Genomic DNA, 56,486 nt, shown 5'->3' on the forward strand with positions numbered 1-56,486 from the left:
CAGCGCCGCCGCCCTCGTCAGTGACCGGGTTATAGTCCCACACACATAAAAACGTCAACACACCAAATTCATAAAAATACAAAAATGTGATAAGTAGCTGATTTTTATGAGGTTATTCTGTGAATAAGCAATTTATCGCTTGAATCATGCCTAATATGACGGCCGGCATCGGCCATTTCGTGCCGCCGCTTCATCAAAATGATAAGAAACTGTGGCCTGCCCTCGTCCTGCCCCGACAAGATCACAATTCGATGGTCAGGCTGGGACGTGACGATGCGCCGGTGACCATCATCATCCCGCGATTAGACCCACTTTGAAAGAGTGGGTTTCATGCGGCATGTTTCGGTCAACCTTGTGCTTCTATAGAGAGGGGGGAACACCCTTATCCATAGCCGCCGGTGAAGCATTGCCTCGAACCGTCATCGGTTGTTTGACTCGAAGCCCCGAAAAGGGCACATCTTGCGGCCAAGCGGCCTCATATAGAATGGCGCAGAAACAGGACGGGCCCGGTTGAAAACGGGAAATTGGTAACGAGTGGCATGATGACACCCCGCAACATGATCCGTTCGCTCGGCAACGAGGCCCCCATCCTTGCGGATGGCCGGCGCGCACCCGACCGTCGCGAGATTTCGTTGCGCTGGTTGTCCGGCACCTTTCTGACCGGCATCACCTCGTCCATCCTGATGGGTGTCGCGCTGTTTGCAGCGCTCGACGGCCGCCAGCAGTTGGCCATTCCCGCCGAAGCCTATGCCTCTGTTCCCGACGCCCATGATGGCGATGGCGTGACGCGCGGCAAACGCCTGCTCGGCGCCAACATCGTTGCCATGCCGACCGACCGCAAGGTCATGGATGTGGCGACCGTCGTGCACGAGGGTTCCAAGGAAATCATCCGCCGCCAGCCCTTTTCGCATGTGAAGATGCAGCTGGCCGCCAACCACGTCGCCACCGAGGACTATCCGTCCTTCAATCCGCTGACGATCTTTTCCACCGGCGAGACCAGCAGCGAAGATGCGCCGGTCAACCGCACCGGTCTTATCTATGGCTCCACGGTCGAGACCGATGTCAGCCTGCAGACGGTTCCCTTCCCGGCCACGCGCGGCTCCTATACCTATGCCCCCGGCATGTCGGTTGATGAAGTCGAAGAGAATGTTCGCACCAACGGTTCGCTGCTGACCGATGGCAATAGCCAGGTTTCGGGTCTGGCCTATGTCGATCCGCGCCGTTTCGACAGCGAAGACGACCATCTCGACGGCACCAATCTTCTCTCGGCCCGCATTGTCGAGGAAAACATGACGGTGTCGGAACCCGAGCCGGTCACGCCCAAAACCCGCGATTATGCCGATGACGTCATTCCGGTGCGCCAGGACATGACCGTGGTCGCTGCCATGACCGCCGTCGGTTATCCGAAGGCGCAGGCGGCGGAACTTGCCGGCAGTCTCTCCCAGCATCTCGGCTCGGACAAGCTTTCGCAAGGCGAAGTGCTGCGTATCGGCCTGATCCAGGAAGGCGAGATGGTGCAGATCGTCCGCGCCAGCATCTATCGCCGCGGCAATCACCAAATGACCATCGCGCTCGACGATCGCGGCCGTTTCATCGAGGGCCAGGAGCCGATGAAGCTCGACGCCGTCGACACCGCCTTTGACGACAGCGCCCCGCCGATGATTGCAGGCCGCGAACTGCCACGCATCTATGACGGCATTTTTCGCGCCGCCCTCTCCTACGGCATGACCTCCGACATGACGTCACTGCTCGTCAAGCTGCTGGCCAGCAATGTCGACCTGCAGGCACAGCTGCGACCGACCGACTCGATCGAAGCGTTTTTCTCGGTTGCCGACCAGAGTGGCCAGGCGACAGCCAATTCCGAACTTCTTTATGTCAACGCGAAATTCGGCGACAACAGCACGCGTTTCTATCGTTTCCTCAACACCGACGACAACTCGGTCGATTATTACGATCAGGACGGCAAGAGCGTCAGGCAGTTCTTGCTGCGCAACCCGGTGCCGAACGGCCGCTTCACTTCTGGTTTCGGCATGCGCCGTCACCCGATCCTCGGATATTCGCGCATGCATACCGGCTCGGACTGGGCAGCGCCGCGCGGCACGCCGATCATCGCGGCCGGCAATGGCATTGTCGAAAAGGCCGGATGGGATAGTGGTGGTTACGGCAACCAGACGCTGATCCGCCACGGCAACGGCTATGTCTCCTCCTACAATCACCAGAGCGCGATCGCCAAGGGCGTACGCGAAGGGGCAAAAGTCACGCAGGGTCAGGTGATCGGTTATGTCGGCACGACCGGACAGTCGACCGGTTCGCACCTGCATTACGAACTGATCGTCAACGGCGCCAAGGTGGATCCGCTGAAAGTGCGTCTGCCGGGCGGAAAATCGCTGGACGGCAAGGCGCTCGCCAAGTTCGAACAGGAACGCAAGCGCATCGACACCCTGCTCGGCCCGAACGGCCAGCCGGCCGATCAGGTCGCCAGCCGTTAAACCGGCCTTCCTCCCGTAATCATTCGTGACAAGTAAGATCACGTCAGCGTCTCTTGGGCGGCGGCTACGCTGCCGGACGCTGCCAGCGGATCGATGGCATGTTTCAGCACATCCTTTCGCCTTTCAGGCGCGATCGACTTGGCGCCCCATTACGGAAACCGCAAGAGCGCGGATGGCAGACGGCATTGATATGCCGATCCAGGAAGGTCGATGGTTTGTAACCTGGTCGTTAAGACGATAGCCGGGAAGAATAATAATCAAGCAAAAACACAACCATAGGGGTAATTGTTTACAAAATACAATTTTAAGCAATAATGCCGTGGTACTCAACAGCAACCACGGGGGGATCCGATGGCTATCGACTTTGAAAATGCGATCGCATGGAAAAAGGCAGCCGGCGCCGAGCGTGTTATGCTCGATAATTTGCAGCCCAATATTCTGAAAGGCCATGTCAGGGAATTTCTGACTGTGCTGTTTCTCAGCTTCGACGATCCGGCCGGCGGACGTGCGTTCTTGCGCACCGTCGCGGGCGGTATGAAGTCCGCGTGGCGACACTTCAAGGAAATCGATACATTCAAGAAAACCATGGTGCCGGGAACATCCTATATCGGCGTCGGGTTGAGCAGGGCAGGTTATATCGCCCTCGACCTGCCGATCGTCCCGTCCGACCCTGCCTTCGTCCAGGGCATGCAGGCAAATCCCAAGCTTAACGATCCGAACCCGCAAGAATGGGAAGAGCATTTTCGCAAACCGAGTAAAATTCATGCGGTGATCCTCGTCGGCGACATGCTGAGCGGCACGAGAGACGCGGCGCTGGCGCAGGTCGTTGCCTGGGTAAACGCTGGCGAGGGGGTCTCTGTCCTCGCAAGGCAGGATGGGCTTGGGCAGCACAATGACAATGCCGAGGGCATCGAACATTTCGGATATGTCGATGGGCGAAGCCAGCCACTTTTTCTGGAGGAGGACGTCAGTGCCGAAGAACAGGATACTGATGGCATCACCGACTGGAATCCGAGCTGTCCGCTCAAACAGGTGATTGTCCCTGATCCAGGCGCACCCGATCCGGATGTGCATTGCGGAAGCTATTTCATCTTCCGTAAGCTTGAACAGAATGTCAGGCTCTTCAAAGAATCGGAGCGCGATTTTGCCAACAGTCTAGGCATTCCGGGCGATGAACGCGCGGGTGCCATGCTGGTCGGACGTTTCGAAGACGGCACGCCGGTGACAATGCAGTTTGAGGACGGTGTCGAAAGTCCGGTCCCCAACAATTTCAACTATGCCAGTGACACGAAGGGTGCGAAATGCCCTTTCGCCGGCCACATCCGCAAGACCAATCCGCGCGGCAGCGGCGGTTTCGGTCAACCGGAGAAGCAGGAGCGAACCCATATCATGGCCCGGCGCGGTCAGACCTATGGCATAAGGACGGACGACCTCAATGACGGCAGGATCGACAACAAGCCGGAAAAGGATGTCGGTCTGCTGTTCATGGCCTTCAACAGCGATATCGGACAGCAATTCGAGTTTACGCAGGTGGCGTGGGCGAACGGTATCGGCTTTCCAGAGGTTCCGGATGGTTCGCCTGCGCCGGGTGTCGATCCAATTATCGGCCAAACGCCTAACGACGCGCAGCGTCCCGCCATCAGTTGTCCCGTCAAATGGGGTGATGCGAAGTCGATCAAAACGGTTGCCGCGCCCCCGAGGACCGTCACGATGAAAGGCGGGGAGTATTTCTTCATGCCTTCTCTCGCCTTCCTGAAAAATATTTAGGAAGGCGCGGGCAGATAAGGAAATGGGGAAGGCCGCCGTAAGACGGCCCTCCGCGCTATATTACGCCGCCTCGCTCAAACTGCCCTTCACGCGAAACAGCAGCCGATCCGATCCCGACGTCACCTTGACGGTCGCCCCGTCCGGGATCTTGCCGCCGAGAATATCCTCGGCCAGCGGGTCCTGAACGAATTTCTGGATCACCCGCTTCAACGGACGTGCGCCGTAGACCGGGTCATAGCCCTTGTTGGCCAGCCAGATGCGGGCATCGTCGTCCAGTTCCAGTTCGATCTTGCGATCGGCCAGAAGCTGCAACAGCCGCTGCAACTGGATATCGACGATCGCGCCCATGTCATCGCGTCTGAGGCGATGGAACAGGATGATATCGTCGACGCGGTTCAGGAACTCGGGCCGGAAATGGCCGCGCACCTGCGCCATCACCAGTTCGCGCACGCTGTCACTGTCGTCGCCATCCTTCATCTGCGTCAAAAACTCCGAACCGAGGTTCGAGGTCATGATGATGATGGTGTTCTTGAAGTCGACTGTGCGCCCCTGCCCGTCCGTCAGACGCCCGTCGTCGAGCACCTGCAGAAGAACGTTGAACACGTCCGGATGGGCCTTCTCGATCTCGTCGAACAGCACGACCTGATAGGGCTTGCGCCTGATCGCCTCGGTCAGCGCGCCGCCTTCATCGTAGCCGACATAACCCGGAGGGGCACCGATCAGCCGTGAGACGGAGTGCTTTTCCATATATTCCGACATGTCGAGCCGCACCATCGCGGTATCGTCGTCGAACAGAAAACGCGCCAGCGATTTGGTCAGCTCGGTCTTGCCCACACCTGTTGGACCCAGGAAGATGAACGAGCCGATCGGCCGGTTCGGATCCTGCAAACCCGCACGCGAACGACGAACCGCACGCGACACGGCTTGCACCGCATCCCCTTGACCGACGACCGACTTTGCCAGCTCGTCTTCCATGCGCAGCAGCTTTTCGCGCTGGCCTTCCAGCATCTTGTCGACAGGAATACCGGTCCAACGGGAAACCACATGGGCAATCGCGTCGGGATCGACGACTTCCTGCACCATGGCATTGGCGGAGGTATCCTGCGCTTCGGCCTCGACCAGACGTTTTTCCAGATCCGGAATGACGCCATAGGTCAGTTCGCCGGCGCGCTGGAACTCGCCCTTGCGCTGGGCAATCGCCAACTCGTTGCGGGCGTCGTCGAGTTCCTTCTTCAGGTCGGCGGCAAGGCCAAGCTTCTGCTTTTCCGCCTGCCAGCGGGCCGTCAGCGCATCCGCCTGCTCTTCCAGCGAGGTTACCTCGCTTTCGAGCCGGACGAGACGATCCGCGGAAGCACTATCCGTTTCCTTCTTCAAGGCTTCGCGCTCGATCTTCAGCTGCATGATGCGGCGATCAAGCTCGTCCAGTTCTTCCGGCTTCGAATCCACCTGCATACGCAGCCGCGACGCGGCTTCGTCCATCAGATCGATGGCCTTGTCCGGCAAAAACCGGTCGGTAATGTAGCGGTTCGACAAGGTTGCGGCCGCAACGAGAGCGGAGTCCGAGATGCGCACCTTGTGGTGCTGCTCGTACTTTTCCTTCAGGCCGCGCAGGATCGAGATCGTGTCCTCGACGGTCGGCTCATCCACGACGACAGGCTGGAAACGACGGGCAAGCGCCGGATCCTTTTCCACATGCTTGCGATATTCGTCGAGTGTGGTCGCACCAACGCAATGCAGCTCGCCGCGGGCAAGAGCCGGCTTCAAAAGGTTGGACGCATCCATGGCGCCGTCGGATTTTCCGGCACCCACCAGCGTGTGCATCTCGTCGATGAACAGGATGATATTGCCGTTTTCCGACTGCACTTCGTTAAGCACGCTCTTCAGCCGCTCCTCGAATTCACCGCGATATTTTGCACCGGCAATGAGCGCGCCCATGTCGAGCGCCATCAACTGCTTGTCTTTCAGACTTTCCGGCACGTCACCATTGACGATGCGCAGCGCCAAACCTTCGGCGATCGCCGTCTTGCCGACGCCGGGTTCACCGATCAGGACCGGGTTGTTCTTGGTGCGGCGCGACAGGACCTGGATCGTACGGCGGATTTCGTCGTCACGGCCGATCACCGGATCGAGTTTTCCGTCACGCGCATCGGCGGTCAGGTCGCGGGCATATTTCTTCAGCGCCTCAAAACCCTGTTCGGCAGTGGCGCTGTCGGCGGTGCGGCCTTTTCGCAAATCGTTGATCACCTGGTTAAGACCCTGCGCCGTCAGCCCTGCCTTCTTCATGCTGGCCGAGGTCGAGGCCGAATTTTCGATGAGAAGCGCCAGAAGCAGGCGTTCGACGGTGACAAAACTGTCGCCGGCCTTCTTGGCAGCATCTTCCGCCGTGGAAAATACGCGGGCCAAGGGCTGCGAAAGATATATTTCGCCATTGCCACCGGAGACTTTCGGCAGTTTCGAGAGTGCGGCATCATTGGCAATGCGCGCTTCCTTGGCATTGCCGCCGGCACGGTCTATCAGCGCCGAGGCCATGCCCTGATCGTCGTCGAGCAGCACTTTCAGCACATGTTCGGGGGCGAATTGCTGGTGTCCGTCGGACAGTGCCTGCGTCTGGGCAGACTGCAGGAAACCGCGCACGCGTTCGGAATATTTTTCAATGTTCATGTCTTACCTCCTGAAATCGCCTCGCCCGTATCGGCACGAAACGACGGTTGGGATCGGGCTCCCGATTGCGGCAAGCCCTCGAGCCTTGGTCACGGCTTCGATGAAAATATGGGAGCGGCTTTTGCGGTTTTAAAGGAGGCCGGCAAAGGTTTTGGCATCGCCGATGCAAGCCCCTGAAAGCGGCGGCCGCCACTGCGCAATCGCGGCTTCGTGAGCATGGGATCAGAAAAGCGTGAATGCCATTTTGTCACGGCATTTGCGTCCCCAAATGACGATTGTGAAGTTTTCGGGGGTGCACTTCACGTCAACATTGGAAGGTAAAGACCATGTCGGAAGACAAGACCACCCAGCTCATCAACACGTTCAAGACCCTGATCCACGACCACGGCCTGCCGCAAGGTGTCGAGCATATCAGCGATCCCGAGTTCCAGGCGTTTGCGCAGGCGCATGTCGATGAATTCGACGAAGCGCGTGATGAATGCGAAAGCCACTCGACGCTGTTCTGATATTTACGCCCGGACGGAAGCTTGTCTGCCCGGGCATCGAGTTTTCTCGAAAGGCAGCAATCGCCGCCTCCCCTCTCCCCCGAAAATCTTACTCTGCCGCCGCTTCCAGCACGCGCGCGCCATAAGCCGCCGCCAGCTTGTCGACCTCGGCCTTGGAGCCAAAAATCACCGGCACACGCTGATGCAGGCCGGTCGGCTCGATGTCGAGGATTTTGCTGTCGCCGATAATCGCCTCACCGCCGGCTGCTTCCACCAGAAGACCGATCGGATTGGCTTCGTAAAGCAGCCGCAGACGGCCGCCGGACGCGGGCTTGTTGCGGTCGGCCGGGTAAAGAAACACACCGCCACGGTTGAAGATGCGGTGCGTATCGGCCACCATCGACCCCACCCAGCGCATGTTGTGACCGCTGTCGATCGCATCCTCGATGTAAGCGGCAACCACATCGTCCCACGAGGCGCGGCGTGCAGCATTGATGGCGAATTCCTTGGCTTCCGGCACGATCTTCGCATCCGCCGTGGTCAGCACATAGATGCCATCGCCATTGAGCGTAAAAATCTGCACGCCCTTGCCGGTGGTCAGAACCAGGGTCGTCTGCGGCCCATAGGCGGCATAACCGGCAATCAGTTGATGGCGGCCGGTCTTGAGAATGTCTTGCGCCGTCTTCGCCTCGATCACCGAAAAGATCGTACCGACGGTGACGTTCACATCGAGATTGGAAGATCCGTCGAGCGGATCGAAGATGACGGCATATTTGCCACCCGCATGGATCGCCACCTCCGCATCGAGCTCTTCCGAAACAGCGAAGGAAACGGACGGCACCTTGCGGCAGGCATCCAGCAGAATGTCGTTGGAAAGAATGTCCAGCGGCTTTTGTGTTTCGCCCTGCACATTGGTTTCTTCTGTCGCGCCGGTAAGACCATCGAGCGCCGATGTTTTCAGCGTGTCCGAAATCTTCCGTGTGGCTTGCGCAATTTCCGCCAGCACTGCGATCAGCTCGCCGCTAAGCCCGTTTGCCTTCTGGCCTTCAAGAAAGGTTTCGAACGTCGTCATGGCTGCTCCTCCTGACAAAATTGGGTTGTGCAGCAGCGTAATGATTTTGCGCACTGCGGTAAATATCGAGATGTAATCGCTAAATCACATAGCGCACTGCAATATAACGGAAATGGGCGGGCGCGGGATTTTGGGGATAGGAAAGGCGCGGAACCGGCGACTTGCAGGGATTTTGCAGATGAATTGTGCCCGGCAAACGCCGCTATGACGGCTTTCGGCCCAAAGCGGACGGTAGGAGGTCACGACCTTGCTTCAGTGACGTGCCAGAGTACGCCCGAAGGATCGTGGATAAAACCGACAATCATGCCCCAGGGTTGCAATGTTGGTGGCGTGGGCGGTCTCGTTCCGAAATGCTCCGCGACACGTTTGGGATCGTATTTCTTCCACCAGGCATCTGCTTGTGGGACAGTTAGCTGCAACACGAAGTTTTCTGCCAATTCCTTTATGTGGAAGTTCTGCAGGATAAAGCTGTCATTGCCGTTAGACATTACGGCTATGCCCCCGTCCGCATATTTGGTTTCAAATCCAAGTGCTTCATAGAACCGCCTCGACAGATCATGATCTTGGGAAGGCACAAATGGCCGCAGCATGAGGCACCTCGATGTTGGCGCTAAAACCCGGTCAACAAAGACCACTTCCAGAATTTGGGCAAGGAAACATTGCGTCTATGACATGTTGAAATCTGTCTGGTTATGACCGCAAATGCCGCTTCTACGCCATGACGGCCTTTGGCCCAGAGCGTTCATACCCACGCTGCAGTCTGCCAGACGCATTGATCTTCAGCACTGGGTTCTCAATGTCTTCATTGTTGAACAAGGCATCCGCGTTGGTGCTAGGCGCACAAATGCTTTCGTAAAGATCGTAGGCGGGCTGATATCGGCTAGCGTATAGTTGCCGCGCAGCGTCGATGCCGCCCAGCAATTCCGTGTCGCGCCCGACGCCCCGTTTTTCAGATGTGGCTTTGTTTGTGTCGATGAAAATCGCCAAATCCCAATTCGGAGCCAATTCAGGGCGCTGCAGGAAAGTGCCATCTACGATCAATATGGCGTCTGCCAATGCGATTTTGGCAAACTGCTCAATAGGTTCATCTTTCAGCAGGTCAAAAGATGCCGTGCGGTATTCGCGGTTTCCCTCTGGTCCTAGTGGCAACAGCAGTAGGGAGTTAATTGCGATAAGATCGCGCCCGTCGTAATAGTATCCCTCATGCGAATAGCGACCTCGCGCATATCTTTCAGCCTTCGGCCGATGGAAGCCGTCAATCGACGTCCTAATGACCTCTCGACCTGATGACCGAAGCTCCTTGGCAAGCTCGTCCGCGAGCGTTGTCTTCCCGGAAGCTGTCCGACCATCAATCGCGACTCGAAGTGGTCGGGCTAGATCAATACTTGATACGGCGTCTGCCAGTGCCTTCAAGGCGGCGGGGCGGTTCGAAATGGTCACGGCGTACTCCACACAGACTGTGATCGCGGAACTACAGACGTTAGTTGAAGGTTTTGTGTCTGGATAACCGCTGTTGGCGCAAAGCTGCCCATGTGACGGGATCGAGCAAGGTTCCAACGCGTGCTTTCATCGACTATCGTCGGGAAAGGCGTGGGGGAGTGGTTTATCGCGGGCGGGCGCGCTGCAGGCCCCGCTCCGTTTTTTTGGGCTCGCGCAGGTTCGGATCCTGTCGCCTTATCAATTCGCCTTCCTGCGTTACGGCTGTTTTACCTCAGCAAGACCACCATGGCGGCAAATCTGCCTCCCCTGCCCCCCAAACTCACCCAAAAACGAAAAAAGCCGCCCCAACCGGGACGGCTCTTATTTCAAACCCGGCGAAAAACCTTATTCGCCGGCAACATCCGCGAGTTCGGCCTTGCTGTCGCCGGCCGTATCGCCTTCGGCACCTTCGGCGGTCTTGCGCGGCTGGCGGCGCGGGCGCGGCGCGGCGCGGCGGCGCGGCGCAGCCGTCGCTTCGGCCTCTTCCGCGGCCACTTCGGCCGGAACACCTTCGATCACCGGCTGCGGGCCGGTGCCGTCGTCCACGGCAGCTGCCACGGGCGCCTGAACGCGCGGTTCACGCGGCTCGCGGCGCGGGCGCGGCTGGCGCTCACGGGTCTCGATGCGCGGCTGTTCGTCGGTCTCGGCAACAGCTGCCACCGTTTCCGGCGCTGCATCCTGCTTGACCGCCTGCACCTGCTCGGCGCCCTCGGCAACATTGCGATCGCCGCGATTGCCGCGGTTGTCACGATTGCCGTCGCGTTCGCCGCGCGGCTGCCGGTCGCCACGATCCTGGCGCTCGCCACGGTTATCGCGGTTGCGGTTCTGGTCGCGGTTTTGATCACGTCCCTGATCACCACGATTGCCCTGTTCGCGCGGCTGCTGGTCGATGACCGGCTGCGCGCCCATGCTGTCGTCGTAATCGTTGCCGTCCATGTCGTCGCCGTCACGATCGTCCTGACCATTATAGTCCTGACGTTCCTGACCCTGGAAACGTTCCTGCATCTGCGCCTGTGCAGCAGCAATGATGCGATAATAATGCTCGGCATGCTGCAGGTAGTTTTCTGCAATGACCCGGTCGCCGGAGCTCTGGGCGTCGCGCGCAAGTGTCGCATATTTTTCTGCGATATGCTGCGCCGTGCCACGGATCTTCACGTCGGGACCGGAGCTGTCATAAGTACGTGTCAGGGGGTTCTGGCCCTTGCGGTTGAAGTTGTTACCACCACCACCGCCGCCACTGTTGTTGTTGCTGCCGCGCCCTCGACCACGCTTATTCTGCTGTTGTCCTGGCCTCATCGATCTTTCACCTGAATTCTCTGTTTTGCTGATAAAAGGGCCACGCTGGCCGTGCCGGCCACGCGCCGGACCAAGGCTTCACTGGCGGCATGCAGGCGTTATCGCCGTGCTGCTGCATGTGAAGGTCGGTTTGTCTGATCACGCACCGGGAATGGCTCAACCCTCGAAGCTCTTCGAAAAAAGCCGAACTCCGGTTGATCTGAACCCGAACGATAACTCGTTCATCCCCAGCTGCCCAATGCGTGATCCGAACCTAGCCCGCTTCCCGCGGAATTCCAAGCCTTTTCTTTCGCTTGTGCAAAACGCGCTAAGTCTCGCACAAGCTTTGTTATTCGGCTGTCATGCTTTTGCTTGGATGTCACCATGCAACGCGTCGCGCAACACCAGAACACGGTCGTTTCCGCCGTAATCACGCAATGCTTCGATCAACGCAAAACCCTGTGCCTTGAAAATCTCGGTGACCGTTTCCTTCTGGTCATAACCGATTTCCAGACCGATCAGTCCGTCCGGCTCAAGGAAGCCGCGGGCACCGTCTGCTATGTCGCGATAGGCATCCAGCCCGTCCGGGCCGCCATCCAATGCTGCGGCGGGATCGAAATCTCGAACATCCGGCGCCAGCTCGGGAATTACATCCGTGCATATATAGGGAGGATTTGACACGATTATGTCGAAACGTCCCTCAATAGTGTCGAACCAGCGGCTTTCCTTTGGCTGAAACCGGTCCTGCACCCCATTGAGGTGGGCGTTGGCTGCAGCCGTATCAAGGGCGTCGCGCGAAATATCGCTGCCGACAGCCGTTAATTGCGGCAGGGCTTTCGCCAGCGCCAGCGCGATCGCGCCGGTGCCGGTGCCCATATCGAGCAGCCGCACCCCGCCCTTTTGCGCCGCGATCGCCTGCGCATGTGGCAGCATCGCCTCCACCAGCGTTTCGGTGTCGGGTCGCGGTTCCAGCGTCTCTTTCGAGAGCTTCAGGTTCAGCCCGTGAAATTCGCGAAACCCCAGAATGCGGTGCACCGGCTCGTTTCGCACCCGCCGGTCGATCGCATCGGCAATCTTTGCCGTCTCGGCCAGCGTCAGCAGCCGGTCGCCGCCGGTAAACACCTGCGTGTTCGAAAGTCCCAAAAGACCGCCGATCAGGTAACGCGCCTCGAAGGCGGCGTCTGTCAGACCCGCCTCGGCAAACCGCCCCTTGGCGGCCATCACCGCCTCAGCCAGGTTTTTCATCGGGCCATCCCTATCCCTGCCGCTCGCCCAGCTGCGCCAGCTGCCCGGCCTGATAATCGGAAATCAGCGCATCGACCATCTCGTCGATCTCGCCCTCGATCATCCGGTCCAGCTTGTAGAGCGTCAGGTTGATACGGTGGTCGGTCACCCGCCCCTGCGGAAAGTTGTAGGTGCGGATGCGCTCGGAACGGTCGCCCGATCCCACCTGGCTCTTGCGGTCGGCGGAACGCTCGTTGTCGGCCTTCTGGCGCTCCATGTCGTAAAGCCGCGTGCGCAGAACCTGCATCGCCTTGGCGCGGTTCTGGTGCTGCGATTTTTCGGCACTGACGACGATGATGCCGGTCGGCAAATGGGTGATACGCACCGCCGAGTCGGTGGTGTTGACGTGCTGACCGCCGGCGCCCGAAGCGCGCATCGTGTCGATGCGGATGTCGTCGGCCTTGATCTCTATATCGATCTCTTCGGCTTCCGGCATCACTGCAACCGTTGCCGCGGACGTGTGAATACGCCCCTGCGTTTCGGTATCGGGCACGCGCTGCACGCGGTGCACGCCACTCTCGAATTTCAACTTGGAAAACACGCCGCGGCCGGTGACGTTGGCAATGATTTCCTTGTAGCCGCCCGCTTCGCCCTCGCTGGCGGAAAGCACTTCCACTCTCCAGCCATGGGTGCTGGCATAACGGTCATACATGCGAAAAAGGTCACCGGCGAAAAGCGCCGCCTCATTGCCACCGGTACCGGCGCGGATTTCCAGAATGGCGCTGCGCTCGTCGGCGGCATCTTTCGGAAGAAGCAGGATCTGCATCTCCTTCTCCAGCCCCTCGATCCGCTCCACCGCCTCCGGCAGTTCCATTTCGGCAAGCTCACGCATCTCGCGATCGGTCGTCTTGTCGGACAAAAGCGCGCGCAGGTCCGCCTCCTCCGAAACCGCCTTGGAATAATCGCGGATCTTGCGCACCACCGGCTGCAGTTCGGAATATTCGGACGCAAGCTTCACATAGACGTCGGCCGCCGGGCCTTCCGACATGCGTGCCTCGATCTCGGCGAACCGGCGTTCCAGTTCGCGCATTTTTTCGACGGGCAGTTTTGCCAATTAGAAAACTCCAGATATGCCGGCTTACTCTTGGGCGCCATTTCCTCTGTCGTCATCCTCGGGCTTGACCCGAGGATCTAACCACGTAGGAGAGGGCAGCAGATCCTCGGGACACCCTCGGGGTTTAACCCGAGGGCGAGGATGACGTTGAGAGAGCGTTAGCCCGACCAATAACCGCCCTTCAAGGCTGAAGCCTAGGTCAGACGGGAATGTTGTGTTCTGCTGCAAAGCGCAGCAAAAGCTCGCGCGTCGTTTCGCTCGACAGCGCATGGTCGTCAAGTGCCACGTTCAACGCGTCGGCCAGCTTTGCGGCATCCAGCCCCAGAAGCATCGCCTTGACCGGGCCGATCGCGGTCGGCGACATCGATACCGAACGGAAGCCGAGCCCGATCAGCGCCATCGCCGAAAGCGGTCGTCCGGCCATCTCGCCGCACAGCGTCACCGGCGTATTGTTGCGCTCGCCGGCCCGCACGATATCGCGCAACACCCGCAGGAACGGTTTTCCGAGATTGTCGAACCGGTCGGAGACCCGCGAATTGCCGCGGTCCACCGCCATCGTATACTGGAACAGGTCGTTGGACCCGACGGAGATGAAATCCACCGCTGCCATCAGCTCATCGAGCTGCCACATCAGCGACGGCACTTCCAGCATTGCCCCGAACTGCAGCTTTTTCGGCAGCGCATGCCCATGTTTGGAAAGATATTGCACTTCCTTGAGAAGCAGCTCGCGCACGGCATGGATCTCGGAAACTTCCGTCACCATCGGCACCATCATCTTCAGTTCGGCGCCGGCGGACGCACGCAGCAGCGCACGCAACTGCGTGCGCAACAGCCCCGGACGGTCAAGCGAAAGCCGAATGGCGCGCCAGCCCAAAGCCGGATTTTCTTCCTCATGCGCGCGGAAATACGGCACCACCTTGTCGCCGCCGATATCGAGCGTGCGGAACGTCACCTGACGCCCGGCCGCCTGTTTCAAAACGGCGCGATAAAACGCTTCCTGTTCCTCCAGCTTCGGCATGGTGGAGGCAATCATGAACTGCAGTTCGGTGCGGAACAGGCCGATGCCCTCGGCACCCGATTCGGCAAGCTGCGGCAGATCCACCATCAGGCCGGCATTCATCTGCAGGCCGATGCGTTTGCCGTCGCGCGTCACCGGCTCGACATTGCGCAGCGCCCGGAACTGTTCCTGCCGCTTGGCGCGCAGTTTCACCTTTTCGGCGTAGGCGTTCTGCATGTCGACCATCGGTCGCACATGCACCTGGCCGTCGTCGCCATCGATGATCACGGCATCGCCGTTTTCGGCCAGCGCCACGACACCGGTCGCCTGGCCGACAACCGGAATGCCCATGGCACGCGCGACGATCACCACATGGCTGGTCACGGCACCGTCTTCGAGCACGAGGCCGCGCAGGCTCTGGCGCGGATAGTCGAGCAGTTCGGCGGCGCCCATGGCGCGCGCCAGAACGATCGCATCGTTCGGGAAACCGTTTTCGAAATCGCGGCCGGCAAAACCGGTCAACTGGCGCAGCAGCCGGTTGGCGAGATCGTCGAAATCGTGCATGCGCTCGCGAAGATAAGGGTCGGTCAGGCGCATCATCCGCGCCTTGGTGTCGCTCTGCACCTTTTCGACAGCCGCTTCGGCGGTCAGGCCATTGCGGATCGCCTCTTCCATGCGCCGCACCCAACCCTGGTCGTGGGCGAACATGCGAAACGCTTCCAGAACCTCACGGTGCTCGCCTTCCTGGCTCACATCACGACGCTGCAGCATGTCGTCGATGGAAATGCGCAACGAGCCGAGCGCCTCGACAAGACGGGTGATTTCCTTGTCGGCATCCTCGTTCAAAAGATTGGTCACGACGATGCGCGGCTCATGCAGAACCACGTGGCCGAGACCGATGCCCTCATTATAGCCGTCGCCATCGATCGACACGGCGCGTGTCAGATCGAGTTCGAGACCGGGGGCCGTAATCTTTTTCAGTTCTCCGGTCGCGATCATCTCGGCGATTACCATTGCAGTCGTCTCGAGCGCTTCCGTTTCGTCTTCACGGTAATTGCGCTGCGCCTTGTTCTGGACGACGAGAACGCCCAAAGTACGGCCGGCCCGCAAGATAGGAACGCCGAGGAAGGAATGGTAGATCTCTTCTCCGGTTTCCGGCAGATAGCGGAAAGCCGGATGCGACTGGGCATCGGAGAGGTTGAGAGGCTGCGCCGAAGCGGCAATCGTGCCGACCAGACCCTGGCCCATTTTCAGCTGGGCAAGGTGGACGGCATCCTTGTTGAGGCCTTCTGTGGCATACAGTTCCAGCACGCCATCGGAACGCAGGACGTAAACGGAGCACACCTCCGCAACCACATTGCTGGCAATCTGGCGAACGATACGGTCGAGCCGATCCTGTGGCTCGAGCGGCTCCGCCATCAACTCACGCAGGCGCTTCAACAGAACCCGCGGACCTGCCGATAGATCTCGCGTCGGCATGCTTGCTCCCGAAAACAGGTACCCCACCCCCGGAAGCAGCCGCGCCCTCAAATGTCAGGCGCGGCGAACCGGTTCATGATCAATTCTTATCGAGACCGTAAGCGGAATGCAAAGTCCGAACTGCAAGTTCGGAGTAGGCGCCGTCGATCAGGATGGAAATCTTGATTTCTGACGTCGTAATGGCCTTGATGTTGATGCTTTTTGCGGCAAGTGCCTTGAAGGCAGTGGCTGCAACGCCCGCATGGCTGCGCATGCCGATGCCGATGACCGAAACCTTGGATAGGCCTGATTCGGTCTGGACGACGTCGAAGCCGATCGCGGCCTTGTTTTCGTTCAGAACCTGCATGGCCTTGTCGACGTCGCCGGACGGCACGGTGAAGGTCATGTCGGTGCGCGAACCGTCTTCGGAAATGTTCTGCACGATCATGTCGACATTGATATGGGCTTCGGCCAGCGGGCCGAAGATCGCGGCCGAAACGCCCGGACGGTCGGCGAGCCGGCGCAGCGAGATCTGTGCCTCATCCTTGGCATAGGCGATGCCGGTAACGACTTCCTGTTCCACGATTTCTTCCTCTGCGCAAATCAACGTACCGGGCGGATTGAGAAGGTCACCCATGCCCGGTGCATCGGGATCTTCGAAACTGGAGCGAACGAAGGTGCGGACCTTGTGGACCATGGCAAGCTCGACCGAACGAACCTGCAAAACCTTGGAGCCGAGCGAGGCCATTTCGAGCATTTCCTCGAAAGACACCTTTTTCATGCGGCGCGCGGCCGGCACGATACGCGGGTCCGTCGTGTAGACGCCATCAACGTCCGTATAGATGTCGCAACGGTCGGCCTTGACGGCAGCGGCGATCGCAACGGCCGAGGTATCGGAACCGCCGCGGCCGAGCGTGGCGATGCGGTTATCGGGACCAAGTCCCTGGAAACCGGCCACCACGGCCACCTGGCCCTCGCCCATGCGCTTGATGATATCGGCGCCGTCGATTTCCTCGATGCGGGCGGCACCATGGGCGCTGTCGGTGCGGATCGGAATCTGCCAGCCCTGCCAGGAACGGGCATTGATGCCCATCGACTGCAAGGCAATCGCCAGAATGCCGGAAGTTACCTGCTCACCTGAAGCCACGATCGCATCATATTCACGCGCGTCATAGAAAGGTGAAGTGGCGCCCGCCACTTTCGGCATGCCCTGAACCCAGCCGACCAACTCGTTGGTCTTGCCGGACATGGCGGAAACGACGACCGCGACCTCATGGCCGGCATCGACTTCACGTTTCACATGGCGGGCAACATTGTGGATGCGTTCGAGGTTGGCGACGGACGTGCCGCCGAATTTCATGACAATGCGTGCCATTTCTTGACCAATACCACCCGTTCGCGCCCCATATGGCATCGGCTTCGATGCCGGCGGACGCGTCTCCTGTCGAACGGACCTTTTTCAGGGAAAAAAGCCCGAAGTTGCCGGGTCTCATAGCGAAAAGCCGTCTTCCACGCAATGGTCGCTTCAAGCCAAAGCGGTACGGTTTTGTCATGAATTGTCCAAGTGGCGAAAACACCGCCCACGAAAAAGGGCTGCCCGGCGGAGGCAGCCCTTTTCCCATAAAGCCCTTGGAGGGTCGGAGCGGACGTCAGGGATCGGTATACGATACCGATCAGTTGTTCTGCGGCATGCCTGGAATGAACACCGGAGCGCGGCCGCGATCCTGAGGCTGCTGGCGGTCATCACCACGCTGTGGCAGGAAACCCTCCGGTATCCCGTTTCCGGCGTCACCGCGCGGCGGGCCACGGCGGTCATCGCCACGGTCTCCACCGGGAGGAGGACCACGACGGTCGTCACCTTGTTGTGGCGGTCCCCGACGATCGTCACCCTGCGGCGGGCCGCGACGGTCATCATTGCCGCGATCCCAGCCGGGCGGCGGGCCACGGCGGTCGTCATTGCCACGATCCCAGTTGCCACCCCGGTCACGATCCCGGTCTCGTCCCCAATCGCCCGGAGGCGGCCCACGGCGATCATCACCACGGTCCCAGCCCGGAGGCGGACCCGGCGGCGGACCACGGCGGTCATCACGATCCCAGGCGGGCGGCGGCGGGCGGCGGTCATCCCGCGTCCAGCGCGGCGGCGGTGGTGGCGGACGACGATCCCAGCGGTCGCGATCCCGATAGAAATCGCGGTCGCGATAATAGCGACCCCAATAATTGTCGACCTCGAAGGTGACGGTCGGAATGCCGAGCGGGCGGTAATATTCCGGCTCCACATAAACGCGGTTCTGACGATAGGTCGTGCTGATATAGCTGCCCGACACCCAGCCACGGCCACCGGCGAACTGCACGTCGCACCAGTTGACGTTGCTCATGCAGCCATGAATGGTGATCGGCGCACCAACCGGCACGACGGTTACGGCGGGGTAACCGGTGCTCGGACCGGAGCGCATGTTGACATTAGCGGTGGCATAACCACGCGCGGCAGCTTCTGCCAGCGTCGGCGCAACCATCAGCGCACTTGTCGCGGCTGCAGCCAGAATAAATTTCTTCACGTGTTCCTCCTTGAAGAACATTGCCTGATACCTCGGTCGTCCGGACCAGGGGTCGGCACAGTCTGCTAAGATGCGGCAGACAATGCCGAAGACGCACCGATAGTTCCACCATGGCGGTGAACCGGGCATGAATGCGGCGTTTAGCTGATGTTTAGTCAAGTATTTTGCGGCATTGTAGCATCGCTTCGAAAAACAGCCCGCGCTAACAGCTTACCTCAAAAGCCGCGACCGGGAATATCCTGCGGCCACCAGCCTCTTGACTTCGCCTGCCTATCAGCCGACTTCAGACACCGAAGCGAAGACCTTGAAGAGAGAATGACACCATGAGCGAGCCCGCAAAAACCACCGTCGATCCGAGCCAGGTCGAATGGTTTTCAAAGATGGCCGCCGAGTGGTGGAGCCCGACCGGCAAATTCCGGCCGCTGCACAAGTTCAATCCCGTCCGCATTTCCTATATCCGCGACCAGATCTGCGCCCATTTCGGCCGCGATCCGCGCGCCCACAAGCCGCTTGAAGGCCTGCGTATTCTCGATATCGGCTGCGGCGGCGGCCTTCTGTCGGAACCGATCGCCCGCATGGGCGCCATCGTGGTCGGCGCCGATCCATCGGAAAAGAACATCGGCATCGCCTCCACCCACGCCGAACAGACCGGCGTCGAGGTCGATTACCGCGCCGTCACTGCCGAACATCTGGCCGAGACGGGCGAACATTTCGACGTCGTGCTGAACATGGAAGTCGTCGAGCACGTCGCCGACGTCGAGTTTTTCCTGCGCACCTGCGCCTCGATGGTCAAGCCCGGTGGCCTCATGTTCGTCGCCACCATCAACCGCACGCTGAAGGCTCGTGCGCTCGCCATTTTCGCCGCCGAAAACGTGCTGCGCTGGCTGCCGCGCGGCACCCACCAGTATGAAAAGCTGGTACGCCCGGAAGAGATCGAAAAGCCACTGACGGAAGACGGGTTGGAAATCATCCACCGCACCGGCGTGTTCTACAATCTGCTCGGCGACAGCTGGAACCTATCGTCCGACATGGACGTGAACTACATGCTGCTGGCAAGACGGCCGGGCTGAAAGATGCCCCCTGAAAAGGGATGATCCTGGCTGGTGGAAACTCTGCTATGATGTTCCGAGTTTGGGATGCCTGACCGGAAACCTGAGATGTCGGAAACTGCCAAGATTACTATCACCCTCGAGTCTGAAACTGCGGATTTCATCCGCAGCGAGGTGGAACGTGGTGCGGCGACCTCGCCTGAAGGTTATGTCGAAGATCTCGTGCGCAGGGATCATGAACGTGATCAAGCACGACGTGAGCTTGATGCGGCCTTGCAACGCGGCCTGGACGACGTCCAGGCTGGTCGGACGATGTCATTGGACGATGCCTTTGACAGCGTTTTTGACGAACTCGGTTGGGAACGTATCCGGCGATGAAGGTCAGCTTTGCTCGCGAAGCTCGACAAGACCTTGCGGAAATCGCGCATTATCTATCAAGGCATAACCCAGAAAGAGCGCGAACATTCATGCTCGAGTTGCGTGGAGCATGTCTCGACCTTGGCACGATGCCATACGCGTTCGAGATGACCGACCAGACTTCACTTCCAGATTTCCGCCGTCGCCCATTCGCGCCGTACCTCATATTCTACAAGGTGGAAGGCTCTCAAGTCCTCGTTATACGCATCATTCACGGTGCTAGAGAGTATATGCGTATGCTGACGCAAAAATAAAACTGCCCGCCTTCATCCACCCACCCCAAAGCCGCACTACACTTTCATCCCACGCACCGCTGCCAGCAGGCCCTGATGCCTTTGCGCATTCACCTCTGAAAGCCTGCGGATACAGGCGCGGTCGATGATCACTTTCTCCCCATCCGGTCCGTATGGTTCCTTGAAATGAAAAGCCACCGGTCCCGGCCCGTGGTCGTGCAACTGCTCGAAGCGCGATACGCCTTCCTGCCAGTCCGGCCGTTGATCGGTCCACCACAGAACCAGCGCTGGCCAGCGCCGGGGAATTTGCCAGTTGCGCGCATGTTTAAGCGCATCCGCATGCACGCCGGAATAGGAAAACGCCATCAGGCTTTCGATGTCGGCCCAAAGCGAAAGGCTGGAAGGCGCGGTCGCAAACCCGCTCCCTTCGATGAAGCGCGGAAACACCTGATTGCCCCAGCATTCCGGCCCCGGCTCGCCGTCATAACCGGAACGCCCGATAAAACCTTCAGCCGTTTCCGCCGCGGCGAAGTTCAGAGGTTCGCGAACACGAAATCCCTCGACCTCGGAACTGTCATAGGGAGCAACGAAAAGACCGAAATTGTAGATCGCCAGTCTTCTTGTCGCACCCGCCATGTCAGTTGGCATCATCCGGAATGATCGGGATCGGCGCGATCTCAATGCCCTCGTCCAGCAGATCGCGGACCTCGCCAAAGCTCGCCTGGCCGATAATGCCGCGGGCATCCGCCTCGCCGTAATGGATCTTGCGCGCCTCTTCGGGAAACCGCTCGCCGACATCCTCGGCATTGGCCCTGATCTCGGCGACAGCCGCCTTCAGCTTGGCAACTGCTTCCGCCTTGGCCACATCCATGGCAACCGCCTGCCGTTTTTCCTTGGCCCGCGCAGTCGAAACGGACGGCGCCATCAGGCTTTTGGAGATGGTAGCGGAGCCACAGACGGGACAGGTCAGAAAACCGCTTGCCAACTGCCGGTCGAAATCGCCGCTTTCCGAAAACCAGCCTTCGAACGCATGCGCATTGTCACAGATGAGCGAATATTTGATCAAGCCGCAACCTCGCCGGACTTTGCCGGCGCGACGGTATCGAGCGTGAAGTCGCGGGCATTTTTCAGATTGGGGATTTTGCCACGTGCAGCCGGCACCTCGGCCACGTCGATCTCAGCGATGACGACCGCCTCGCCGCTGCCGCCGGCGGATGCCAGCACCTTGCCCCAGGGATCGATGATCATCGAGTGACCAAAGGTCTCGCGGCCGTCCTCATGCACACCGGCCTGCGCCGCCGCAATCAAGAAAGCCCCGTTCTCAATGGCGCGGGCACGCAACAGAATTTCCCAATGCGCCTCGCCGGTCTGGCGGGTAAAGGCAGCCGGAACGGTCAGAACTTCGGCACCGGCCACCGCTTCGGTACGGAACAGCTGAGGGAAACGCACGTCGTAGCAGATCGCAAAACCGAGCTTGGCAAAAGGCAGTTCGGCCACCCGCGCCTCCTCGCCCGGCCGGTAGACCGCGCTTTCGCGCCAGCTCTCGCCATTGTCGAGATCGACGTCGAACATGTGGATCTTGTCATAGGTGCAGATACGCGAGCCATCCGGCGCGAACAGAAATCCACGATTGGCGATCTTGCCGTCCTCGAGCGCAATCGCCGTGGAGCCCACATGCACATGGATGCCGAGTTCCTTGGCGAGATCTGCAGCAGTCGCCACGATGATGTCGCCATCCTCGTCCTTCAGCACGGCACGCAGGCCGGCGCGATCCTTCTGCACCGCCCCGGTCATTTCCGGCGTCTGCACATAGACCGCGCCTTTCGCGGCAGCGTCGCGCACCAGCCGCGCCATGTCGGCAGCGTTTTTCACCGGATCGACACCGGAGCACATCTGGATGGCGGCAGCCTTGAAAGCCATGATCCTGTTCCCTGTTTTTGCTTTTCTAAATCGTGAATATCGTAATCAGGCGGCCAGCAGCGGATCGAGCTTGCCGGCGCGTTCCAGCGCATGCAGGTCGTCGCAACCGCCGATATGCTGGCCGTTGATGAAGATCTGCGGGAAGGTCGTGCCGCCATTCGACACGGCGATCATTTCGCCGCGCGCTTCCGGCCGCTGCGTCGCATTATGTTCGACATAATCCGCGCCCTTGAAATCCAGAAGCGATTTGGCCCGCGAACAATAACCACAGCCGTCACGGGTATAGATGATGATGTCTGCCATAAAAATCTCCATGGGGAGGCGGCTTGAAAATGCCCTCCATGAAAACCCTTAGGGATCGGATGCTCCCGGTGGCACCATGAGGGCCATCCGGCCGTCTCGTCTGTTGTCTCTTCATATAGGCCCGGAAATCGCCAGTGCAAAGGTCAAAACCGTGACCTCGGTGGCACCCGCCCGCTTCAAGACAGCGGCTGCGGACGATACGGTTGCTCCGGTCGTATGAACGTCATCGACCAGCACCAGTCGCTTGCCAAAAACATCCGGTTCATGGCCCGGCACGATGGCAAACGCCGCGCGTACATTGTCCTGTCGTCCCTTGGCCGTCAGCCCGACTTGCCGGCTGGTGCGTTTCACGCGCTTCAACGTCGAAGGCAGCAGCGGTTTGCTTGACAGCTTTGCCAGATGCCGTGCGAGTTCCGCGGACTGATTGAATTTTCGAAGCGCAAACCGCGTCCAGTGCAAAGGCACCGGCAGAATACCGTCGCAACCGGCCAGATGTTCGGCCCCTGCCCGCTGCATCCACGCCGCCATCATGATCGCCAGATCGGTGCGGTCGCGATATTTCAGCCCATGTACAAGCCGGCGCGCAACGCCGTCATGGATCGCCACGGCCCGCAGCCGGTCGAAACGCGGTGGATCGGCGATAGCCTTGGCCGAAACCATACGCCCACCCTCGCCGGCCACTCCCGCCTCATGGTTGAAAGCAAAAGGAATACCGAGCACCTCGCAAAACGGCCGCTCGATAAAATGCACCGATTGCCAACAGACGGGGCAAAGCGCGCCGTGCTTGCCGATCATCACGCCGCAGCCTGCACAGACCGGCGGATAAACGAAATCCGCGATCCGGCGAAACAAGCCGGATGCGGCAAATGCAATCGACCCGGCCACGGTAAGGCCAGCCACCCCGCCGTCACTGTCACCGATCTCGTCCTCCATACCATCCCCCGACCAAGCTGAACGTTACAGCCAGCAAACCCTTTGGCCTTGACAATAATCGCTCACCGGCGCCTTTGCGATCCGGAATTCTTGGGGGATTGCGTTACGGCTACCATATGAAGCCGATCCCGCATCCGGAGTGCATGATGGACATTCTTTTCGACCTCGACCTGATCGCCACCCGCCGTGAGCGTGCCGCACGTCATCCGCTGCCGGGAGCCGATTTTCTGGCAGATCTGGCTGGCCGCGAACTGGCCGAACGGTTGGAAGTGGTCGAACGCAGCTTTGACCACGCGGTCGAACTACATGGCGGCATGGGCGCGGCGGCCCGCCTGAGCCTTGCCACCGGCAAGATAAAAAAACTCACCCGCATCGAAACGGACGCTGTCTTCGCCGGAGCCGGTGAGCAGACATTCGTTGCCGCACCGCTGGAAGATGTACCGCTGGAACCCCAGTCAGCCAATCTGGTGCTCTCACCGCTGGCGCTGCACCTCACCAACGATACACCCGGCGTGCTGATCCGCGTTCGCCGTGCACTAAAACCGGATGGTCTGTTTCTCGCCGCCATCCCCGGCGCCGGTACGCTTACGGAACTGCGCGATGTGCTGCTGGCAACCGAAGCGGAGTTATCGGGTGGCGCCAGCCCCCGTGTCATCCCCTTCCCGGATGTGCGCGATATCGGCGCCCTTCTCCAACGCGCCGGTTTTGCCCTGCCCGTCGCCGATGCCGAAACCTACACGGTTCGCTACGATTCGCTGTTTGACCTCGTCCGCGACCTGCGTGCCATCGGCATGACCAATCCGCTCGCCGGCCGCAGCCGTACGCCACTGACGCGAAAATTCCTGATGAGGGCTGCCCAGATCTACGCCGAACGTTATTCGGACCCGGACGGTCGCATCCGCGCGACATTCGCAATGATCTATGTGTCTGGATGGGCGCCGCACGAAAATCAGCCGAAACCGTTGAAGCCGGGTTCGGCTACGGTCAGGCTGGCGGATGCATTGAAGCGGAGCTGATCTTTTACCGGGTCTCTGACATCGTATCGTTCAACGTCGTCGCGACCTTGTTGAACAGGTTGCTGAGTTGGGTGCCGTATGCGCCCATGCCGCCAATGACCGCCGTACCGATAAGAGCGGCGATCAGCCCGTATTCGATAGCCGTCGCGCCGCTTTCGTCGCAAAGAAAGGAGCGGATCAATCGCATTTTGAGGCCTCAGCAACCGGTTTCGGAACTGTAGCCCTGTAAGACACACACCGAACCCGGCGTCTCCTGCAGGACACTTCTCCGGATGGTATAATGCTTATTCTTTTCTTTTGTGTTATCAGTACCGCGATGAATTGAACCAGTTGAGATCATGTCGAAGTCTTGCTGGATATTCGCAATGCGGCTCTGCTCGCTACGCTTGGCGAGCATAGGTGTCACGATCAGCGACAGAGCGATCGCGGCCGTACCGAACAGAAGGGCGACATTGAGCGCGCCGGTCCGACCCGACCGATACGCTGGCCGCTGTTTGGCGCGTGCAGTCTTCCAGATTTCGTCGTCCATCGCTCAAAGCCTCACACACGCAGTTACTTGCCCGCCAGAGCCTAAACTTCGCATGATCGGTTAAAGGATCTGTTAACGCCGTTGCTTTAGTCGCACAGGGCGAAAATCACCTGTGGATAGTCAGAGAAGATCCTGCAGGAAGGGAATCAACGGCTCATCGGCCGGCGGCATCGGGTAATCCCGTAGCGCCTGTGGGCGCACCCACTTGATCGCCTGTCCCTCGCGCCCTGACGGAATACCCTCGTAACGACGGCAGATATAAAGCGGCATCAGCAGATGAAACGTCTCATAGGTATGGCTGGCAAAGGTCAGCGGTGCGAGACATGCCACCTTGGTAACGATACCCAGCTCTTCCTCGAGTTCACGCACCAAAGTCTCTTCCGGTGTCTCGCCGGCCTCGACCTTGCCACCGGGAAACTCCCAGAGACCGGCAAGCGATTTGCCTTCCGGGCGCTGCGCCAGAAGAATACGGCCATCGGTATCGATCAGGGCACAGGCCGCCACCAGCAGGATCTTGCGTTCGGTTGCGCTCACGCCGTCTCGTCCTTGCGCCAGTAATGATATTGATAGGCTTCGCGGAAGCCAAACCGCTTGTAGAGCGCCAGCGCCGCCGCATTGGTATCGACAACCTGCAGCCAGGCGGTACGCGCACCACTGATCCGGGCCCAGCGCAAAGCCGCCGAAAGAAGCTCGGTGCCCAAGCCCTGCCCGCGGCGAGCTTCGGCAACTGCCAGATCCTGAATACCGGCCAGATCGTTGTCCTGCACGCAGATCGCCACGGCTGCCGGGCCTTCACCGGGGTTTTCCATCAGGAAAAGACCCATCGTCGGTTTGATGGCGCTAAGGATTTCCGCCATGGCAGGCTTGATTGCCGGATCGGATCCATGCACGGCAAGGCTGGCATCGATGAAACGGCCGATATCATGGGTCGGCAGATGCGCCAGTGTTTCCGGAAGATCGATCGCACCGAGGTCGACCGTCATGACGGAGACGCTCTCGATGATCTTCCAGCCGTTTTCGTCCAGCTTGTCGAGCAGAGCTTTCGGCGAAAGCGGTGTCTCGCGGATGACCAGTTGTCTTCCGTAGTGGGCAAAACGCTTGCGCGCCTTTTCCAGCCGGATATCGGCATCGCGGTAATCGGAAGGATCGAGCGGCACGACGCAGTTGAGCCGCTTCGACGGATGGCCGCCGGTCAGCCGCACCTGCCAGCTGCCGTCATAAACCACGGAGGCCGCCGGCCACGCCCGGAAGCCGACAGCTTCCAGACGCCGCACCATCGGCAGATCACCATGGGGAGAATTTGCCAGCATCAAGACATCAGCTCCGGTAATCGCCGTTGATGGCGACATATTCCTTGGTGAGATCGCAGGTCCAAACGGTCGCCGTACCCGATCCCAGACCGAGATCGACGCGCACCGGAATGTCCTGGCCCTTCATCACGTTCGAGGCGGCATCTTCAGAATAACCGGCATCACGCTCGCCGTTGACGGCAACACGCACGTCGCCGAACCAGATCGCCAGCTTGTCGCGATCGGCGGCTTCGCCGGCCTTGCCAACGGCCATGACGATACGGCCCCAATTGGCATCCTCGCCGGCAGCCGCGGTCTTCACCAGCGGCGAATTGGCGATCGACAGCGCGATCGTCTTGGCGGCAGCGTCGCTTTCGGCACCGGTCACGGTGATCTCCAGCATTTTTGTAGCGCCTTCGCCATCACGCGCCACCTGAATGGCCAGATCCTTCAGAAGCGCGTTCAGCGCATCACGGAAAGAAGCAAGCGCCGGATCCTTGGCATCGACGATCTGCTTCTGGCCATCCTTGGCGGCCGCGCCTGTTGCGAACACCATCAGCGTATCGGACGTGGATGTGTCGCTGTCGACGGTCATCGAATTGAAGCTCGGCTCGACACCGGCAGAAAGCAGGCTCTGCAGCACCGGCGCGGTAATATCGGCATCGGTCACAACGAAGGAGAGCATGGTCGCCATATCGGGCGCGATCATACCGGCACCCTTGGCGATGCCGTTGATCGTCACCGTCACACCACCGATCTCGGCGGTGCGGGTCGCGACCTTCGGATAGGTGTCGGTAGTCATGATCGCCTTGGCCGCTTCCAGCCAGAAATCACCGGTCGCGGTCTTGTGCATGTCGCCCAGAACGCCGGAAAACTTGGTGGCATCGAGCGGCTCGCCGATCACGCCGGTCGAGGCGAGATAGACCTCGTTCTCACCGCAGCCCACCGCTTCGGATGCGGACTTGGCCGTCAGCTCGGTCGCAGCCTTGCCCTTGATGCCGGTAAAGGCATTGGCATTGCCGGAATTGACCACCACCGTACGGGCAACACCGTGCGACAGGTTGGTGCGGCAGAAATCCACTGGTGCCGACGGGCACTTGGACTTGGTGAATACGCCCGCCACCGCTGCCGGCTCATCGAACACCATCATCAGCACATCGGTACGGTTTTTGTACTTGATGCCGGCGGCAGCCGTTGCCATGCGCACACCGCGCAGCGACGGCATGTCTGGATAGGATTTCGGAGCGAGCGGAGAAATGGTGGCGGACATGGTCAAAACCCTGGATCTTGAAATACCGGACATGGAAAGGCCCGCGTGAGCGGGCCTCTTTAGAAAAGCAGATTACTGCTGCTGCTGTTCCTTGGTGGCGTCTTCGTAAGCCTTCTTCAGCGCTTCGTCGGTGATTTCCACCTTCTGCTCTGCCTTGGCCTTTTCGAGAAGTGCCGAATACTTTTCCTGCATCACCAGCTGGCGAACCTGCGGCTCGACCTGCTCGAATGCCGGCGGAGCGGCTTCGCGCTTGTCTTCGACCTTGATGACGTGGAAGCCGAACTGCGACTTAACCGGGGTCTTGGTGTAGGCGCCCTTTTCGAGCGTGAAAGCGGATTCTTCGAATTCCGGAACCATGCGGCCCTTGGTGAAGTAACCGAGGTCACCACCGTCGGACTTGCTGGAATCTTCCGACTTGGCCTTTGCCAGTTCGATGAAGTCCTTGCCTTCGTCGAGCTGCTTGATGATGTCCTTGGCCTCTTCCTCGGTCTTTACGAGGATGTGACGGGCATGCACTTCTTCTTCCTTGGGAAGCGAAGCGATTTCCTTCTCATAACGAGCCTTCACTTCTTCGTCCTTGACGGCATCGAAGACGGACTTGCGCAGATAGGCATTGTGCAGCTCGCGTTCCTGCAGGAAGGCAAGACGCTTCTTGAAGTCGTCAGTGTTCTGCAGGCCTTCAGCGGTCGCGTTCTTGGCAAGCAGCTTGACGTCGATGACCTGCGACAGGGCAGCAGCCTGCTTCTGCTCGTCAGGGAGCTGCTGGTACTGCGGGCCGAGGCTGGAGGCAGCCATTTCCAGATCGGACTTGTGGATCTCGACACCATCGACCTTGGCAACGACTGCGTCGTCCTGTGCGAAGACCGTGGAAGAGAAGGAGATCGCAGCGATCAGAGCGGTGGCTGCAAGAAGCTTATGGCGCAACATATAGAAACCTTTCGGGTTAGGCACCGGTATCTGCATGCGTGATCCCGGCTGGAATCCTTCAAAAACACCGGATTGTGGCCATTCTGTATCGGCCGGAACCGTTGACATCATTCGGCCCCCCTCTTATCTGTCACGCAACTTCGCGTCCAGAAGAGTTTCAGGCGCAGCGGAGCAATTTGTTGGGTTGAAAGACCTTGCAATCGAACGGTCCGCAACCATGGGACATGATTGAGAAAGGACCATTCGGATGGTCAGCTTCGGCGGCATCGCCCGCAAACTGTTCGGCTCGGCTAATGATCGCCGCGTCCGCTCCTATAGTTCCCGCATTCAGGCAATCGCTGCCCTCGAAGAGAAGACCAAGGCGCTGACAGACGAGCAACTGTCCGCCAAAACGGTCGAATTCCGGCAGATGCTGGCCGACGGCAAGACGCTCGACGATATCCTCGCCCCGGCATTTGCCGTGCTGCGCGAGGCCTCGCTCCGCGTTCTCGGCATGCGTCCCTTCGACGTGCAGCTCACCGGCGGCATGATTCTTCACGACGGCGACATCGCCGAAATGAAGACCGGCGAAGGCAAGACCCTTGTAGGCACCCTGCCCGTCTACCTCAACGCATTGTCCGGCAAGGGCGTGCATGTGGTAACGGTCAACGACTACCTCGCCAGCCGCGACGCCGCCACCATGGCCCGCCTTTACAGCTTCCTCGGCCTTTCCACCGGCGTCATCGTCCACGGTCTGGACGACGAACAGCGCCGCGAGGCCTATGCCTGCGACATCACCTACGCGACCAATAACGAACTCGGCTTCGATTATCTTCGCGACAACATGAAGTTCGAGCGCGGCCAGATGGTCCAGCGCGGCCACAACTTTGCGATCGTCGACGAAGTCGACTCGATCCTGGTCGACGAAGCCCGTACGCCGCTGATCATTTCCGGCCCGCTGGATGACCGTTCCGATCTTTACAACACGATCGACGCCTTCATCCCGATGCTGTCGGCCGAAGACTACGAGATCGACGAAAAGCAGCGCTCTGCCAACTTCTCTGAAGACGGCACCGAAAAGCTGGAAAACCTGCTGCGTCAGGCCGGCCTTCTGAAGGGCGAATCGCTCTACGACGTCGAGAACGTCGCGATCGTTCACCACATCAACAACGCGCTGAAGGCCCACAAGCTGTTCAGCCGCGACAAGGACTACATCGTCCGCAACGGCGAAATCGTCATCATCGACGAATTCACCGGCCGCATGATGCCGGGCCGCCGCTTTTCCGAAGGCCAGCATCAGGCGCTGGAAGCCAAGGAAAAGGTGCAGATCCAGCCGGAGAACCAGACACTCTCCTCGATCACCTTCCAGAACTATTTCCGCATGTATGAAAAGCTTGCCGGCATGACCGGTACGGCCTCGACGGAAGCGGAAGAATTCGGCAACATCTACAATCTCGAAGTTGTCGAAGTACCGACCAACCTGCCGATCCAGCGTATCGACGAGGACGACGAAGTCTATCGTACCGGCGAGGAAAAGTTCACCGCGATCATCAAGGAGATCCAGGATGCGCACAAGCGCAACCAGCCGGTTCTCGTTGGCACGACCTCGATCGAAAAATCCGAACTGCTGGCCACCATGCTGCGCAATGACGGCTTTGAAAACTTCCAGGTCCTGAACGCCCGTTATCACGAGCAGGAAGCCTATATCGTGTCGCAGGCCGGCGTGCCGGGCGCCGTCACGATCGCCACCAACATGGCCGGTCGTGGTACCGACATCCAGCTCGGCGGCAATGTCGACATGCGTCTCGAGCGCGAGCTTGAAGGCATCGAGGACGAAGCCGAGCGCAAGTCCATCGAAGCGACGGTTCGTGCCGAGATCAAGGTACTCAAGGCCAAGGCTCTGGAAGCCGGCGGCCTTTACGTCATCGCTTCGGAACGTCACGAAAGCCGCCGTATCGACAACCAGCTGCGCGGCCGTTCCGGCCGTCAGGGCGATCCGGGCCGCTCGAAATTCTACCTTTCGCTTCAGGACGACCTGATGCGCATCTTCGGCTCCGACCGCATGGACGGCATGCTGCAGAAGCTGGGCCTCAAGGAAGGCGAAGCCATCGTCCATCCGTGGATCAACAAGGCTCTGGAACGCGCCCAGAAGAAGGTCGAAGCCCGCAACTTCGACATCCGTAAAAACCTTCTGAAATACGACGACGTCACCAACGACCAGCGCAAGGTCATCTTCGAACAGCGCCTGGAAGTCATGGACGCCGAAGACCTGACCGAAATCGTCGACGACATGCGTCAGGACGTCATCGACGCACTGGTCGGCAAGCATATCCCCGAGCGCGCCTATGCCGAACAGTGGGATGCCGCCGGTCTTCAGGCCGAAGTCGCCCGCCTGCTCAACCTCGAACTTCCGATCGTCGAATGGGCGCAGGAAGAAGGTATCGGCGAGGAGGACCTGCGCGAACGCATCACCGAGGCCGCGGAAAAGGCCAATGCGGAACGCACCGAACGTTTTGGCGCGGAAATCATGACCTATGTCCAGCGTTCCGTGACGCTGCAGACACTCGACCACCTCTGGCGCGAGCATATCGTCAACCTCGACCACCTGCGCTCCGTCGTCGGTTTCCGTGGTTACGCCCAGCGCGATCCGCTGCAGGAATACAAGGCCGAAGCCTTTGAGCTTTTCCAGGCCCTGCTTGCCAACCTGCGCGAAGCAGTCACGGCACAGATGATGCGCGTTGAACTGGTTCAGAACCCCGAGCCTCCGCAGCCGCCGGAAGTGTCTGGCGAGCACCATATCGACGCCTCGACCGGTTGGGACGAAGTGGCGAACCGCGATGGCCAGGACTTTATTGCGGCCCCGCAGGACCGCCGTCCGGAAGATCCCTCCACCTGGGGCAAGATCGGGCGCAACGAAAATTGCCCCTGTGGTTCGGGCAAGAAATACAAGCATTGCCACGGCGCTTTCGAAAGCGCCTGATCTGCCAATGATCAGAATAAAAATGCCGCCTCCGGGCGGCATTTTTTGTTGCCACAAGCCTGTTGAAGGCGTCCTCAGTATATAACAGACATTACTAATGGAAACAGTTTCTTAACGCTGTTCTGACACTCTAGGCGACTGTGTATCTGCGTCATTGCGAGTATTGCGTGTCCCTGGTGACGGTCATCCAGTTTGCGGAGCGTCAGCTTCCGCATCCCCTGCGTCGGCGGACCGCCCCGGTCCTGCTTCGGCTGCAATCAATGCTGACCGCAGAGAATGACACCGCGCGCGCCCAGCGCATGGCCCTGATCGCCTTCGTCATTCGTGTCGTCAGCGCCGGCATTGCATTCGTCTCCCAGATCATCCAGGCGCGCCTTATGGGCGAGTTCGAATACGGCATATTCGCTTTCGTCTGGGTGCTGGTCGTGGTGTTCGGCAATCTTTCCTGCCTCGGCATGCACACCGCCGTCATCCGCTTCCTGCCGGTGCATCGCTCGGAAAACGACCACAGCCTCGTGCGCGGCCTCAACTGGACGGTGCGCGTCTTCGCCATGGTCTCGGCAAGCATCCTTGCTGCCATCGGCCTTGCCGTCCTGCATTTTGCCGGCGAAAAGATCACCGACTACTGGCTGGTGCCGCTGTTCCTCGGCCTCTTCACGCTGCCCATGATTGCGCTCGGCGACGTGCTGGACGGCACGGCACGCGCCAACGGATGGACGGTGACGGCACTGTCGCCAACCTACATCATCCGCCCTGTCCTCATCCTCGCCTTCATGCTGCTGGCCGTGTGGATCGGCGAACCGCGCACTGCCGTGACCGCTATGACGGCGGCGCTGGCGGCCACCTATGTGACGACAATGACGCAGTTCATCCGCGTAACCTGGCGCCTGCGCAGGAGCTATGGCCGTGGCGCACTGCGCTTCAGCGTGCTGCCATGGATGAAGTTTTCGCTGCCGGTTTTTCTCGTCGATGGCATCGGCTTTCTGCTCACCAATTCGGACGTCGTCGTCGTCGGTCTCTATATGCCGCCGGATCAGGTCGGTGTGTATTACGCGGCCGCCAAGACTATCGCGCTGGTGCAGTTCGTCTATTTCTCCGTGAAGGCAGCCGCCGCTCCGCGCTTTTCCGCCATCATGGCGGCAGGGGATCATGATGCGCTTGCCGGTTTTGCCGGACAGGCAGCCCGCTGGACCTTCTGGCCGGCACTGGGTGTGGGGCTCGGCGTGCTGGCGCTTGGTGAATTCCTGCTGTCGCTGTTCGGTTCGGCCTTCACCTCCGGTTACATCCTGATGGTCATCCTGTTTGCCGGCATCCTGACAAAGGCATCGATCGGCCCGGGCGAAGTGCTTCTCAGCATGGCCGGCCGGCAAAAACTCTGCGTCGCGCTCTATTCCGTGACGCTTGCTGCCAACATCAGCCTGAACGTGATCCTGATACCGCATTTCGGCCTGATTGGTGCCGCATCGGCAACGGCGGGCGCGATGGTGGTGGAAACGATACTCCTGCATATCGCCGTACGCCGTGTTCTCGGCATCGTGCTGTTTGCATTCGCCGATCCGCGGCCCGCACATAAAATTGCGAAAGCGAAACCATGACCTTGCCTCCGATCAGCAACGACGTTTACCAGCCTGCGCCGGACGCACGGGAACTCGCACGCATGGAGCGCCCCAATGCCGAGATCACCGTCGATGTCGGCCGGTCCGGGCGCCATATGTCGATCTATCCGGCAGCCCTCGGCTACGATCTGCAGGAGGAACTGGACTTTCTCTCCAACCGCGTGATGGAGCCGAACATTTTTTTCTCCGGCCGCCTGCTGGCGCCGGCAATGCCGCGCGTGGAAGACCGCGATGTGCGTCTGGCCCTGATCCGCGACGATCGTGATGGCCGCAGCCGCATGCGTCTGCTGCTGCCCTACTCGGTGGAAAAGCCCGGTTTCTCGATGGGGCCGCCGATCATCCGTGTCTGGGCCAACCCGTTCGGCCCGCTGGGCACGCCTCTGGTGGATGCAGAAGACGCTGCCGAGACCATCGACAATCTCCTTGAGGCGCTCGGCTCCCGCCAGGCAAAGCTGCCTTCCGTTCTGGTCCTGCCGGATCTGCGCCTTGACGGCCGGTTTGCGCAATTGCTGCGCGCCGTGGCGATCAGCCGCGAATTGCCGGTCACCGTGACCGGCCAGTATCAGCGCCCGATGCTGGAAAGCCTGCTCGATGGCGATGCCTATCTGAAAAAGGCGATGACATCCGCTCACCTGCGTGACATGCGCCGCCAATGGCGGCTGCTCGAAAAGGAAGGCAGCCTTTCCTACAATGTTGCGCGTCAGCCATCCGAAATCCGCAAGCGCACGGAAGAGTTTCTGGCGCTGGAAGCCAAGGGCTGGAAGGGTCGCAAGCGCAGCGCCCTGATCAGTGATCGCTACCGTGCTGCCTTTGCCCGCGAAGCGATCAGCAATCTTGCCGAAGCCGACGCCGTGCGTATCCACACGATCGATTTCGAAGGCCGTGCCATTGCAAGCCTCGTCGTCTTCGTCATGGCCGGCGAAGCTTACACCTGGAAGACGGCCTATGATGAGAATTACAGCCGCTTCTCACCGGGCAAGCTTTTGATGATGAAGCTGACCGACTGGCATCTCGATGACGCCAACATCATGCGCACCGACAGCTGCGCCGTGCCCGATCACCCGATCATGAGCCGTTTCTGGGAAGAACGCGAGAATATGGGTACGGTTCTGATCGGCCTGCGTTCAAACGTGGACCGCGACATGCGCCAGGCGGCGAGCCAGCTGCATTTCTATCGCAACACCCGCAACGTCGCCCGCATGCTGCGCCAGAAGATCATGGCCATGGCCGGCCGTCACGGTTGAGAAAACCGACGATGCGGCGACGTAAACCGTACATCCCCTCTATGCTGAACAGAAAAAAGCCCACGGCCGAAACCATGGGCTTTTTCGGGAGGTAACTGTTTAGCGCTTTGCGGAAGCATTCAGCAGCTTGCAAAGTGATACAAGCGAAGCGTCATAACCACCACCGCCGCCGAGAACACTCCGGCAGGTGATCAGCAGCTTCTTGCGCTCGGCTTCCGACATGCGGTTATAGGCCTGAAGGGCAGCAGAAGGGCTCCTCACACCGGTATTGTTTCGACCGGGATTCGTGCCGGTTCCCGGACCTGTCACACCAGGCGTCACGCCGCCCGGATTTGGGCCACCGGGAGTCGTTCCCGGGCGACCACCACCGATGCTAACGCCGACATTGGCGTTCGTACCACCAACCGATGCGTTGACATTGGCGTTGACACCGCGGCCACCGCCGATGGCGGCACCGACACCCGCATTGATGCCGCCACTGCCGCCGATCGAGGCGGTCGTGCTGGCATCGATACCGTCGCGACCGAGGGCCGCACCAACGCCGGCACTCAGACCACTTGATCCGCCGACATTTGCACCGACACCGGCATTGACACCATTGCTGGTTCCGACGCCGACACCGGCATTAACGCCGCTGGCACCGCCGGCAGAGACGCCGACACCAAGACCACCGCCGCCAAGGCCTACGCCGGCATTGACGCCGCCGATCGATGCACCGACACCGAGACCGCCATTGCTGCTGCCAACACTCACACCACCAAGGCCGCCCAGTCCAAGCCCGCCACCGCCATTACCGCTGCCGCCACCGCCGAGACCACCAAGAGACTGTGCGAAGGCGCCAGAGGCAACCGGAAACACGAGGCATACAGAAAGAACCAGAAGTTTACTCGACTTGCGCATGTCATTCTCCTCTCAATACCCTCAGCTTCTGCGAGGTTGTGAGGGTAATAGAGCATGTTTTTGACTTGCTGTTTTAGCTTTACATAATTCAACCAAAGCAAGAATTAATTGTTGCAACGCACCTAATCAATCTGTTTCAGATTGGCACAAAAATCGCTGTTTTCGATAGTTTCCATGCCGCTTTCGATCTTCGGTGGCACACCAACAGATGCGCCGCCACCTGCGATGGCAACAACCAGATAACGCTATCGAGAAGGATGACGTCGGAAAAGGCACCACGCTCGGCACAAGGCTTCAGGCGGCAGCCACCATGCCGAGGCCCCCCAGCCACAGGGTCTTGTAGGACAGGGCCGACGGTATCGACCACGGTTCAACGCGCCGGCAGGAAAGAGACGCCAGTCGTGCACCCGTCAGCAGACTTGCGCCGGCACTGGTTCCGGTTGATCCGGAAACCGCCAGAACATCCCGCCCGGTCAATGCCGCCAGCAGCTGCAGATAAACCGCGTTATCGGCAAAAGGTCCTTCGACAATCGTGTCTCCACCCGCACCGAGCAAACCAAGGCAGGCATCCGTCATCAATGCGGCATAGATTGTTGCAAGCGCATGGGCCTCTGCCGCAGTTTGAGGAGCCTCCCCCACCCATTCATGCTGCCGGTCTGGAAAAGGCCCCGAGCCATGCATGAGACCGGGTAACAGCATCCGGCCCGCAGAGAGCATGTTCGCGACAGATACGCCAACCTCCTCGGAACCCGGTTGCGGCCAGTCCGACGTCAGCATTTCGAATTCACGCCCGCCCATGAACCGGGAAGACGGAACTGCGCGGCCATGCGCATCGACATTGGCAAGCGTATCGCGCGCGGGATCCAGCCCGGCGAGGTTTCCGCCGACAGCAAAGCTCACCACCCAGGTTCCGGTCGAAACGACGGAGAACGGACTCTGCCGACCCACCAGATGCGGAAGCAGTGATGCATTGGAGTCGTGAATACCGCAGAAAACGGGGACCGGCCTGGCCAGACCCATTCGCTCGGCAATCCGAGGCACGACATGTCCCAGCATATCGAATGCAGAGCGAACCGGCGCCATCAGTTGCCGCAGGCCAAGTGCATCGACAAGCGTGGAATATTCGCCCCTGCCCGGTCGCCACAGATCCGTGTGGCAGCCAAGCGACGTGGCTTCGTTGGCGGCAATGCCCGTCAACCGAAAGGCCCAGTATTGCGGATAGGTCAGGATGGTGGCAACGCGCGAAAACTCAGCGGCAAAACATTCCTTCTGGTAATGCAGCTGCGCACCGAGATTGAGCCCATTGGCAAGCGGTGGCGAGGCGGTTTCCGCAAAAGCCGGACGAAGCGCCGAATAAGCATGCCGAACATGCTGCGGATAGGCATGCTCGTAATCCAGCACCGGCAGAGCCAAATGCCCCTCGGTGTCGAGCAACGCCGCACATGCACCGTGCGTGGTGATGGAAATCGCATCATAACCCGGTTCGATCGCAAAACGCGCAAGCGCATCGAGCGCGAACGACCAGATACCTTCCACATCGTAATGTGGGTATGGCGGCCCGGTGAGGACGCGGTTGGGCATCTTTAGAGTCGCAACTTCGCCACCCGAGGCGACATCGACCACCACGACCTTGGCATTGGTCTTGCCGATATCCAGCACGGCGATGCGTCGAAAATCACTCCCCCCCAAATCACTCATGGCAGATGAAACACCGTGACGAGATCACTCTGAACCGGCGAGTTGTCGGGATTGCTCTCCATGATATCGGCCATATGCGCCCACCAGCGTTTCATCACCGGATGTTCCGGCAGGCTTTCCATTGTGTGATCGACCGGGCGGGAAAGCACGCCGAACAGGATGCCGGTTTCACGGTCGAGATGGATGGAATAATCGCGCACGCCGGCCTCGCGCAAAAGCGCCTCTAGTTCCGGCCAGATTTCGTCATGACGCTTGCGATATTCCGCTTCCATGCCCGGATGAAGCTTCATCTTGAATGCGTGTTTTTCCAAAATCATCTGGTTCTCATATGCTTGATGCGTCGGGCCACGATGGGCAGCGCGATCGTGATGATCAAAAGAAGGCCGACAAAGATCGACATGACGATGCCGGGCACATTCAAAAGGCCAAGGCCGAAAGTCACGAGGCCCATGACGAAGGCGGCGATGACGACCCCGGCAATCGTGCCGGCCCCTCCGAGAATGGAGATGCCGCCAAGAACCACCATGGTGACGATCTCGAGCTCCCAGCCTTGCGCGATCGACGGGCGCGTGGAGCCGAGCCGCGAGGTGAGGCAGACGGCTGCAATGCCGGACATCAGGCCGGTCAGCAGGAAAAGCTTGAACTTGATGCGCTCCACCGGAATGCCGGAAAAGCGCGCCGCAAATTCATTATTGCCGATAACAAAGATTTGCCGACCGAAATTGGTCGCATGCAGAACCACGCCGAAGATGATGGCAAGCACGATGAACAGCACGAATTCGAACGAAAACACCCAGACGACATAACCCTGTCCGAAGAAGGCGAAGTCTGCCGGATACTTGCCATAGGCCTGATCGCCCAGCACGATATACGAAATACCGCGAAACAGGCTCATCGTGCCGATGGTGACGACGATGGATGGCAGTTTCAGCACCGAAACCAGCGTGCCGTTGATGGCACCGCAGGCAAGCCCGACACCAATGCCGATGGCGACCAATCCCGGCGTGCCGATGCCCATCTGCGCCGCCGCCCCCATGGCGGTGGATGCAAGCGCGATCATGGCAGCGACGGAAAGATCGATTTCACCGGCAATGACCAGCATGGCCATGGCAAAGGCGATCATCGCCTTTTCGGTGAAGTTGAATGTAGCGTCCGACAGATTCCAGGCATTGAGGAAATAAGGCGAGGCAAACGAGTTGGCGATGAAGATCACCACCGCCACGCCGAACAACAACACTTCCCAACTGCCGAGCAGGCGGCTGAACGGCGTGCCAAGGCGATCGGGAATGGCCAGGCGCGTTCTGGTTTCGGTGACGTCGCTCATGCGGAAACCTCCTTGGCGCCACGATCGCGCAGGATGATGCGCCCGGCCCGGCGTTCCGCGCGGGCGTTGAAGACGACGGCGAGCACGATGACGATGCCGGAAATCGCCATCTGCGCAAACGGCGATATACCGATGACGGGAAGCGCATTCTTGATGACACCGAGGAACAGCGCGCCGAGCACGGCACCGGCCACCGAGCCAATACCGCCGGCAATGGAAATGCCGCCAATGACGCTGGCAGCCACCGTATCGAGCTCGAAACCGGCCGCGACATCGACATAGGCGACGGCATAACGCGACACCCAGAGATAACCGGCAAGGCCCGACAACGCGCCGGACAACACAAAGGCGAAAAACCGCGTTTTGCCGATATCGATACCGGCATAAACGGCCGCCGTCGGGTTACCACCGGAAGCGTAAGCCGAACGGCCGAACGCCGTGCGGGTCAGCAGCCCCCACATCAAAAGCACGATGACGATGGCGATCCATGACAGGAGCGGCATGCCGAGCACGGAGACACGTGGAAAATTGAGGAAACCCGGGGTCATCTGGTGCGAATTGACCCAGGCGCCGCCGGAGAGGACGAAGGCCATGCCGCGATAAATGGTGAGCGTGCCAAGCGTCACGACGATCGGCGGGATCTGCAAGGCCCAGACGAGATAACCGTTGATGGCGCCGAGCGCCGCACCGATGCCGATCGCAAGCACGACCAGCAGCGCCAGCGGCAGGCCGGGATAGGCGGCATCCAGCATCGCGACCGCCATGCCGGTAAAGGCAAGATTGGCGGCAACGGAAAGATCGATCGATTTCGTCAGGATCACCGTCATCTGGCCAAGCGCCAGAATGATCAGGATCGAGGTGTCGTTGAATATATTGGCGAGGTTGGCGGGTGTGGCGAAACCGGGAGCCCGGGTGGCAAACCCCGCCACCATGATTGCGATGATGCCGACCAGAAGAAGTTCGCGATGTTTCAGAAGTCTTTTCATTGGCGCTTCCTCACGCATTGCCGGTGGCAGCGCGCACCAAAGTCTCGGCGCTGAGCTGTGAACGATCAAAAATGCCCGCAGACAGGCCTTCGCGCATGACCAGAACCCGGTCGGACATGCCGAGAATTTCCGGCAGTTCCGACGAGACCATGATGATCGACAGGCCTTCCGAAGCAAGTTCGCTGATAAAACCGTGGACGGCCGCCTTGGAGCCGATATCGATGCCCTTGGTGGGTTCATCGAGAATGATAACCTTGGGCAGCGTCGCCAGCCATTTGCCGATCACCACCTTCTGCTGGTTGCCGCCCGACAGCGTGCCAACCGGCACGGAAAGGGCGGCGGCGCGCAGATCCAGCCGTTCGGCATATTTGCGGGCCAAGGCCAGTTCGTTGGCGGCTTTCAGAAAACCGGAACGGGAGGTACGGGCAAGCGACGGCAGCGACATGTTCTGGAAGATCGGCATGGGCAGCGCCAAACCATGACGACCACGCTCTTCCGGCACATAGACGATGCCGGCGGCAATCGCATCGCGTGGTGAGCGGATGGTCAGTTCCTGATCTTCGAGCACCAGCCGGCCGGAAGATGGGCGTGATACGCCGAACAACGCCTGACAAAGCTCCGAACGGCCTGCGCCGATCAGGCCGTAAACGCCGAGAATTTCACCGCGCTTCAGCGCGAAAGAGATGTCGCGATATTCGGTCGGGTGGCAGTAGTTTTCAACCGCCAGCACCGTCTGGCCGATCGACACCTCGACCTTGGGAAAGATGTTGGACACATCGCGCCCGACCATCATGCGCACGATCGTATCCTGTGGCGTCTCGGCCAGACGCCCGCTGCCAACGGCGCGGCCATCGCGAAACACCACGAAATTTTCGGCGATCTCATAAACCTCGTCGAACTTGTGGCTGATGAACAGGATCGCCTTGCCCTGTTTCTTCAATCCTTCGACGATACGAAAGAGATCATCGATTTCCTTGCGGGAAAGCGCTGCCGTCGGCTCGTCCATGATGACGATGCGCGCTTCGACCGACAGCGCGCGGGCAATGGCGACCAGATGCCGCTGCGCAATCGACAGGTCTTTCAGGCGGATGGTGGGATCAATCTCGCTTTCCAGCGCCCGCAGCAATTCACTGGCGCGGGCGCTCATAACCTTCCAGTCGATCAGCCCGAAACGGGTGCGCGGCGCATGGCCGAGAAAGATGTTTTCGGAAACCGTCAGCTCGTCGAACAGCACGGTTTCCTGATGAATGGCAGTGACACCCGCATCGATCGCATCCTGCGCACTGGCAAAGGTGACCGGCTGACCATCGATAACAATCTCGCCTTCGCTGGGGCGATAGATACCGGTGAGGATTTTCACGAGTGTCGACTTGCCGGCGCCGTTTTCACCGATCAGTGCCGTCACCTCACCGGGATAAAGTGCAATGCTGACACCATCGAGTGCTTTGACACCCGGAAAGATCTGGGAAATGCCGCGCATTTCGAGGATGGGTGCGCCACGGGCGGGCAGCGCCTCAACTTCATTGATCTGGTCGGGCATTTCATCGGGCATGGGTGCGGCTACATTCATTTTGTTCACCTGAAGATCCCCCCGCAGGGTGAGCTTTCGATTTTGGCAAAAGGCCCCTCCCCACAAGGGGGAAGGTTATCGCATACGGAAGAAAGTCCCCCTCTGGCCTGCCGGCCATCTCCCCCACAAGGGGGGAGAAAACCAGCCGCAAACGCCTACCTCGATTGAGTTTCAGCGGATCGGCTTGGTTAAGCCCCTCCCCTTGTGGGGAGGGGTTTGGGGCGGGGTCTTTTCCAGTTGCGATACCCCTGCCCTTGTGGTGGGGTCCGCCGGACGCCGGCAGGCCTGAGGGGGACTTTGCAATCGGACGACGTTCCGTCAGATCAGAAAATCTTCGAGAACTCGTCGATATTCTTGGCGTCGTAGATGAACGGATCGGCCATGGCGGCCTCGCCCTTGTCATCGATCTTGATCTTGCCCATGCGGCCAGCCGTGATCTCGGATCCGGGCTTGCCGTCGGCATCACCCTTGACCAGGTGATAGGAGATCTGCGTGGCGGAGTAACCGAGATCAATCGGGTTCCAGATGGCAAATTCCTTGGTAGCACCCGACTTGATAGCGCCCGCCATTTCGGACGGAAGGCCGAGACCGGTGACAAAAACCTGACCGATCTTGCCGGCATCCTTCACCGCCTGCGACGCGGCCAGCACACCAACCGTGGTCGGTGCAACGATGACCTTGACGTTTGGCTGCGAGGTCAAAAGGCCCTGGGCTTCGCGATAGGACTTGTCGGCAAGGTCGTCACCATAAACGGTGGTGACGAGGTTGAGCCCGGCAAAATCCTTCAGCTGCTTTTTCATCTGGTCAATCCAGATGTTCTGGTTGGTCGAAGTGGTGGTGGCGGAAAGAATGGCGAAATCGCCCTTGCCGCCTTCAAGATGGCTGGCGGCCAGCTGCAGGCACATCTTGCCGATCAGCTCGTTGGAAGACGGGTTGAGCTGCAGGATGCGGCCTTCCGGTGCAACGCCGCTATCCCAGGAGATCACCTTGATGCCACGCTGCGCCGCTTTCTTGAGCGCCGGCACGACCGCATCCGGATCGTTGGCGGAAATGGCGATGGCATCGACGCCTTGCGCGATCAGCGAGTTGATGACTTCGATCTGGCCTTCCGCCGTGGTCGAGGTCGGGCCGGTATAGATGATCTCGACACCGCCGAGCTCCTTGGCGGCTTCCTGCGCGCCCTTGTTGGCGGCTTCGAAGAAGCCGTTGCCGAGCGATTTCACCACAAGGGCGATCTTGATGTCGGCGGCGGAAGCCGCAGACGACATCATCACGACGGCCAATGCCGCACCCAATGCCAGTTTTTTAGAAAGTTTCATGTCAATTCTCCTCCCAAAGATTGATCTAAAGTCCGTCCCCCCGCCGGCGCGTCATGCAACCGACGTGGTATCCTCCTCATCTGCCTGAGCGGCATAACCCGCCCCCGCAATGATCAGTCGCACGCCGGCATCCTCCACCATGCGCATCGATTCCTCACTGATACCGTCATCTGTGATGATGGCGGTCACCCGCTCCAGCGGACACAGGATCATGCTCGATCGCCGCTGGAATTTCGACGAGTCGACCATGACGATCAGCTCTTCCGCCTGTTGCATCAGCTTCTGTTCGCTCTGGATCACCAGCGCATCCGGCTCCATGATACCGAGCGGACCAATGCCCTGCGCGCCAATAAAGATGCGACGGGCGTAAAAATTGCGGATCGCATCATTGTCGAACGGCGACAGTATCAGGCTCTGCTCGCGATAGATCGTGCCGCCCGGCACCGTCACATTGTTCTTGGAATGCTTGACCAGATGTTCGGCGATCGCAAACGAATTGGTCATCACCTGCATGCGGCGCAAGGCCATGTAATGCACCATCTGGAAGGTCGTCGTGCCTCCATTGATGATGATCGAGTCGCCTTCTTCACAAAGCTCGACAGCCTGGCGCGCAATTGAGCGCTTTTTATCGATATTGACCGATTCCGACACACGAAACGAGCGTGCAGCCAGCTGGCCGATCTGCGGTGGGTGCATCGCTTCCGCCCCGCCACGCACACGGCGCAACTTACCCTGCACATGCAGGGACGCGATATCGCGCCGGATCGTCGCCTCGGACGCATCCGTCAAATCGGCAATATCCTGCACCGTGATCACAGGCTTTTCCTGTATCGCGCTTAAGATGATGCGATGGCGTTCGCGTTCGTGCATGAGGTCCTCCTGATGCCAACTATTGTCAGTTTCTTAAACTTGTCAATCATCATCGATCATCAAAATTCCTATTGCGACGCAACATGATTGATTATGATCGTTTACGATTGACAAGCCCTGAGTGAGTGCGCGATACCCTCTCGCATGGCCGGCGCAGGAGGACCAGCGTCGGTGGAAGATATCAGGCAGATAACGTCAGGGAGGACGACTATGCCGGGCCAAACCCGCCTTCTCGATAACCGCTGGGATGATGCTTATGCCGCAAAGCTCGATGAGCCGGGCAAGCTGCTTTACCGTTCCAACCTTTTGGGCAGTGACAAGCGCATCACCAATTATGGCGGCGGCAATACCTCCGCAAAGGTTATGGAAACCGATCCGCTGACCGGTGAAAAGGTCAAGGTCATGTGGGTGAAGGGCTCCGGCGGCGATGTCGGCACCATCAAGCTCGACGGTTTTTCCACCCTCTACATGGACAAGCTGGAAGCGCTGAAAGGCATCTACAAGGGTGTCGAGGACGAAGACCGCATGGTCGGTTTCCTCCCGCATTGCACGTTCAACCTCAACCCGCGCGCCGCCTCCATCGACACGCCGCTACACGGTTTCGTGCCCTTCGCCCATGTCGATCACATGCATCCGGATGCGATCATCGCGATTGCCGCCTCGAAGAATTCGAAGGAACTGACCCAAAAGATTTTCGGCAGCGACATCGGCTGGCTGCCCTGGCGCCGCCCCGGTTTCCAACTCGGCCTCGATCTCGAATCCTTCGTGAAGGCCAACCCGACCGCCAAGGGCGTGGTGCTGGAAAGCCATGGCCTGTTCACCTGGGCCGATGACGCCAAGGATTGCTATCTGCTGACGCTCGAGATCATCAACAAAGCGATCGAGTGGTTTGCACAAGAGACCGAAGGCAAGACCATCTTTGGCGGCGCCGTCACCAAAAGCCTAGGGACAGAAGAGCGCCGCGCCATTGCAGCAAAACTGATGCCGGAAATCCGTGGCCGCATCGGCAAGGCGGAGCGCAAGCTTGGCCATTTCGATGATCAGGATGCGGTGCTGGAATTCGTCAACTCGAAGAACCTGGCGCCGCTGGGTAGCCTCGGCACCTCCTGCCCCGACCATTTTCTGCGCACCAAGATCCGCCCGCTGATCGTCGATTTCGATCCGGCCAATCCGGATGCCGATGCGGTGATCGCCGGCCTCGACAAGGCGCTGGAAGATTACCGCGCCGATTACACGCGCTATTACGAGACCTGCAAACACGACAATTCGCCAAAGATTCGCGATCCCAACCCGGTCATCTTCCTCGTACCCGGCGTCGGCATGCTGTCTTTCGCCAAGGACAAGGCAACCGCCCGCATTGCCGGTGAGTTCTACGTCAACGCCATCAACGTCATGCGCGGGGCTTCCACCGTTTCCGAATATCAGGGCCTGCCCGAGCAGGAAGCCTTCGATATCGAATACTGGCTGCTGGAAGAGGCAAAGCTGCAGCGCATGCCGAAGCCAAAAAGCCTTGCCGGACAGGTAGCCTTCGTCACCGGCGGTGCCGGCGGCATCGGCCGCGCCACTGCGGCGCGGCTTGTCGGTGAAGGCGCCTGCGTGGTGCTCGCCGATATCGACCAGACCGCGCTCAACGAAGCCCATGCCGATTTCGCCAAGCGTTTTGGCGCAGACGCCGTGCGCGGCGTGCAGCTGGATGTGACCGCCGAAGACGCCGTCGCCAAGGCCTTCACGGAAGCAACCGTCGAATTCGGCGGTATCGATATCCTCGTCTCCAATGCGGGCATCGCCTCTTCCGCTCCGGTGGAAGACACCACGCTCGCCATGTGGAACAAGAATATCGACATTCTGGCCACCGGTTATTTCCTCGTGTCGCGTGAAGCATTCCGGCTTTTCCGCCGCCAGAAGCTGGGTGGCAACGTCGTCTTCGTCGCCTCGAAGAACGGCCTTGCCTCATCTCCGAATGCTTCGGCCTATTGCACGGCCAAGGCCGCCGAAATCCACCTCGCCCGTTGCCTTGCGCTGGAAGGGGCCGACGCCGGCATCCGCGTCAACACGGTCAACCCGGATGCGGTCCTGCGCGGCTCCAAGATCTGGAGCGGCGAGTGGCGCGAACAGCGGGCCACCTCCTCCAAGATCGACGTGAACGAGCTTGAGGAACATTACCGCAAGCGTTCGATGCTGAAACTCAACGTCTTCCCCGAGGATATTGCCGAAGCGATCTATTTCCTCGCCTCGGACTTGTCCGCCAAATCGACTGGCAACATCATCAATGTCGATGCCGGCAACGCCCAGAGTTTTACACGCTGACATTGTCTTCTCCCCGCCGGGGAGAAGATGCCCGCCAGGGCAGATGAGGGGGAGGAGCGAAGCGACGCCTTGAGCCAAAGCGAAAAGGCAAACGCACCGCAAGCCCCCTCATCCGACCCTCTGGGCCACCTTCTCCCCGTTGGGGAGAAGATAGAAAAGAGCCAAGGGAGGATTTTTCAATGACAACACTCAAGATCGCCGCCGACACCGTCGACAAGGACAATGAAGCGCGCCTCGCAGCCCTGAAATTCGATTATGCGGCGCTCGGCGACAACCTGTCCCGCCGCAACATCGATATCGAAGCCATCACCCAAAAGGTTGCGGAATTTTTCGTGGCCGTCCCCTCCTGGGGGGTGGGCACCGGCGGCACGCGTTTTGCGCGCTTCCCCGGCAAGGGCGAACCGCGCGGCATTTTCGACAAGCTGGACGACTGCGCCGTCATCAACCAGCTGACCCGCGCCACGCCGACCGTCTCTCTGCACATCCCATGGGACAAGACGGACCCGAAGGATCTCAACGCCAAGGGCGAGGAACTCGGTCTCGGCTTCGACGCCATGAACTCCAACACCTTCTCCGACGCACCGGGCCAAAAACATTCCTACAAATACGGCTCGCTCAGCCACACCGATGCCGCCACCCGCGCGCAGGCTGTCGAACACAACATCGAATGTATCGAGATCGGCAATGCGATCGGCTCCAAGGCACTGACGGTCTGGATCGGCGACGGCTCCAACTTTCCCGGCCAGAGCAATTTCACCCGCCAGTTCGAGCGCTACCTCTCTTCGATGGCGGATATCTACAAGGCGCTGCCGGATGACTGGCGGCTGTTTTCCGAACACAAGATGTACGAGCCGGCCTTCTATTCGACCGTCGTGCAGGACTGGGGCAGCAACCTCCTGATCGCGCAGACGCTCGGCGAAAAGGCATTCTGCCTCGTCGACCTCGGCCACCATGCCCCCAACACCAATATCGAGATGATCGTCGCCCGCCTCATCCAGTTCAAGAAACTCGGCGGTTTCCACTTCAACGATTCGAAATACGGCGACGACGATCTCGATGCCGGTTCGATCGAACCCTATCGCCTGTTCCTCGTCTTCAACGAACTGGTGGATGCCGAAAACCGCGGCGTAAAGGGTTTTCATCCGGCCCACATGATCGACCAGTCGCACAATGTCACCGACCCGATCGAAAGCCTGATCTCCAGCGCCAACGAGATCCGCCGCGCCTATGCGCAGGCGCTGATCGTCGACCGCGCGGCACTCGACGGTTACCAGCAGGACAATGACGCATTGATGGCCACCGACACGCTGAAACGTGCCTACCGAACCGACGTGGAGCCGATCCTCGCCGAAGCCCGCCGTCGCACCGGCGGCGCGATCGACCCGATCGCCGCATACCGCGCAAGCGGCTATCGTGCAAAAGTGTCGAAAGAGCGCCCAGCCGTTGTTGGCGGCAGCGGCGGCATCATCTGACGGTTTCTGCCAGAACGAAACAGAAAAGCGGTGCGTGACCAACGCGCCGCTTTCCGCGTTTATCAATGCCCGATCACAGATCAATACAAGCCATTGACTTCCCTTCCAGACAATGAGAACATAATGGCAACAAAAAGGAAAATGAAGTCATGGCGAACGCGGAAAAATACATCATCCTGCCCTACAGGAAAAATCGCGGGAACCTGGTTGTCGGCGAAATGCGGCAGGCTTCCAATCCGGTATCGGCAGAAAAAATCGCGGGCGCGATGGCCGATCGTTTTATCGGCGTTGCAGCCTATGCCGTGATGGTCGATGACGAAACCGGTGACATGACCGCACCTCGACTGCTCGCACAATTCGGCGAGATCGGCGACCTTGCCGCCTGATAGTGGCTGCTTGCATCGTCGGCCTGAAAACTGAGAAGCTGCTAAAAAATTATCGTTGAGCAGCAACGGCACGCGATTGCACGCTCCCTGACGGGTTCAATCGGCCATATCTCAAGGATGTTGTGGTGCCCCGTGCCGGCGTCAGAGCACCAGTCTATAGGCAATGATTTCAATGGGTTATAATGCCATCCACGCCGAGCGGTGTAGCAGCTCGCTGTAGCAGTTTCAAGATGGCCAAATCGTCAATCTAATGATCATGCATAGGGCGTGTCATCTGGTGGGTGGCGCGATTGCAATCCGCAGGCCCGACTCTCTATAATTGTGTGTGCTGCGAGTCGCGGTTTCCCAGCGGGATAGAGCAATGGCTGACGAATTATGGAATCTCAGAGCGGTAGTTACGCAGCCTGAAGAAGATTTCGGCAAGGCCCTAGCCCATGTGCTTTCTCCTTCGCGCCCTCTTCAATCGGAAGAGTTTCTCAGAGGCCGTGAAGAGCAGTTGGATGGCATCAGAAAGGCGCTCTATGCCCCGGGTCGTCACGTCTTTATCCATGGCTTCAGAGGAGTTGGAAAGTCTTCTTTGGCTCAGACAGCCGCTTACTCTCTCTCGTCAGCCAGTTGCGATCCGGTCATTTTGGGATGCGACAACAGCAACAGCTTTAGCAGCATTATCAAGGACCTCTTTGAGGAAGTCATAAGCCGAAGCCCGTTGATCGAAAAGACAATCAGGGAGGGAGGCGGTGGCATAAATCTGGGCTGGCTCACTGGTGCTGCAAAGGTCTCTACCCAAGAGGGAAGGGCACCTGAGCCGAGTACAATCAACGAGGCTGTCCGTCTCGTTGCCTTCTTATGCGAGCGATATAGTGACAAGCTAGTCGTTGTGATCGATGAGTTCGATCAAATCAAAGACAAGGTTGAGCAAGAACACTTCGCCAACTTCATCAAGCAACTTTCAGACAAACGAGTGCCTGCCCGTTTCATTTTCTGTGGGATTGGAGAGACGGTCGAAGCGATCATGTCCGCTCATGCCAGCGCCGACCGCTATTTCCACACTGTGAGCCTTGAAAGGCTGGGCTGGGATGGTCGTATAGAGATCGTGGTCGCGGCTGCATCGAGTCTGGGAATTGAGATCGACGACACCACCGCTTATCGCATAGCCAAAATATCTGACGGCTTCCCGCACTATGTTCACCTGATTTCCGAAAAGCTATTCTGGCAAGTCTTTGAGGCTCAGAATGGGGGTATGGTTACGGGCGAGCTTTTTGAAGCGGCAATGGCGAAGGCAAGTGACGCAATGGAGATGAAGCTCAAAGCGCCATTCGATTTGGCGACGCGGAAATACAGCAACGACAATCAGTATATCTTGTATGCCGTTGCGGACGGCCACGAGCTTCAGCGACGCAGTACGGACATCTTCGCCTCATACATTCGCATCACGGCAGCTCTTAATTTAGAGGCGCTCGACCGCAGTAAGTTCAATACCCGAATGAACAGCCTCAAGAAAACTGGAGCCGGGGAAATCCTCTCAGCCAATCGAACGGGTTGGTATGAGTTCACGGAGAAGGTCATTCGAGGGTACGTACGCCTTAGAGCTGAACAGGCCAGTGTCCAGCTAGAAGTCGATCATCCCATGGCGCGACGGAGATTGGGATGGCAGGGTAGCAAAGGTTGAAAACACATAATCACCCCGTGCCAAACGGACGCGTGATTATTCCGCCCGAAGCGCCCTAAAGACGCTCGAACGGCTGATGCCCAGTTCCACAACTATTTGCTCGGCGGTCTTCCCCTCGGCCTTCAGCCGCTTCACGTCGTCGGCTTTTCGCTGAGCTGTTGGGGCACGGCCTTTGTACTTGCCGTCAGCTTTTGCCCTCGCAATGCCCTCCCGCTGCCGTTCTAGCATGATGTCGCGCTCGAACTCTGCGATGGAACCGAGCAGGCTGAGCATGAGCTTGCCGGTAGGTGTCGAGGTGTCGATATTGAGGTTGAGGATTTTGAGCGTGACGCCTTTAGTCTCCAGCGTGTCCTTGATCCTCACTAGGTCGGTCATGGAGCGCGCCAATCGGTCCAGCTTGGTGACGATGAATACATCACCTTCACGGGCATAGTCCAAAGCGCGGGTCAGCTCTGGGCGCTCTGTATCGACCGAGGAGAGCTGCTCTTTGAACACCTTCTCACAGCCTGCTGCCGCTAGATCGCGAAGCTGAGCATCGAGACCATAGGTCTGGTCGAGGGTCGAGGTGCGGGCATAACCAATGATGGTGGTAGGCATTTGAAACGGCTCCGATAGTGTCACAGAAGTTTAAGGGCTTCTGACACTTACGGTTCCAAAAGTCAAATACCACTTGTATGGGACTCTTTTAGGCTCTTTTCGGAGAAGCCACATCGGCGTGGTCTATTGATACTCTTATGCTTTTCGATCTGGGGATAAGCGGCGACCCATCTGGTGGACGTCGGCTTGATCAGACTAAGGTCCAGGCGCAAATCATTTGGGGGTATCAATGAAACGCACAATTACTTTTGTAGCCGTCGCTCTTCTTGTATCGAGCTGCGGCATGACATTGCCACTGAAAGGGCAGACCGAGAGCGGTGACGAGACGTTTTCTGGCAAGGCGACCGGTTACATGGATGGTGGCGGCACGCTGGAGTTGACCAGCAGCAAGGGTAGGAAGTGCAGCGGTAACTTCGTCTATGTGACGCAGCGTCGTGGCGAAGGCACGTTTACCTGCACGAACGGGCAAAGCGGTTCCTTCTCGTTTGTCTCGACAGGAACGCGAGGCACCGGCACCGGCTCCGTAGGCAGCCAACGCTTCACTTTCACGTTCGGCTAACGTGCAGTCGGGTGTTGCATGTCCATGAGAGCTATCATCGCATTTATCATCGCGTTGGGGCTGGTGATGCCGGCTGTTTCGTACGCGGAAGAGATGACCCTTGGCAGGGTGAACACGCAGCGGCTGAATATGCGTGCTGTGCCGACTACGAGCGGCGCGGTTCTAGCCGAACTGCCTATGGGCATGAAGGTCGTGCTTTTCAGTAAGCGAGTGGGCGATTGGCGAGAGATCGGGGTGCTGATCGATAACCAGACGAAGACTGGATGGGTGAGAGAGAAGTTTGTAGAGCAGCTATCCAGCAGCCCATTAAAACTGCCGTCTACATCGCCACCTCCCTCCACAACTCCGCGCTCGACGTATCGCTCTCCGCTTACCATAAGCGACACAGACCTTAACTGCCGAGAGAATATGATCGGGGGCGGGCTTAGTAGATGCGACTATACCATAACGGTGGAGTACAATGGTGATGCCGATGTAGAGGGATCGTTCTCTGTAGACTGCGATGTCGAAGCGAAGATGGAGCAGAGAGATGATCTCTTCCCCAACCGTAAGACTTTTGACGGCTACGCCACCCTGTACGTAAATTCCGGTTACGGCAGTACTACCGTGGATGTCACCTTGACGCCGGGCATATCGATCGAGCCGATAGTAAGGGTGACTGTTGTGGATACGAGTTGCAGATACAACCGGTGACAGGGAAGTTGCTTCGAGGGGCCGTAGGGGGGGAAGCCAACACGGCCTTCTATCTGATTGGCCTCTCGAATTTTTCGGGTAAAAAGCCGCCTCTATCCTAAAGGGTGTGGTAATTTATCTATATCTAAAATAGCAGGAATTAAGCCTGCATACGTCTGTTCTCCGACTAAAACGGGGTGGTGTCATAGCCTTCTTCGTCCATCTCTTCCTGTTCAGGATGGGCAACTTCCATGCCGAGTTCATCTGCCAAATCCATCGCGAGCTTGGATGCATTCCTACCAAAGTAACGGGCCATGACCATGGCCGCTAGTTCGGTGTTTTGGCTAAGCTTCGTGCCGAAGGTTTTTCGCATCCTCGCTGCCCATTCGTCAGCCTGCTGCTCAAGCCACGCTTGCCGATCGTCCTCATTGAACTCACCAGCCGTGCGCCCTTGGTAGGCGCGCAGCGCATCCTTCCAGCCTCTGTAGTCTTCTACGCTCTCACCGAGTGTCAGCTTCACCTTCCGCATGGTTGCGATCTGGCTAGTTGATACCCCCGCCATGCTGGCTTCCGTTGCCTTGGGAAACCGACCTAACGTGACAAGTACCCACGCCCGATTGAGGCGTTGTCCAGGGGTCATGGCAAGCTTCGCCTTGGTGCTATCAGCGGCGGCCCATAGAGCCTTGTCTAGCGGACCCTGAACCCATTTGACGGGAACCTCCAATTCTTTCCCTGTTGCTGCCCCAAGGGCCGTGTAGGCAGTATGACGGTGATGACCATCGACCAACAGCGTATGTCCACCGCACCTCCAAACCGAGACTGGATCGAGTGCGCTTTCTCGCTTCAAAGCAGAGATTAACTCATTGACATGGTATTCGTCAGGCTTGTCACCTCTGGACTGGAAGACGGTGGGCAGCACTTCGATTTCTGACGCAGGTAAACTGTCAGGTTCAGAGGGATTGTCCTTCTGACGCCCACGCGTCTCTTCAAGCATCTCGATGGCCTCGGAAAGAGAGGCGTTCCAAATCTCGGGGTTAAGTCGTGCGTATTCGTTCATTCTCGTCATATCTGGTTGGCTGAAGACCGATGCCATCGCCGTTCTATTCTATAAGTGAGTGGTAATTTAGGGCTTTAGGCGGTTCGCGCAGTTGCCACCGCAGGTGTACAATTTGTACAGCCTAAGGGCTGTATAGGGTTGGCGGTTTAGGAGGATGTAGTTAGCTGTGCTGGATTGACGGGTAGTTGTTGGACTGTCGATCGGATGGATCAACCACACCGAAAGCCAGCCGTATCGCTCTCGCAAGCCCCACCAGCTTCACCGCAGCGGAACCGTAATGCTTCTCGCTGGCAACCTCGGGCTTCGGGGTCTCGATCACATCGCCCATGTTGCGCTGTCGCTTCGCCTGATCGGCTTTGATCCTTGCCTGATAGATTGCCCTGACCAGCTTCGGCCAGCTTGGCGAGTTATCAGCCAGGCGAAGTTCAATGCCGTCCCATGACAGAACCTCGGCTGCCTCGTCCAGCATGAAGGGGGAGATTTGACCGCGAGCGAACTCTCTGCGGTTCTCTTGGTCAAGTGTGTCCAGCCATTCGGCTGCAATGTCGAAATCATCTCCTTCGAAGCCGCCAAGTCGCCGTTCCTCGTCTTCGTCCAGAAGGTGGGCGAAGTAGACATCCCCGATGATCTTGAGCTGGGCTTCCGTCAGTTCCTCCAGCGAAGGCTCGTTAAGACGTGCCTGTCTCCTACGCTCCTGTTCGAACATCTCCGAGACCACACCGCTCTCAATCCGCAGCTTCTCAACCGCCTTGCGACGGTCCTGCGTGCCGAGAGATTTCCAGATTTGGGTCTTTTTCAGCACCTCATGGAGGTCTGCTGGCACCGGAGCGCGGAGATAATAGGTGCGATTTCTGAGGGTCAACCAAGGGTAAACGGTCACGTCTTCCATGCCTCGCTGTAGCAGTTCGCTGTAGCAGATGGAAGTTTAACCTATTGAAAAACCAGTAGGTATTTGAATTACCTATAGGTTTTTGGTGCCCCGTGCCGACGTAGCATGTTCGGCCAATTTCATAGAGATATCTTCCCCGCACCTACATTGTGAGCCCCACTGAAAACGTTCGCGTTTTCGCACAACCGACCGCACCTTTGCATCGGCAAGATCGAACAGGATCACCGATGAACATGACGTTCCGAACGACACCTCCGGCCACTGAAAATCGCATAGCTCGGAGCTTTGCGGAGACCGCAAAGAGCTACATGGAGCACGGCGGCGAGAGGAAATATCTCCAAAACATCCTGCCTCACCTAGGCGACCGTCTGCTTACAGAGATATTCCCGTTCGATGTTCGCCAGCTTGCCGACGAACTCTACCCGACGCAGACCAATGCAACAAAAAACCGGTGCGTTGTGACACCGGTACGCGCAGTCGTCTATCACGGCTATGACCGGGGCTGGGGGCCATCGACCCGCATCAAAAACTTCAAGCAAGAGAGACCGCGCCGGAAGAAAGCCGCATCACAGGCATGGCTCGATGCGTTCGCGCGGCAGTGCGGCAAGGACAGACTGCCGCACCTGGCGGCGCTAATCCTCTTCATGAGCCAGACCGGCGCAAGAGTGTCAGAAGCTGTGGCGCTGAAATGGCGAGAGGTCGATCTTGCAGGCCGTACAGTGCTTTTGGTCAAAACGAAAACAGACCAGAATTCAATACGGTTTCTGACTGACCAGCTGATCTCTCGTCTCTATGAGCTAAGCCGCGACGCCGATCCTGACGAACTCGTTTTCAGATACAAAAATCGTCATTCGGTCAATGAGCGAATATCCGCCGTCTGCAAACGTTCCGGCATATCGTACAAGCCGTCACACACCTGCGGCAGGCATGCGTTCGCGAACAACACTCTCGCCATGGGCGTGGACGTGAAGTCAGTCATGGACGCCGGCGGTTGGCGTAGCGCCGCTGTATTTCTGGGGACGTACGCCAACCCACGGAATGCGGGTAGGATCGTTGCGGATAAGCATAATCTCTATCAGTATGACAACGAACTCTAAGAAAGAAGCATAACCCGCCTTCACCGCTCATGACAATAATTTGGCCGTAAATCGCGTTTACCACAAGCTTCTGTTAAGGTTGGTATTGCAAACTTAACGTTGAAATGAATGTATGCCGCAAATCACGCGATTCTGAGTTGCAACTTGCGCTTCTTTCATTATTTATGGATCATAGTTAAGTCGATCGTCTCGCTTATGACGCTCACCGGCCTGATCGGTGGGCTGAACGCCGATATCCCAGGCGTCAGCGACGACGAGTCAATGCAGGGGCTAATTGGTGCATGCAGTCGCGCATTGTTGTTTTCCATATGGCTTGCAACACACTACCCGGACGGCGTGATCATAGGTGTGGTCGCAGTTGCAGTGTGCATCACGCTCTATGAGCACATAAAAAACAGTCGTAGGGCAGCGTTCTTGGAACGCAAATCGCGCATCAAAGGTTTAACTGCTGTGAAGCGCAAACCTAGTACGAAGAAACGGAACAAAAGATGATGATGTCTTACGGACCAATCATAATCGCGGTCAGCGTCATCGTGTTCTATCTCTACCTCAAGGCCCGAGTATCGGCCTTCGTAGAGCCTGCACGCTTGGCACTTTTGGAGCGGGCCGACGAATTGTTGTCTCGCCACGACCTAACTACCGAACACCGGAGGGTTGTCTGCTTCGGGGTAGAGAATGCTTACAGCACTAGCTTCGCTTGGATGATGGCCATCGGCTTTCTGCCGTCATGGATCTACCACAGGTTGATCGGCGGTAAAGCGAAGGTGGTTCCGGTGAAGCGCGCGTACGACAATAAGATCACAGCGTTTCATCGCTTGGTAATCATATCAGCAATGGGCAGCAGCCCAGCCGCAATGCTCGTTTTCATGCTTTCTTTGCTGATCGCCGTACTCACCTACGTGCCATATAAGCGAGCTCTGGAACTGTTCCTAATCGATAAAGCCGCACACGCGGCAGAGCGACCTAGACATGCCGCCTCCGCTCTCTGAACAGATAACTGACCCCGCTTAAACGGGGTTTTTTATTGTCCGCCTGAGTTCGGCTACATACCCGGGCACCAGCTTGGGAAGCTCGTTCCCTTCCCGCAGCACCAACAGGATAGCTGTAAAACCGCACTCGACCAGCAGGAGAAACGCGTTGCCGTCGGTAGCGCCTGTAAAACGCTCCCTTAGACTTATTCCCCTCATGGAACTTAAGCCCGCCACCACTGTTCAGGGTGATGAAAAAAATAGCCTCACCCCGCGCTTCCTCGTCCGACAACTTCATCGAATGCCAAGAGGCTATCGAAGGGCAGCTTCAAGAGCTGATCGAAGAAGCGATTCGAGCGGGGTGGGGAAAAGCTGAGACGCTTGCCGCCGTCATCGAAGTTGCGGAAAATCTCGCTCTAGGCATGGGCGAGGACCAAGAGCTTGCCGACCTGTTGGCGACAGTTAAGCGGATGACGGATTGACTCGGCCAAGCATGAGAACATAATGAGAACGAAATCTAGCGATCGAGTTCTCCATGACGAAAAGAAATGAAGCAGCATTTGACGATTGGTGGGCTTCGTTGCTCGCTGAAGACCGTCAGGCACTGGACAAAGTAGCGTGCCGCCGAGCGTTTATCGGCGGCTTCTGCGCAGGGGGAAAGCCCGAATACAAGCGCTTCGCTTTCACGGCAGGCAAGCGCCGCGTTACCGTTCTCGCACCTACGTATGGGGCAGCAAAGCGAAAAGCAGATGTTGCGCTTACGAAACGAGCGGAAGCCGCAGGGCTTTCGCCACCGAAATCTGGCTGGCGCCTTCAACCCGCAGCCGGGCGGGACGCCAGCCAATGAGCTTGCCGACGCTCCAGGATTTTCGAGGCGAAAAGATCGACATGGTCTGCGACCGGTGCGACCGATATGGCGAATACGATCGCAAGGCCTTGGTTAAAAAGCTGGGAGCAAAAACACAGTTTGTCGAGCTGCGCCGGATCATGGCCATCGGCTGCGATCGTCGCGGGACCGACAAATGCGAGGCTCGCTTTCCTTGCCTTTTGCAAGCAAACATCCTGATTGAGAGGCGGAAATGAGCGACGAAGGCCGCACAACCGAGCTTGCTGGCTCAGGTCCATACATCCACTTTTGCAGCGTCGAAGGCTGCGGGAAGTGGGGCGGTTGGGGATTTCGCCGTGGGAACGCCGAACCCATCTGGTGGTGTCATGAGCACTATCCATACAAGCGCGGCACAGTTCGAAGCGAGGCGGCAGAGCTTGCAGACGGCCTATTGAAATAGATTTTCGTCATGGCCTGGCAGAAGAAATACCGGTGGGCCCAGACGTGGCCCGGTGAAGGCCTTGAAGACTGGATCGGTTACGACGGCGATATATGCATCGGCCGCATCATGAGAGACAAGACCACGCACAGTAAGAAGAACCACTTCATGTGGAGCGGCGGCGCTGGTGGGCCTACTTTCAACAACCGTCTCCTACCGCACCAAGGCTGGGAGCCGGAACACTGGCAGGCCGCCAAGGCGGTCGAGGACTGGTACGACAAAATGCGCGAGCGGAACGGATTGCCTGAACGCAAAAAGACCCGCCGCCTGGTCAGGGCAGCGGGCACAGACTGGATATGCGTGAAGGCTAAAGTATAGCGTGAAAATCAACCTGTGGGAATAGCCGCACCGATCAGGATGCCCGCCACGAGTGCGCCGATGCCTACGGCAGCGACCATCGCCCATACCGCATTGCTTTTGAACCTATCCCCATCGACGCCGGGGGCGCTGAGGAACAGCAAGCCGGCGATCAGAAAGGAATATGGCCAGAAGCCAGAGACTGCCGAGTCTGACCACGATTCCGGCCGACCATAGGCATTG

Annotated in this window: 54 protein-coding genes (1 of these 54 running past the window's edge); 21 read left to right on the forward strand and 33 right to left on the reverse strand. The window is 58.8% G+C overall.

Annotated features, from left to right (window positions below; all coding sequences use genetic code 11):
- The first annotated feature begins 539 nt into the window (after positions 1-539).
- Positions 540-2,489, forward strand: coding sequence for a M23 family metallopeptidase (locus EDF70_RS19210; protein ID WP_132276877.1), 1,950 nt, complete (start codon positions 540-542; stop codon positions 2,487-2,489).
- Between the two features lie 351 nt (positions 2,490-2,840).
- A complete protein-coding gene (locus EDF70_RS19215) occupies positions 2,841-4,256 on the forward strand; it encodes a peroxidase (RefSeq protein ID WP_132276880.1) in 1,416 nt (471 codons plus the stop codon).
- Between the two features lie 60 nt (positions 4,257-4,316).
- Here the strand turns inward: EDF70_RS19215 and clpB are convergent, their stop codons facing one another.
- Positions 4,317-6,917, reverse strand: a complete 2,601-nt coding sequence (gene clpB, locus EDF70_RS19220; protein ID WP_132276882.1) for an ATP-dependent chaperone ClpB — start codon at positions 6,915-6,917, stop codon at positions 4,317-4,319.
- 326 nt (positions 6,918-7,243) lie between these two features.
- Between clpB and EDF70_RS19225 the strand changes: the two genes are divergently transcribed.
- A complete protein-coding gene (locus EDF70_RS19225; protein ID WP_132276884.1) occupies positions 7,244-7,423 on the forward strand; it encodes a hypothetical protein in 180 nt (59 codons plus the stop codon).
- A gap of 88 nt (positions 7,424-7,511) precedes the next feature.
- On the opposite strand, the gene EDF70_RS19230 is transcribed toward EDF70_RS19225, so the two are convergent.
- From EDF70_RS19230 to EDF70_RS19270, 9 genes are all read right to left on the reverse strand, one after another.
- A complete protein-coding gene (locus tag EDF70_RS19230) occupies positions 7,512-8,474 on the reverse strand; it encodes a class 1 fructose-bisphosphatase (protein ID WP_132276886.1) in 963 nt (320 codons plus the stop codon).
- 239 nt (positions 8,475-8,713) lie between these two features.
- The gene (locus EDF70_RS19235; RefSeq protein ID WP_132276888.1) at positions 8,714-9,064 is read right to left on the reverse strand and encodes a VOC family protein; all 351 of its coding nucleotides are present in this window, start codon (positions 9,062-9,064) and stop codon (positions 8,714-8,716) included.
- Between the two features lie 121 nt (positions 9,065-9,185).
- Positions 9,186-9,914 (reverse strand): uridylate kinase, encoded by a 729-nt coding sequence (locus EDF70_RS19240; RefSeq protein ID WP_245519248.1) that lies wholly within the window; start codon positions 9,912-9,914, stop codon positions 9,186-9,188.
- Between the two features lie 384 nt (positions 9,915-10,298).
- Entirely contained in the window at positions 10,299-11,249 is a 951-nt protein-coding gene (locus EDF70_RS19245) for a DUF4167 domain-containing protein (protein ID WP_132276890.1), read from the reverse strand.
- A 339-nt stretch (positions 11,250-11,588) separates the two neighbouring features.
- Positions 11,589-12,473, reverse strand: a complete 885-nt coding sequence (gene prmC, locus EDF70_RS19250; RefSeq protein WP_132276892.1) for a peptide chain release factor N(5)-glutamine methyltransferase — start codon at positions 12,471-12,473, stop codon at positions 11,589-11,591.
- 10 nt (positions 12,474-12,483) lie between these two features.
- Entirely contained in the window at positions 12,484-13,566 is a 1,083-nt protein-coding gene (gene prfA, locus EDF70_RS19255) for a peptide chain release factor 1 (RefSeq protein WP_132276894.1), read from the reverse strand.
- Between the two features lie 199 nt (positions 13,567-13,765).
- Entirely contained in the window at positions 13,766-16,042 is a 2,277-nt protein-coding gene (gene ptsP / locus EDF70_RS19260) for a phosphoenolpyruvate--protein phosphotransferase (RefSeq protein ID WP_132276896.1), read from the reverse strand.
- 79 nt (positions 16,043-16,121) lie between these two features.
- Positions 16,122-17,396, reverse strand: coding sequence for an aspartate kinase (locus tag EDF70_RS19265; RefSeq protein WP_132276898.1), 1,275 nt, complete (start codon positions 17,394-17,396; stop codon positions 16,122-16,124).
- A gap of 298 nt (positions 17,397-17,694) precedes the next feature.
- Complete coding sequence (locus EDF70_RS19270; protein WP_132276900.1) at positions 17,695-18,576, reverse strand: SH3 domain-containing protein; 882 nt, start codon at positions 18,574-18,576, stop codon at positions 17,695-17,697.
- Between the two features lie 323 nt (positions 18,577-18,899).
- Here EDF70_RS19270 and ubiG point away from each other — a divergent pair, with 323 nt between their 5' ends.
- Both ubiG and EDF70_RS19280 read left to right on the forward strand, forming a co-directional pair.
- On the forward strand, positions 18,900-19,646 hold the full coding sequence (ubiG, locus tag EDF70_RS19275) for a bifunctional 2-polyprenyl-6-hydroxyphenol methylase/3-demethylubiquinol 3-O-methyltransferase UbiG (protein WP_132276902.1): 747 nt from the start codon (positions 18,900-18,902) through the stop codon (positions 19,644-19,646).
- An 87-nt stretch (positions 19,647-19,733) separates the two neighbouring features.
- Complete coding sequence (locus tag EDF70_RS19280; RefSeq protein ID WP_132276904.1) at positions 19,734-20,003, forward strand: type II toxin-antitoxin system ParD family antitoxin; 270 nt, start codon at positions 19,734-19,736, stop codon at positions 20,001-20,003.
- 329 nt (positions 20,004-20,332) lie between these two features.
- Here EDF70_RS19280 and EDF70_RS19290 read toward each other — a convergent pair whose 3' ends face one another.
- The 5 genes from EDF70_RS19290 to EDF70_RS19310 form a co-directional block, all read right to left on the reverse strand.
- The gene (locus EDF70_RS19290; protein WP_132276908.1) at positions 20,333-20,911 is read right to left on the reverse strand and encodes a DUF3291 domain-containing protein; all 579 of its coding nucleotides are present in this window, start codon (positions 20,909-20,911) and stop codon (positions 20,333-20,335) included.
- Position 20,912: 1 nt separating this feature from the next.
- Positions 20,913-21,341, reverse strand: coding sequence for a DUF1178 family protein (locus tag EDF70_RS19295; RefSeq protein ID WP_132276910.1), 429 nt, complete (start codon positions 21,339-21,341; stop codon positions 20,913-20,915).
- On the reverse strand, positions 21,338-22,195 hold the full coding sequence (locus EDF70_RS19300; protein WP_132276912.1) for a carbon-nitrogen hydrolase family protein: 858 nt from the start codon (positions 22,193-22,195) through the stop codon (positions 21,338-21,340). Before EDF70_RS19300 ends, EDF70_RS19295 begins: the two co-directional genes overlap by 4 nt.
- A 45-nt stretch (positions 22,196-22,240) precedes the next feature.
- Positions 22,241-22,498 carry a glutaredoxin 3 gene (grxC, locus tag EDF70_RS19305; RefSeq protein WP_132276914.1) on the reverse strand — a complete coding sequence of 86 codons (258 nt, stop codon included), beginning with the start codon at positions 22,496-22,498 and terminating at the stop codon, positions 22,241-22,243.
- Positions 22,499-22,609: 111 nt separating this feature from the next.
- Positions 22,610-23,431 (reverse strand): ComF family protein, encoded by an 822-nt coding sequence (locus tag EDF70_RS19310; protein ID WP_132276916.1) that lies wholly within the window; start codon positions 23,429-23,431, stop codon positions 22,610-22,612.
- Positions 23,432-23,577: 146 nt separating this feature from the next.
- Between EDF70_RS19310 and EDF70_RS19315 the strand changes: the two genes are divergently transcribed.
- A complete protein-coding gene (locus EDF70_RS19315; protein WP_132276918.1) occupies positions 23,578-24,447 on the forward strand; it encodes a methyltransferase domain-containing protein in 870 nt (289 codons plus the stop codon).
- Positions 24,448-24,451: 4 nt separating this feature from the next.
- On the opposite strand, the gene EDF70_RS19320 is transcribed toward EDF70_RS19315, so the two are convergent.
- The 6 genes from EDF70_RS19320 to EDF70_RS19345 all read right to left on the reverse strand — a co-directional run bounded on the left by EDF70_RS19320 (position 24,452) and on the right by EDF70_RS19345 (position 28,462).
- Positions 24,452-24,634, reverse strand: coding sequence for a Flp family type IVb pilin (locus EDF70_RS19320; RefSeq protein ID WP_132276920.1), 183 nt, complete (start codon positions 24,632-24,634; stop codon positions 24,452-24,454).
- A gap of 9 nt (positions 24,635-24,643) precedes the next feature.
- Positions 24,644-24,976 carry a hypothetical protein gene (locus EDF70_RS19325; RefSeq protein ID WP_132276922.1) on the reverse strand — a complete coding sequence of 111 codons (333 nt, stop codon included), beginning with the start codon at positions 24,974-24,976 and terminating at the stop codon, positions 24,644-24,646.
- Positions 24,977-25,096: 120 nt separating this feature from the next.
- Positions 25,097-25,510 (reverse strand): 8-oxo-dGTP diphosphatase MutT, encoded by a 414-nt coding sequence (gene mutT, locus EDF70_RS19330; RefSeq protein WP_132276924.1) that lies wholly within the window; start codon positions 25,508-25,510, stop codon positions 25,097-25,099.
- Positions 25,507-26,286, reverse strand: a complete 780-nt coding sequence (locus tag EDF70_RS19335; RefSeq protein ID WP_132276926.1) for a GNAT family N-acetyltransferase — start codon at positions 26,284-26,286, stop codon at positions 25,507-25,509. The genes mutT and EDF70_RS19335 overlap by 4 nt, the downstream gene beginning before the upstream one ends.
- 7 nt (positions 26,287-26,293) lie before the next feature.
- Positions 26,294-27,535 (reverse strand): bifunctional glutamate N-acetyltransferase/amino-acid acetyltransferase ArgJ, encoded by a 1,242-nt coding sequence (argJ, locus tag EDF70_RS19340; RefSeq protein ID WP_132276928.1) that lies wholly within the window; start codon positions 27,533-27,535, stop codon positions 26,294-26,296.
- 72 nt (positions 27,536-27,607) lie between these two features.
- Complete coding sequence (locus EDF70_RS19345; RefSeq protein ID WP_132277584.1) at positions 27,608-28,462, reverse strand: peptidylprolyl isomerase; 855 nt, start codon at positions 28,460-28,462, stop codon at positions 27,608-27,610.
- A gap of 247 nt (positions 28,463-28,709) precedes the next feature.
- Here EDF70_RS19345 and secA point away from each other — a divergent pair, with 247 nt between their 5' ends.
- The 3 genes from secA to EDF70_RS19360 all read left to right on the forward strand — a co-directional run bounded on the left by secA (position 28,710) and on the right by EDF70_RS19360 (position 34,281).
- Positions 28,710-31,421 (forward strand): preprotein translocase subunit SecA, encoded by a 2,712-nt coding sequence (secA, locus tag EDF70_RS19350; protein ID WP_132276930.1) that lies wholly within the window; start codon positions 28,710-28,712, stop codon positions 31,419-31,421.
- A 176-nt stretch (positions 31,422-31,597) separates the two neighbouring features.
- Positions 31,598-33,016 (forward strand): lipopolysaccharide biosynthesis protein, encoded by a 1,419-nt coding sequence (locus EDF70_RS19355; protein ID WP_132277586.1) that lies wholly within the window; start codon positions 31,598-31,600, stop codon positions 33,014-33,016.
- Positions 33,013-34,281, forward strand: coding sequence for a GNAT family N-acetyltransferase (locus tag EDF70_RS19360; RefSeq protein WP_132276932.1), 1,269 nt, complete (start codon positions 33,013-33,015; stop codon positions 34,279-34,281). Before EDF70_RS19355 ends, EDF70_RS19360 begins: the two co-directional genes overlap by 4 nt.
- A 99-nt stretch (positions 34,282-34,380) precedes the next feature.
- Here the strand turns inward: EDF70_RS19360 and EDF70_RS19365 are convergent, their stop codons facing one another.
- The 8 genes from EDF70_RS19365 to EDF70_RS19400 form a co-directional block, all read right to left on the reverse strand.
- On the reverse strand, positions 34,381-35,181 hold the full coding sequence (locus tag EDF70_RS19365; protein WP_132276934.1) for a hypothetical protein: 801 nt from the start codon (positions 35,179-35,181) through the stop codon (positions 34,381-34,383).
- Positions 35,182-35,475: 294 nt separating this feature from the next.
- Positions 35,476-36,870, reverse strand: a complete 1,395-nt coding sequence (locus EDF70_RS19370) for an FGGY-family carbohydrate kinase (protein WP_207908282.1) — start codon at positions 36,868-36,870, stop codon at positions 35,476-35,478.
- A 5-nt stretch (positions 36,871-36,875) separates the two neighbouring features.
- Positions 36,876-37,196, reverse strand: a complete 321-nt coding sequence (gene rhaM / locus EDF70_RS19375) for an L-rhamnose mutarotase (RefSeq protein ID WP_132276938.1) — start codon at positions 37,194-37,196, stop codon at positions 36,876-36,878.
- Positions 37,193-38,203: an ABC transporter permease gene (locus tag EDF70_RS19380; RefSeq protein ID WP_132276940.1), complete on the reverse strand. Its 1,011-nt coding sequence runs from the start codon at positions 38,201-38,203 to the stop codon at positions 37,193-37,195. The genes rhaM and EDF70_RS19380 overlap by 4 nt, the downstream gene beginning before the upstream one ends.
- A complete protein-coding gene (locus tag EDF70_RS19385; protein ID WP_132276942.1) occupies positions 38,200-39,189 on the reverse strand; it encodes an ABC transporter permease in 990 nt (329 codons plus the stop codon). Before EDF70_RS19385 ends, EDF70_RS19380 begins: the two co-directional genes overlap by 4 nt.
- Before the next feature lie 10 nt (positions 39,190-39,199).
- Positions 39,200-40,729 carry a sugar ABC transporter ATP-binding protein gene (locus EDF70_RS19390; protein ID WP_132277588.1) on the reverse strand — a complete coding sequence of 510 codons (1,530 nt, stop codon included), beginning with the start codon at positions 40,727-40,729 and terminating at the stop codon, positions 39,200-39,202.
- A 353-nt stretch (positions 40,730-41,082) separates the two neighbouring features.
- Positions 41,083-42,078, reverse strand: a complete 996-nt coding sequence (gene rhaS, locus EDF70_RS19395) for a rhamnose ABC transporter substrate-binding protein (RefSeq protein ID WP_132276944.1) — start codon at positions 42,076-42,078, stop codon at positions 41,083-41,085.
- 51 nt (positions 42,079-42,129) lie between these two features.
- A complete protein-coding gene (locus EDF70_RS19400) occupies positions 42,130-42,948 on the reverse strand; it encodes a DeoR/GlpR family DNA-binding transcription regulator (protein ID WP_132276946.1) in 819 nt (272 codons plus the stop codon).
- 210 nt (positions 42,949-43,158) lie between these two features.
- Here EDF70_RS19400 and EDF70_RS19405 point away from each other — a divergent pair, with 210 nt between their 5' ends.
- From EDF70_RS19405 to EDF70_RS19420, 4 genes are all read left to right on the forward strand, one after another.
- Positions 43,159-45,255: a bifunctional rhamnulose-1-phosphate aldolase/short-chain dehydrogenase gene (locus EDF70_RS19405; protein ID WP_132276948.1), complete on the forward strand. Its 2,097-nt coding sequence runs from the start codon at positions 43,159-43,161 to the stop codon at positions 45,253-45,255.
- A 179-nt stretch (positions 45,256-45,434) separates the two neighbouring features.
- Positions 45,435-46,727: an L-rhamnose catabolism isomerase gene (gene rhaI / locus EDF70_RS19410; RefSeq protein WP_132276950.1), complete on the forward strand. Its 1,293-nt coding sequence runs from the start codon at positions 45,435-45,437 to the stop codon at positions 46,725-46,727.
- A 149-nt stretch (positions 46,728-46,876) separates the two neighbouring features.
- Complete coding sequence (locus tag EDF70_RS19415; protein WP_132276952.1) at positions 46,877-47,113, forward strand: hypothetical protein; 237 nt, start codon at positions 46,877-46,879, stop codon at positions 47,111-47,113.
- A 361-nt stretch (positions 47,114-47,474) separates the two neighbouring features.
- Positions 47,475-48,782: an ATP-binding protein gene (locus EDF70_RS19420; RefSeq protein WP_132276954.1), complete on the forward strand. Its 1,308-nt coding sequence runs from the start codon at positions 47,475-47,477 to the stop codon at positions 48,780-48,782.
- A gap of 36 nt (positions 48,783-48,818) precedes the next feature.
- Here EDF70_RS19420 and EDF70_RS19425 read toward each other — a convergent pair whose 3' ends face one another.
- The gene (locus tag EDF70_RS19425) at positions 48,819-49,379 is read right to left on the reverse strand and encodes a recombinase family protein (RefSeq protein ID WP_132276956.1); all 561 of its coding nucleotides are present in this window, start codon (positions 49,377-49,379) and stop codon (positions 48,819-48,821) included.
- Between the two features lie 229 nt (positions 49,380-49,608).
- On the opposite strand from EDF70_RS19425, the gene EDF70_RS19430 reads away from it, so the two are divergent.
- Together EDF70_RS19430 and EDF70_RS19435 are read left to right on the forward strand one after the other, a co-directional pair.
- Entirely contained in the window at positions 49,609-49,938 is a 330-nt protein-coding gene (locus tag EDF70_RS19430; RefSeq protein WP_132276958.1) for a hypothetical protein, read from the forward strand.
- Between the two features lie 24 nt (positions 49,939-49,962).
- A complete protein-coding gene (locus EDF70_RS19435) occupies positions 49,963-50,631 on the forward strand; it encodes an SH3 domain-containing protein (RefSeq protein WP_165932070.1) in 669 nt (222 codons plus the stop codon).
- A 166-nt stretch (positions 50,632-50,797) separates the two neighbouring features.
- Here the strand turns inward: EDF70_RS19435 and EDF70_RS19440 are convergent, their stop codons facing one another.
- Together EDF70_RS19440 and EDF70_RS19445 are read right to left on the reverse strand one after the other, a co-directional pair.
- The gene (locus EDF70_RS19440) at positions 50,798-51,703 is read right to left on the reverse strand and encodes a ParB N-terminal domain-containing protein (RefSeq protein ID WP_132276962.1); all 906 of its coding nucleotides are present in this window, start codon (positions 51,701-51,703) and stop codon (positions 50,798-50,800) included.
- Between the two features lie 124 nt (positions 51,704-51,827).
- Positions 51,828-52,556, reverse strand: a complete 729-nt coding sequence (locus EDF70_RS19445; RefSeq protein ID WP_132276964.1) for a DUF6538 domain-containing protein — start codon at positions 52,554-52,556, stop codon at positions 51,828-51,830.
- Between the two features lie 227 nt (positions 52,557-52,783).
- On the opposite strand from EDF70_RS19445, the gene EDF70_RS19450 reads away from it, so the two are divergent.
- The 6 genes from EDF70_RS19450 to EDF70_RS19480 all read left to right on the forward strand — a co-directional run bounded on the left by EDF70_RS19450 (position 52,784) and on the right by EDF70_RS19480 (position 56,264).
- Complete coding sequence (locus EDF70_RS19450) at positions 52,784-53,653, forward strand: site-specific integrase (RefSeq protein ID WP_132276966.1); 870 nt, start codon at positions 52,784-52,786, stop codon at positions 53,651-53,653.
- A 144-nt stretch (positions 53,654-53,797) separates the two neighbouring features.
- The gene (locus EDF70_RS19455) at positions 53,798-54,145 is read left to right on the forward strand and encodes a hypothetical protein (protein WP_132276968.1); all 348 of its coding nucleotides are present in this window, start codon (positions 53,798-53,800) and stop codon (positions 54,143-54,145) included.
- Positions 54,142-54,642, forward strand: coding sequence for a hypothetical protein (locus EDF70_RS19460; protein ID WP_132276969.1), 501 nt, complete (start codon positions 54,142-54,144; stop codon positions 54,640-54,642). The genes EDF70_RS19455 and EDF70_RS19460 overlap by 4 nt, the downstream gene beginning before the upstream one ends.
- Positions 54,643-54,872: 230 nt before the next feature.
- On the forward strand, positions 54,873-55,103 hold the full coding sequence (locus EDF70_RS19465) for a hypothetical protein (RefSeq protein ID WP_132276971.1): 231 nt from the start codon (positions 54,873-54,875) through the stop codon (positions 55,101-55,103).
- 361 nt (positions 55,104-55,464) lie between these two features.
- Entirely contained in the window at positions 55,465-55,704 is a 240-nt protein-coding gene (locus EDF70_RS19470; RefSeq protein WP_132276973.1) for a hypothetical protein, read from the forward strand.
- A 212-nt stretch (positions 55,705-55,916) separates the two neighbouring features.
- Entirely contained in the window at positions 55,917-56,264 is a 348-nt protein-coding gene (locus tag EDF70_RS19480; RefSeq protein WP_132276977.1) for a hypothetical protein, read from the forward strand.
- Between the two features lie 8 nt (positions 56,265-56,272).
- Here EDF70_RS19480 and EDF70_RS19485 read toward each other — a convergent pair whose 3' ends face one another.
- A protein-coding gene (locus EDF70_RS19485; RefSeq protein ID WP_132276979.1) for a hypothetical protein crosses the window boundary here: on the reverse strand, positions 56,273-56,486 show its 3' portion. Its footprint extends 275 nt past the window's final position; only the last 214 of its 489 coding nucleotides appear in the window; its start codon lies off the right edge, out of view — the gene reads right to left on this strand; its stop codon occupies positions 56,273-56,275.

The organism is Neorhizobium sp. JUb45 (genome assembly GCF_004343585.1).
Lineage (GTDB): Bacteria > Pseudomonadota > Alphaproteobacteria > Rhizobiales > Rhizobiaceae > Neorhizobium.

Coding starts and splice junctions, on each gene's coding strand:
- EDF70_RS19280 (WP_132276904.1), top strand. CDS start 19,734: ATGTCGGAAACTGCCAAGATTACTATCACCCTCGAGTCTGAAACTGCG.
- clpB (WP_132276882.1), bottom strand. CDS start 6,917: ATGAACATTGAAAAATATTCCGAACGCGTGCGCGGTTTCCTGCAGTCT.
- EDF70_RS19365 (WP_132276934.1), bottom strand. CDS start 35,181: ATGCGCAAGTCGAGTAAACTTCTGGTTCTTTCTGTATGCCTCGTGTTT.
- EDF70_RS19345 (WP_132277584.1), bottom strand. CDS start 28,462: ATGTTGCGCCATAAGCTTCTTGCAGCCACCGCTCTGATCGCTGCGATC.
- EDF70_RS19290 (WP_132276908.1), bottom strand. CDS start 20,911: ATGGCGGGTGCGACAAGAAGACTGGCGATCTACAATTTCGGTCTTTTC.
- argJ (WP_132276928.1), bottom strand. CDS start 27,535: ATGTCCGCCACCATTTCTCCGCTCGCTCCGAAATCCTATCCAGACATG.
- EDF70_RS19460 (WP_132276969.1), top strand. CDS start 54,142: ATGATGATGTCTTACGGACCAATCATAATCGCGGTCAGCGTCATCGTG.
- ptsP (WP_132276896.1), bottom strand. CDS start 16,042: ATGCCGACGCGAGATCTATCGGCAGGTCCGCGGGTTCTGTTGAAGCGC.
- EDF70_RS19215 (WP_132276880.1), top strand. CDS start 2,841: ATGGCTATCGACTTTGAAAATGCGATCGCATGGAAAAAGGCAGCCGGC.
- EDF70_RS19325 (WP_132276922.1), bottom strand. CDS start 24,976: ATGGACGACGAAATCTGGAAGACTGCACGCGCCAAACAGCGGCCAGCG.
- EDF70_RS19470 (WP_132276973.1), top strand. CDS start 55,465: ATGAGCTTGCCGACGCTCCAGGATTTTCGAGGCGAAAAGATCGACATG.
- EDF70_RS19415 (WP_132276952.1), top strand. CDS start 46,877: ATGGCGAACGCGGAAAAATACATCATCCTGCCCTACAGGAAAAATCGC.
- EDF70_RS19265 (WP_132276898.1), bottom strand. CDS start 17,396: ATGGCACGCATTGTCATGAAATTCGGCGGCACGTCCGTCGCCAACCTC.
- EDF70_RS19440 (WP_132276962.1), bottom strand. CDS start 51,703: ATGGCATCGGTCTTCAGCCAACCAGATATGACGAGAATGAACGAATAC.
- rhaS (WP_132276944.1), bottom strand. CDS start 42,078: ATGAAACTTTCTAAAAAACTGGCATTGGGTGCGGCATTGGCCGTCGTG.
- secA (WP_132276930.1), top strand. CDS start 28,710: ATGGTCAGCTTCGGCGGCATCGCCCGCAAACTGTTCGGCTCGGCTAAT.
- EDF70_RS19480 (WP_132276977.1), top strand. CDS start 55,917: ATGGCCTGGCAGAAGAAATACCGGTGGGCCCAGACGTGGCCCGGTGAA.
- EDF70_RS19320 (WP_132276920.1), bottom strand. CDS start 24,634: ATGCGATTGATCCGCTCCTTTCTTTGCGACGAAAGCGGCGCGACGGCT.
- EDF70_RS19335 (WP_132276926.1), bottom strand. CDS start 26,286: ATGCTGGCAAATTCTCCCCATGGTGATCTGCCGATGGTGCGGCGTCTG.
- EDF70_RS19465 (WP_132276971.1), top strand. CDS start 54,873: ATGAAAAAAATAGCCTCACCCCGCGCTTCCTCGTCCGACAACTTCATC.
- rhaM (WP_132276938.1), bottom strand. CDS start 37,196: ATGATTTTGGAAAAACACGCATTCAAGATGAAGCTTCATCCGGGCATG.
- EDF70_RS19390 (WP_132277588.1), bottom strand. CDS start 40,729: ATGCCCGACCAGATCAATGAAGTTGAGGCGCTGCCCGCCCGTGGCGCA.
- EDF70_RS19360 (WP_132276932.1), top strand. CDS start 33,013: ATGACCTTGCCTCCGATCAGCAACGACGTTTACCAGCCTGCGCCGGAC.
- EDF70_RS19435 (WP_165932070.1), top strand. CDS start 49,963: ATGAGAGCTATCATCGCATTTATCATCGCGTTGGGGCTGGTGATGCCG.
- EDF70_RS19310 (WP_132276916.1), bottom strand. CDS start 23,431: ATGGAGGACGAGATCGGTGACAGTGACGGCGGGGTGGCTGGCCTTACC.
- ubiG (WP_132276902.1), top strand. CDS start 18,900: ATGAGCGAGCCCGCAAAAACCACCGTCGATCCGAGCCAGGTCGAATGG.
- EDF70_RS19400 (WP_132276946.1), bottom strand. CDS start 42,948: ATGCACGAACGCGAACGCCATCGCATCATCTTAAGCGCGATACAGGAA.
- EDF70_RS19450 (WP_132276966.1), top strand. CDS start 52,784: ATGAACATGACGTTCCGAACGACACCTCCGGCCACTGAAAATCGCATA.
- EDF70_RS19430 (WP_132276958.1), top strand. CDS start 49,609: ATGAAACGCACAATTACTTTTGTAGCCGTCGCTCTTCTTGTATCGAGC.
- prmC (WP_132276892.1), bottom strand. CDS start 12,473: ATGAAAAACCTGGCTGAGGCGGTGATGGCCGCCAAGGGGCGGTTTGCC.
- EDF70_RS19425 (WP_132276956.1), bottom strand. CDS start 49,379: ATGCCTACCACCATCATTGGTTATGCCCGCACCTCGACCCTCGACCAG.
- EDF70_RS19380 (WP_132276940.1), bottom strand. CDS start 38,203: ATGAGCGACGTCACCGAAACCAGAACGCGCCTGGCCATTCCCGATCGC.
- EDF70_RS19245 (WP_132276890.1), bottom strand. CDS start 11,249: ATGAGGCCAGGACAACAGCAGAATAAGCGTGGTCGAGGGCGCGGCAGC.
- EDF70_RS19405 (WP_132276948.1), top strand. CDS start 43,159: ATGCCGGGCCAAACCCGCCTTCTCGATAACCGCTGGGATGATGCTTAT.
- rhaI (WP_132276950.1), top strand. CDS start 45,435: ATGACAACACTCAAGATCGCCGCCGACACCGTCGACAAGGACAATGAA.
- EDF70_RS19225 (WP_132276884.1), top strand. CDS start 7,244: ATGTCGGAAGACAAGACCACCCAGCTCATCAACACGTTCAAGACCCTG.
- EDF70_RS19385 (WP_132276942.1), bottom strand. CDS start 39,189: ATGAAAAGACTTCTGAAACATCGCGAACTTCTTCTGGTCGGCATCATC.
- EDF70_RS19210 (WP_132276877.1), top strand. CDS start 540: ATGATGACACCCCGCAACATGATCCGTTCGCTCGGCAACGAGGCCCCC.
- EDF70_RS19315 (WP_132276918.1), top strand. CDS start 23,578: ATGGACATTCTTTTCGACCTCGACCTGATCGCCACCCGCCGTGAGCGT.
- EDF70_RS19445 (WP_132276964.1), bottom strand. CDS start 52,556: ATGGAAGACGTGACCGTTTACCCTTGGTTGACCCTCAGAAATCGCACC.
- EDF70_RS19300 (WP_132276912.1), bottom strand. CDS start 22,195: ATGGCTTTCAAGGCTGCCGCCATCCAGATGTGCTCCGGTGTCGATCCG.
- EDF70_RS19230 (WP_132276886.1), bottom strand. CDS start 8,474: ATGACGACGTTCGAAACCTTTCTTGAAGGCCAGAAGGCAAACGGGCTT.
- grxC (WP_132276914.1), bottom strand. CDS start 22,498: ATGGCAGACATCATCATCTATACCCGTGACGGCTGTGGTTATTGTTCG.
- EDF70_RS19420 (WP_132276954.1), top strand. CDS start 47,475: ATGGCTGACGAATTATGGAATCTCAGAGCGGTAGTTACGCAGCCTGAA.
- EDF70_RS19235 (WP_132276888.1), bottom strand. CDS start 9,064: ATGCTGCGGCCATTTGTGCCTTCCCAAGATCATGATCTGTCGAGGCGG.